Below are 57,671 nucleotides of genomic sequence, written 5' to 3' on the forward strand. Positions count from 1 at the left end.
GCGTCGCTCGACGGGTGGACCATGGCGGGCCCGGGCGGCTTCGACGTCGTCGACGACGGCGACGGCTGCGCCCTGGAGACCCGGGGCGGCATGGGGCTGCTCCGGCACGAGACGGAGTGGGAGTCCTACCGGCTGAAGCTGGACTTCCTCGCCTCCGAGGAGTCGGACAACTCCGGTGTCTTCGTCGGCTTCCCCGACCCCGGGGACGACCCCTGGGTCGCCGTCGAGGAGGGCTACGAGATCCAGATCGACGGCTACGGCGCGCCCGACGGCGACCCGGTCCACCGGACCGGTGCCGTCTACGGCTTCCAGGCGGCCGACTCCCACCCCGCGCGGGTCGGCGAGTGGAACGAGATGGAGATCGAGGTGGCCGACCCGGTGATCCGCGTGTGGATCAACGGGGAGCTGGTGAACGAGTTCGAGAGCACCGACCCGGCACGTGACCTGTCCTCGGGCCACATCGGGTTGCAGAACCACGGCGAGGCCGACCGGGTGCTCTTCCGCGACGTCCTGGTCCAGGAACTGGACGCGGTCGAACCGGTCACGTTCGCCGAGGTCCACGAGCGCATCGACGCCCTAGAGGACGACGGCGCGCTGACCAGGTCCGAGGCGCGCCGGCTGATCCCCCAGCTGGAGCTGGCCGAACACCACCTGAACGTCGGCCGTAACGGGCAGGCCGCACACGCCCTGAACCGGTTCGTCGAGGTGGCCGAGGCGGTCGCCGACGACGCTGCCAGGGAGGAGCTGCTGGAGCTGGCCGACAGGCTGCGTCCCCTCATCGACGACGAGTGACGGGACGCCTCCGGCGGACGCCGCCCCCTCCCCCGGGGGACGGGCGTCCGCCGAAGGCCCCCTGACCACGGCGGGGCCGGTTCCGGCCGGCCCCGCCACCCCCGCGGTGGCGCCCCGACGGCGAGAACCACGACGTCGCGGCGCCGGGCCCACACGTACGACGAGAAGAAGGTGCCACGGTGTCCGCCAAGAAGGACCGCTCCTCCCCCGACACGCACCGCGAGGCGGCAAAGGCCCCCTCGCCCAAGCTCACCTGGGGGCTGACCGCCGGATCCGTCCTGGTGGTCGCCGCCCTGGTCGCCGTCCTCGTCCTCTCCTTCACCGGGGACGACCGCACCGCCCCCGACCCGGCGCGCGTCGCCGAGCTCCAGGCCTCCGCGCAGGAGCGCGACCGCGCACAGGTCGACCAGCTCGTCGAGCGCGCCGGAGCCGCGCACGAGGTGCTGGTGCCCGTGGTGGAGAGCCTGGACGCGGCCGTCCCGCCCGACGGTTCCACCCCCGTCGGGGACGCCCCCGACGACGGGGAGATCGACTCCTGGCTGACCACCGTCCACGACGCGGCCGGGCACTTCGAGGACGCCCCCTCCGGGAACACCGGCCACAACGTCGCGTACGCGGGGCTGTCCAACGCCGTGGACCTGCTGGGCTCCGCGGTCGTGGCCTACTCCAACGCGGAGCGCGCGCAGGACGCGCAGCAGGCGGAGCTGCTGGAGCTGGCCGGGGACCTGCGCACCCAGGCGGTCCGCGGCTGGTCGGTGGCGGCCACCCAGCTGGACATGGTCAGTGTGGAGTCCGGCCACGGCCACATCCACCTGTACCTGCCCGCGGCGCCCGGCAGCGGCGCGCTCGGCCCCGACGGCGCACAGCCCGGCGAGGGCGGCGGCGCGCCCGGGGAGGGCGGCGGCGACAGCGGCGACCGGTGACCACACCGTTCCCGGAACGCTCGAAGGCACGGAGAAGGGAGCATGCGTTGACGCGAGTCGGAGTATGGCTGATCGGGGCACGGGGGTCGGTGGCGACCACCGCCGTCCTGGGGGCCCTCGCGGTGCGGTCCGGCGCCGCCGGGCGGACGGGGTGCGTGACCGAGCGGCCCGAATTCGCCGGGGCGCGCCTGCCCGGGATCGGTGACCTGGTCTTCGGCGGCCACGACGTGTCCGAGACCGGCCTGCGCGAGAGCGCCGAGCGGCTGGCCGGTGCGGGGGTGCTGTCCGCCCACCTGCCGCCGGCCCTCGCCGACGGGTTGGACCGGACCGAGCGCGGTCTGCGCCGGGGCCTGGACGACGTCTGCGGCGGCGTCCGGCGCGGGGACGTGGACCGCCTGGAGGCCGACCTGCGGGAGTTCTCCGAGCGTGAGGCGCTCGAACGCGTCGTGGTGGTGGACCTGTCCAGCACCGAGCCCCGGCCCGGCGCGTACGCCGAACACACCGACGCCGACGCGCTGGAGGCGGCCCTGGACACCGGGACCGCGCGGATCCCGGCCAGCTCCGCGTACGCGTACGCGGCCCTGCGCGCGGGCTGCGCGTTCGTGGAGTTCACGCCCAACACCGGACCCCGGCTGCCCGCCCTGGCGCGGCTCGCCGACCGCTCGGGCGTGCCGTGGGCCGGCTCCGACGGCAAGACCGGGGAGACCCTGGTCAAGAGCGCGCTCGCGCCGATGTTCGCCGCCCGGGCGCTGCACGTGCGCTCGTGGTCGTCGGTCAACCTGCTCGGCGGCGGCGACGGCGCCACCCTGGCCGACCCGGCCAACGCCGAGAGCAAGCTCGCGTCCAAGGCCCGGGGGCTGGAGCACATGCTCGGCCACGGGCCGGACGGGCCCCTGCACATCGACTACGTCCCCGACCTGGGGGACGCCAAGGTCGCCTGGGACCACGTCTCGTTCGAGGGGTTCCTGGGGGCGCGGATGTCCCTGCAGTTCACCTGGTCGGGCTACGACTCCGCGCTGGCGGCGCCCCTGGTGCTGGACCTGGCGCGGCTGGCCGCCCACGCCCACCGGCAGGGCCGGAGCGGCCCCCTGCCGGAGCTGGCGTTCTTCTTCAAGGACCCCGTGGGCACCCGCGAACACGGCCTCGCCGAACAGTGGCGGGCCCTGACGTCCTGGTGCGCGGCACCGGTGGAGGAGGCCGAATGAGAGCACGCGACCTGGCGAGGCTGGTGCGCCTGCCCGCGGCGCTGAGCGTTCCCGGCGACACCCTGGCCGGCGCCGCGGCGGCGGGGGGCCTGCGCGGACCCGGGGCCTGGGCGCTGCCCGCGGCCTCGGTCTGCCTGTACTGGGCGGGCATGGCCCTCAACGACTACGCCGACCGGGAGGTGGACGCGGTCGAGCGCCCCGAACGCCCCATCCCCTCCGGGGCCGTGCTCCCCGGCGAGGCCCTGGCCGTCGCCTCGGGGCTGACCGTCACGGGCGTGGGCCTGGCCGCGGCGGCGGGCGGACGCCGGGCCGCAGGGGTGGCCACGGCCCTGGCCGCCACCGTGTGGGGCTACGACCTCCTCCTCAAGCAGACCCCGCTGGCCCCGCTGGGCATGGCGGCGGCCCGGGGGCTGGACGTGCTGCTGGGCGCGGGTGCGCGTCCCGCCGACGCGGCCGGGCCCGCGCTGGCGCTGGCCGTCCACACGCTCGGGGTGACCGCCCTGAGCCGGGGCGAGGTGCACGGGACACGGCCCGCCGTCGCGGCGGGGTCGCTGCTGTGCACCCTGGCCGCCGCCGCGCTCGCCGCCGCGCCCGCCCGGCCCGCCCGCAGGCGTGCGGCGGGCGGTACCCCGGAGAGGGCCCTGGCGGGGGCGCTCGCGGGGCTCTTCGCGGTGAGGGTGGGCTCCGCCCAGGTCAGAGCGCTGGTCGAGCCCGAGGCGCACAACGCCCGCGCGGCGACGGGTGAGGGGATCCGGGGCATGATCCCGCTCCAGGCGGCCCTGCTGGCCCGGCACGGCGCGCCGGGCACCGCGTGCGCGCTCGTCCTCGGCGCGCCCGTGGCGGCGCGGGCGTCCGAGGCGGTGTCGTTCACTTGAGGTTCGGATACGGCACCAACGGCTTCCGGGACCACCGGCTGGACGACGCGCTCGCCCTCCTCGCCGACCTCGGCTACGAGGGGGTGGGGCTGACGCTGGACCACCCGCACCTGGACCCCTTCGCCCCGGACGCCTTCGCGCGCACGGCCCGGATCGGCCGGCGGCTGTCGGAGCTGGGCCTGGCGGTGGTCGTGGAGACCGGCGCCCGCTACCTGATGGACCCGCGCCGCAAGCACGAACCCACCCTGGTCTCCGACGAGGGCGCCGGGCGGCGTGTGGACCTGCTGTGCCGCGCCGTGCGCATCGCCGAGGACCTGGGGGCCGAGGCCGTCTCCTTCTGGTCGGGCGTCCTGCCCGCGGGGGTGGACCGGGCGCAGGGCTGGTCGCGGCTGACCTCGGGCGTGGAACGGGTCCTGGCCGCCGCCGACGACCACGGTGTGGACTGCGCGTTCGAGCCCGAGCCCGGCATGTTCGCCGAACGGGTGGCCGACGCGCTGGAGCTGCGCGGCAGGCTCGGCGACCCGCCGCGCCTGCGGCTGACCGTCGACGTCGGGCACGGCGTGTGCAACGAACCGGACGGCCCCGAGGGCGCCGTCCGGCGCGCCGGGGCCCTGATCGCCAACGTCCAGCTGGACGACATGCGGCCGGACGTCCACGAGCACCTGGAGTTCGGCGACGGGGAGATCGACCTGCCCGGCGTCCTGGGCGCCCTGGAGGAGGTCGGCTACCGGGGCCTGGCGTCGGTGGAGCTGCCCCGCCACGGGCACGCCGCCCCCGTGGTGGCCGAGCGGTCGATCCGCGCGCTCTCCCGAGCCCTGGCCGCCTCCCGTGCCCGGAGGGCGGAGGCGTGAGCGGGCGGTACGCCTTCCTGGACACGGCCGAGGCGCGCGAGGCCCTCGCCTCCCGGGTCGCGCAGATACGGGAGCGGCCCGCCCTGATCGCCGTGCTCTTCCCCGCTGCTGCCCGGAGCGTGGCGCGGGGGCCGGGCCCGTCCGGCGACCCCGACGGGGTGGCCGGGCCGACCCTGGAGGACATGGTGCGCGTGGAGCTGCTGGCGGCGCTGGCCGGGGCCCTGGCCCCGCCGGAGCTCACCCAGGAGGTCCGCGACCTGTACCACCACGGTGACGCGGGTGAGCGGCGCGCCGTCCTGCGGGGCCTGGACGTGCTCGACACCGGCCGGGAGGAGCTGGCCGGCGCGGCGCGCGAACTGCTGGCCGACGCGATGCGCACCAACGACACCCGGCTGATCGCGGCGGCGGCCTCCAGCGCGGCGACGGCCCTGCTCGACGCGGACTCCTGGCGCCAGGGCGTCCTCAAGTGCCTGTTCACCGAGGTGCCGCTGGGGTCGGCGGCCGGGGTGCCCGAGCGGGCCGACGCCGAGCTGGCGCGCATGTGCGCCGACCACGCCGAGGAGCGGGCCCTGGCGGGCCGGGAGGTCCCCACCGACGTCCACCTCGTGCTGCGCCACTTCCCCGACCAGGCCGCCCGCCTGGACACCCGACGAACGGAGGCGTGATGCGTATCTTCGACCCGCACATCCACATGACCTCACGGACCACCGACGACTACGAGGCGATGCACGCGGCAGGGGTTCGCGCCCTGGTGGAGCCGGCGTTCTGGCTGGGCCAGCCCCGGACCGGGGTGAGCTCCTTCCGCGACTACTTCGACGGCCTCGTGGGCTGGGAGCGCTTCCGGGCCGAGCGGTTCGGGATCCGCCACCACTGCGCGATCGCGCTCAACCCGAAGGAGGCCAACGACCCCCGCCTGCACGGGGTGCTGGACCTCCTCCCCCGCTACCTGGCCAAGGACGGCGTCGTGGCGGTCGGGGAGGTGGGCTTCGACTCCCGGACCTCGGAGGAGGAGAAGGCCTTCCGCCACCAACTGGAGCTGGCCGCAGAGTTCGGGCTGCCCGTCCTGGTGCACACCCCGCACCGCGACAAGGTGGCCGGGACCCGCCGCACCCTGCAACTGGTCGCCGAGTCCGGCATCCCGGCCGAGCGGGTGCTCGTGGACCACCTCAACGAGGCCACCGTGGCGATGGTGCACGACTCGGGGTGCACGCTGGGCTTCTCCATCTACCCCGACACCAAGATGAGCCCGGAGCGCATGGTCCGCGTCCTGTCCGAGTGGGGCCCGGAACGGATGGTGGTCAACTCGGCCGCCGACTGGGGCCGCAGCGACCCGCTCGCCACCCTGCGCACCGGCGAGGCCATGCTCGCCGCGGGCTTCACCGACCGGGACGTCGAACGCGTCCTGTGGGACAACCCCGTCGAGTTCTACGGACGCAGCGGTCGCCTGCTGCTGGACGACGTGCCCGGGGCCGACCGCACCGCGACCTACTCCGGCAACTCCGTCCTGCGCGGCGAGCGTGCGGACGGGGGTGCCGCGTGAGGCTGCGCCACCCCGACGGCACGGTCGTCCACCTCGCCTACTGCACCAACGTGCACCCGGCCGAGGACCTGGACGGCGTCCTGCGCCAGATCCGCGTCCACGGCGGCGGCGTGCGCGAGGCCCTGGGCGCGGACCGGCTCGGCCTGGGACTGTGGCTGCCCGCCCCGCTGGCCCGAGAGCTGGCGGCGGATCCGGGGCTGACCGACCGGCTGCGCGCGGAGCTGGCGTCCGCGGGGCTGGAGACGGTGACCCTCAACGCCTTCCCCTACACCGGGTTCCACGCGCCCGTGGTCAAGCACGCCGTGTACCGACCCGACTGGACCGACCGGGCCAGGCTGGACTACACGGTGGACTGCGCCAGGGTGCTGGCACGGCTGCTCCCCGACGACGCCGTACGGGGCAGCGTCTCCACCCTCCCCCTGGCCTGGCGCGCGCCGTGGGACCCCGGCCGCCTCGCCACCGCCCGCGCGCACCTGGACGAGCTCTCCGCGGCGCTGGAGGACCTGGCGCGGCGGGAGCGCCCGGTACGGGTGGGGCTGGAACCCGAGCCCGGGTGCGTCGTCGAGTCCACCCGTGACGCGGCCCGGCTCCTGGCGGACCCGCCGCCGCACCTGGGCGTGTGCCTGGACACCTGCCACCTCGCGACGGCCTTCGAGGAACCGGGGGCGGCCCTGGACAGGCTCTCCGCCGCGGGCCTGCCCGTGGTCAAGGCCCAGGCGTCGGCGGCCGTGGAGGTCCCCGACCCCGCCGCCCCGGCCGCCCGCCAGGCCCTCGCCGCCTTCACCGAGGACCGCTTCCTGCACCAGACGCGCGTCCGCGGCGAGGACGGGGCGCGGGAGGGCCGCGACGACCTGCACGAGGCCCTGGGCGGCGCCGACCCCCTGCCCGGGGACGCGCCCTGGCGCACCCACTTCCACGTGCCCCTGCACGCCCCCGCCGCCGCCCCGCTGCGCGGGACCACCGACCACCTCACCGACACCCTGCGCCGCCTCCTGGGCCCCGGCGGCGCGCGCACCGACCACGTGGAGGTGGAGACCTACACCTGGTCGGTGCTGCCCGAGGCGTCGCGCCCCACCGACGGAAAGGGGCTCACCGAGGGCATCGCGGCCGAGGTGGCCTGGGCCCGCGACCGCATGACCGACCTCGGCCTGACCGTCCTCTGACCCCCGCGAGACGAAGGGACACCCGCATGCCGACGGAGGAACCGCGCCTGCTCGTCGTCAACGCGGTCGGGCTCACGCCCCGGCTGCTGCGACACGCGCCCCGACTGCGCGCCATGGCCGAGAAGGGCTGGCAGGCCCCGCTGGAGACCGTCCTGCCCGCCGTCACCTGCACCGTCCAGTCCACGTTCCTGACCGGCCTGACCCCGGCCGGGCACGGCGCCGTCGGCAACGGCTGGTACTTCCGGGACCTGGGCGAGGTGTACCTGTGGCGCCAGCACAACCGCCTGGTCCGGGGTGAGAAGGTGTGGGAGACCGCCCGGCGCCGCCGGCCGGGTTTTCGCACCGCGAACGTGTGCTGGTGGTACGCCATGGGCGCCACCACCGACTGGACCGTCACCCCCAGGCCGGTCTACCACGCCGACGGGCGCAAGTCCCCCGACTGCTACACCCGTCCCCCCGCCCTCCACGACGAGCTGACGGCGGAGCTGGGCCCCTTCCCGCTCTTCCACTACTGGGGGCCGACCGCGTCGATCCGCTCCACCGAGTGGATCGTGGCCGCGACCCGCAGGCTGATGCCGCGGGCCGACCTGACCCTCTGCTATGTCCCCCACCTGGACTACGACCTGCAGCGGTACGGCCCCGGCTCGGAGCAGGCCCGTCGGGCGGTGGGCGACCTGGACGCGGCCCTGGCGCCCCTGTTGGACGACGCCGAGCGCTCGGGCGCCGCCGTGATGGTCCTCAGCGAGTACGGCATCACCCCCGCGAACAGGCCCGTGCACGTCAACCGGGTGCTGCGGGAGGCCGGACTGCTGGAGGTCCACACCCAGCACGGGATGGAGTACCTGGACCCGTGGGAGTCGCGCGCCTTCGCGGTGGCCGACCACCAGTGCGCCCACGTGTACGTCCGCGACCCCGGCGACGTGTCCGCGGTCGCCGGCCTCCTCGCCGGGGTGGAGGGGGTGGACCTCGTCCTGGACCGCGACGGGCAGGCGGAGCACGGGCTGGACCACGAGCGCTCCGGCGAGCTCGTCCTCGTGGCCGACCCGGGCGCCTGGTTCACCTACTACTACTGGCTGCACGACGGGGCGGCGCCGGACTTCGCGCGGGGCGTGGACATCCACCGCAAGCCGGGCTACGACCCCGCCGAGCTCTTCCTCGATCCCGCGGACCCGTTCGTCAAGGCGCGCGCGGCGGCCAACCTCGTGCGCAAGAAGGCCGGTCTGCGCTACGCCATGAACGTGGTCCCGCTCGACCCGGGCTGTGTGCGCGGCACCCACGGGCGCGCGCACGGGGACCCCGACGACGGCCCCCTGGTGCTGTGCACCGATCCCGGCTCCGCCCGGGAACGCGTCGCGGCCACCGAGGTCCGCGACCTCATACTCGGTCTCGCCGGTGTGCCGGCACCGGCGGGACCGTCCACCCTCCCCTGACCCCCGGCCGGTGCCGGCCAGGGGGTCCGACCTCCGGCTTCGTCGAGGGTGTCGGCGGCTCCGGGCGCCCGGCCCTGCCGCTCGGTCACGGTGGTCTCCCCTTGCGTGGAGACCACCGGCCGGGCGGCCTCTGCCGGTGGATGCAGGGAAGTGGCCGGACATGTCCGGTATCGGGTCTAGGGTTGGCGCATGACCGAATCGCAGGACATCCAGGCCCAGGCACGCGAAGCACTCCTCAAGAAGATCGTGGAGCTCGCTCCCGTGTCCGAGGAGGCCGAAGACGTGAAGGACCTCGCCGAGGCCTACGCGCTGATCGTCAGCACCGACGAGGAGCACGCGGGACACTAGGACGGGCGACTGCCCTCCGGGCGCCGACGGATCCTCGTCGGCGCCTTCGTCGTCCCCGGGGTCCTGACCGCCGACGAGAACGGCCGCGAGCGGGGAACGACGGCCGGGCTCCCGACCGAGGGCAGGTCGGTTCCCTCGCCCGCCCGGGACGATCCCCCACCTGCGTGGGGTTCACTGTGACAGGGCGCTACAGACAATCGAGCGGAACGGTCCATCCCCACGTGCGTGGGGCTCACAAGGTCGCCCCTGCCTGTACTGCTACACCCGCCTTCGGTGACAGAGCAGGGCTCGAGCCGGTCGTCAATGGACGCTGCGCGGCTGCGGGCTCACCACCTCCTCCGTGGAAGGCTGCGGCACCCGTACCGGCGGGGCACCCTCGGGTGCGTGCTCGCCGGTCAACTGGTCGGGATCGGGCACCTCGGCCAGGCCCGTGCCGTGGCTCACCGACCGGATGGCCTCCTCGTCGGCCCGGCTGTCCATCTCCGAACGCGACTTGGGGCTGTTGTCCACGACGGTATAGCGCAGCCCGGCGTTGAACGCCACCGGGTTGCGGTCGTCATCGGAGCAGAAGGAGTGCTCGGAGTCGTTGCGCACCGCGTAGATCACGTGCTTCTCCACGTACATCGCCGTGACGTAGCCTGCCGGGGCGCCTCCCTCGACCGTCACCGACTGCTCGTACATCTCGGTGTTGGAGAAGGACTGCTCATAGCCCAGGGTCTTGGTGGCCGAACCGGTGACCTTGATGCCCACGCCCTTGACCTCCACACCGGCCTCGAAGCCCACGGTGACGCCCACGCTCTCGGTGTAGGCATCGGTCTTGGTCTTGCTGATGCCCCAGCCGACCGTCTTGGTGATCTTGCCCCCTTCTTTGGCCCCGCGCAGGTCCAGGGAGGCCACGAAGGAGTAGGAGCGGCGCCGGCGCAGCGTGTAGGTGGGCGAGTTCTGCACGATCCAGGACGCTGAGCGGGTCTTGTCCTTGACCGCGACGCACGGCACGACCGTTTCGCGGTCGATGACCGGGTTCTGCTCGGAGGGGATGTTGTCGGGGTCCTTGATCTCCGGCCGAACCAGGTTTCCGCCCTTGGTGGCCGTGGCCGGCAGGTTGAGGACGTAGACGTCACCCGGGTCTTCCCCGATGTCCTTGTTCTGCCACTTCCCGCAGCTCCAGAAGCCGGGGTCGGGTGCGACCATCACGCTGTTCTTCTCGATGATCTGGGTGGGCCGCTTGGTGCGCAGCGCGGCGGCTCCATACATTCCGTAGTACTCGTAGTACTTCTCGCCGAGCACGGCGTAGGCGACACCGTTGATCTTCTCCTTCACGCACGCTACCTGGTCCTTGGAGACATCGTCGTTGTCGGCCACGTCGGAGAAGATCCGGTACCCGGCGGGCGGTGTGCCACGGTAGTCGTTGCTGCTGTCTTCGATCTTGCGCCAGCTCTCAGCGGACTTGACCGCCTCGGTGGCGCTGTTGGTGGACTTGAGCCAGGTGGTGATGAGGTGTTTATGGATCTTGCCGGTCAGGCAGTAGTAGTCCGATCCGGGGCTCGTGGTCTCACCGGTGGAGAAGACCACGGTGATCTCACCGAAGGCGTGTTCCTTGGAGTAAGGCACGGTTGCCTCCTGCTGTCGCGTGCGTGGGCGCCTCCGCCGGGCCGGTGCGGAGTAGACGGCTGAGGAGCGCGTTGGATACCTGTGCAGCCCTAGCCGGACACGGGCCCTTCGAAGCGGCAGTTGTGGAGTGTTCGCCCAGGCTTTGCCGCAGGGTGTGCTTGGTGCAGAGGCCCATGTATTCGTGACCTCTGGATCGTTGATGGGAAATCCCTGAACCTGCTGCGGGCATGACGAAGGGCGTCGAGGATCGGTGTGTGAAGACTGACCTTGACGCCCTTCTGACAGCACTCTACGTCCATCTGGACGACGGCGTGATCCCTTCGGCGAACCGACCCCGCCTGCTCACCGACGCCGAACGGGTGTGCGTGGCCACCGCCCAGGTCCTGCTGCGCCATGATTGCGAGCAGCACTGGAGGCGGGCCGTACCAGCATGGGTCGGCCATCTCTTGCCGCGCCTGCACAGCCGACGTGCGTGGGGCTCACTGCACCTTCAGCACCGTTGACGGCGCGAGGCCCGGTCCATCCCCACGTGCGTGGGGCTCACACGTCACCACCTGCGACAACGCGGGGCGTTATCTCCGCGAGACCTACTGGAAGGCGTTCCGCCCTGTGGCGGCGCTCCCCCGCGGCCGCGTCCTGCCCGGCCCCCGACGGTCCGCGTCGGCGGATCGGCGCCGCCTCGCGCAGCCACGCAGAACCGCGCCCGTGGACGGCCACGCCACCAGCTCCGTGAACGGGCGGGTGACCACCCACGTGGCGAGGGGGTGGTGGTCCAGGTCGACGGCCCCGCCGCTGCCGAGCACGTACCCGAGGAACCGGTCCGCTTCCACAGCGGTGTCCGACTGCTCCCGCGGTCGGGTCGTGGCTCCGAGCCTGCGCAGCAGGTGCCGCAGCCGGAGGCAGGGCCCTCGTCGACCCGTCGACCGGAGACCTCACCCGTGCGCTGGACGACAGGCCCGCCGCTACCGCTCTGGTGCTGTCCTCCGCTTTCTCGAAGATCCTCCACCAGGTCCTCGAAGCACCGACCCGGGAGGCCGGGGCACGCGCGGCGGGACGCGCGGAACGCGGCTCCCGGGGACACTTCCCGGTCACCGGCTCCGCGCGTCCCGGCGCGGTCAACCCTCCTGCGCGGCGATCAGGCTCGCCGGACGCAGGTCGGTCCACTCGCGCTCCACGTACTCCAGCGCCTCGGCCCGGGAGGTCTCGCCCTGGGCCACCCGCCACCCCCGGGGCACCTCGGCGAAGGCGGGCCACAGGGAGTGCTGTCCCTCGTCGTTGACCAGCACCAGGAAACGGCCGTCCTCGTCGTCGAAGGGGTTGCTCACGTCGATCGTTCTCCTTTGTCGTCGTGGGTCTCGCGCGCCGTTCGCGCGACACCGTCAGCGCGCGCGGCGGTCCCGCGCGCGTCCGCGTCCGGTCTCGCGCACGAGTGCGCGCAACCGCTCGGCGTACTCGTCGGCCAGGGCCCGGACCGTCGCGGTCCGGTGCCGGTGGACCGAGTAGGTCCAGGAGAGCTCCAGTCGCTCCCCGACCACCGCGCCGGTCACGTCGAACAGGCTGGTGCGCTCCTCGTCCGGGGCGTGGTCGCACGGCGGCAGGGGCAGCGGACGGCCCACCGGCCCCTCACCCCGGTCGCCGAAGCGCCCCAGGTAGTTGAAGGTCACCGGCGGCTCGGGCATCGCGACCAGTGCCGCGGGGGCCCGCCCCCCGGCCAGCTCCCGCAGCGCCCCGAAGCCGATCCCGTCCGGGGCGGCCCGACGCCGCCCGCGCGCGACGGCGATCGCCCCGGCGGTGTCGGCGTCCGCGGGGACCTCCAACAGCACCGGGTGGATCGCGGTGAACCAGCCCACCGTGCGGGACAGGTCCACGTCGTCGAACAGGTCCTCGCGCCCGTGCCCCTCCTTGGCCACCAACAGGCGGGGGGAGCCGCTCCAGCCGGTCAGCACCTTCGCCAGCGCGCCGAGCAGGACGTCGTCGATGCTGCTGCGCAGGTTGCCGGGCACCCGGCGCAGCAGGACCGCGGTCTCCTCGGCCGACAGGGAGGCCGTGAGGACCCGCTGCGAGGCCACGTCGTTGGGTCCGGAGTCCGACTCCACGGGAAGGCGCGCGTCCGCGGCCCGGGCCGCCAGGTCGGACCAGTGGTCGGCGTCCCCGTCGAAGGCCCCCCGGGCGGTGTGCTCCCCGAGGCGGCGGGCCCACTCCGGGAACGGCGTGGTGGGCGCGCCCAGGTCCACCTTCTCGCCCCGGTCCAGTTGTCCGTAGGCGGTGGCCAGGTCCTCCAGCAACACCCTCCAGGACACGGCGTCGACCACCAGGTGGTGCGCCGACAGCAACACCCGCGGGGACCGGCGGGGACCGGCGTCGAACACCACGGCCTCGAACAGCGGCCCCCGTGCGAGCCGTTCGGCGTGGCGTGCGCGCAGCGCCTCGCGCTCCACCGCCCGCTCCAGCTCCTCGCCGTCCACCCGCACCACCCGGGCACGGTGGGGCGTGTCGGCGTCCAGGTGCCCGTGCGGTCCGTCCCCGGCGTCGACGACCCTCAGGCGCAGCATGTCGTGGTGGGCGGGCAGGCTGTCGGCGGCCCGCGCCCACAGGTCGGGATCGGTGCCCTCGGCGACCTCGAACAGCAGCGACATGTCGAAGTGCTCGGGGCGGCGGGTACGGGTGCGGAAGAACCAGCGGTCCACGGGGGTGGGCGGGACGGGGCCGGTGACCGGGGTCCGCACGCCGGTGTCGCCGGTGGTCCCGCCCCGGTCGGCCGCGGCGGCCAGGCCGGCGACCGTCTGGTGCAGGAAGGCGTCGCGGGTGGTGACGTTCCACCCCGCCTCGCGCACGCGCGAGACCAGCTGGATGCTCAGGATCGAGTCGCCGCCCAGGGCGAAGAAGTTGTCGTGGCGTCCCACGTCCGCCACGTGCAGCAGCTCCGACCAGATCCGCGCCAGCGCCTGCTCGGTGGCGCCGCGCGGTGCCGTGCCCTCCCGCGCCCGCTCGGCGGGCTCGTCCGGTTCGGGCAGCGCCGCCCGGTCCACCTTGCCGTTGGCGTTGAGGGGGATGGCCCGCAGGGGCACCACGGCCCCCGGGACCATGTAGTCGGGCAGGGTCTCGCGCAACCGCTCGCGCACGTCCGGCAGGTCCGTCCTCCCCTCCTCCCGGGGAACCACGTAGGCGACCAGACCGCGTGCCCCCGAGGCGGCGCGACGGACCTGGACGGTGGCCTGCTCCACGTCGGGCAGACGCAGCAGGGCCGCCTCCACCTCGCCCGGCTCGATGCGGAACCCGCGCAGTTTGACCTGGGAGTCGGCGCGACCGGTGTACTCCAGCTCCCCGGAGTTGTTCCAGCGGACCAGGTCGCCGGTGCGGTAGAGCCGACCGCCGTCGCCGAAGGGGTCGGCCACGTACCGTTCGGCGGTCGGGGCCGGTCGGCCGTGGTAGCCGCGCGTGACCCGCCCGCCCACGTACAGCTCGCCGATCGCGCCCACCGGCACCGGCCGCAGGCGCTCGTCCAGCACGTGCAGCCGCGTGCCGTCCAGGGGACGGCCGATCGGCACCGGGTCGGGGGTGGCGCCCTCGCGGGGCAGCGCGTGGTGGGCGGCGAAGGTGGTGGTCTCGGTGGGTCCGTACCCGTTGGCCACCGTCGTGTCCGGGCAGGCGCGCCGCACCAGTTCCACCGCGTGCGGGCTCGCCGCCTCGCCACCGGTGACGACCTGCTCCATCCCCGCGAAGCAGGAGGGGTCCTGGGCGGCGTAGAGGTTGAACAGCGCCGCGGTGACGAAGGTGGCGCTGACCCCGTGCCCGGAGACCAGCGCGGCGAAGCCGTCCGCGTCCAGCCGGCCCGGCGGGGCCACCACGACGGTGCCGCCGGTCAGCAGGGCCGCCCAGATCTCGTAGGTGGCGGCGTCGAAGGCGTGCGAGGAGTGGAAGAGCGTGCGCCGGGCGTGCCCGCCCGACCAGCGCCGGTCCGCCGCCAGGCGCACCACGTCGGTGTGGGTCACCGCCACGCCCTTGGGCGTCCCGGTGGAACCCGAGGTGTACATGACGTAGGCGAGCTGGTCGGGGTGGGCCCGGTCCAGGCCCTCGACGGGGGCGCCGGCGTCCGGCACGGGGTCGAGGGCGTCGACCGATACCGCCGGGACCGCGGAGGGCGCCCGGGAGGCGCAGGCCGCGTCGGTGACCACGCACGGGGCCCCGGTCCCGGAGACCAGGAGGCGGACGCGTTCGGCGGGGTCGTCGGGGTGCACGGGGACGTAGGCGCCCCCGGCGCGCAGCACGGCGAGCATCGCGGTGACCACGTGCGGACCCCGCTCCAGGAGCAGGGGCACGGGGGTCTCGGGCCCCACCCCCAGCGAGCGCAGCCGTACAGCCAGGGCCGCCGAGGCCCGGTCGAGTTCGGCGTAGGTCATCGCCACGCCGGGTCCCGCCAGGGCGGGTGCGTCGGGCCGGGCGCGCGCCCGCTCGCCGAACACCGCGGGCACCGACGCCGGCGGGTGCCCGGGGGCGCCCGTGCTCCAGGAGCGCAGGGCCTCGGCCTCGTCCGGCGCGGGTGCGGGGTCCAGCTCCCGCACGGGCGCCTGCGGGGCACGGGAGAGCAGGTCCAGGGTGGCGGCCAGGTGGTGGGCGATCCGGTCGGCCGTGCGGGCGTCGAACAGGTCGGTGTCGTACTCCACCGCGCCCAGCAGCCGCCCGTCCTCCTCGGCGAACTCCACCGTCAGGTCGAACTGGGTGTGCCGGTGGGCGACGGCGTGGGGGCGCGCGTCGAGGCCGTCCGCCTTCCAGGGGGCGCCCGGTGTGTTCCGCAGCGTCACCAGGGCCTGGACCAGGGTGGGGCGGGAGGGGTCGCGCTCCTGCCCGGTCGCGTCCACGACCGTGTCGAAGGGGACCTCGCCGTGCTCGAACGCGGCCAGGACGGTCGCGCGCACGTGGGCCAGCAGCGCGGAGGCCGGCGCGTCGGGGTCCACCCGCAGGCGCAGGGCCACGGTGTCGACGAAGAACCCCACCACGTTCTCCAGGTCGGCGCCGTCGCGTCCGGAGGTCACCGTGCCCATCACCACGTCGTGCCGGCCGCTGTGGCGCGCGAGCGTCAGTGCGGTGGCCGCGACCAGCACCATGAACAGCGTCAGGCCGTGGTCGGACTCCAGCTCGCGCACGCGCCCGCGCACCCGTGCGGGGACCTCGAAGGAGCGCGCGGCGCCGCGGCCGCGCCGTTGGGCGGGCCGGGGCCGGTCGGTCGGCAGTTCCAGGGGCTCGACCCCGGCCAGGTGGTCGCGCCAGTACCGCAGGTGTTCCCCGAAGGCCCCCGAGCGCGCCCGTTCCTCCTGCCACACGGCCACGTCGGTGGAGCGCAGGAGCACCGGCTCCAGACCCGCGGCCCCGGGCAGTTCCCCGGCCGGGACGTGGGGCCGTTCCCGGGCGGCCCGGTAGAGCTCTCCCAGCTCCCCGACGAGCACCGACATGGACCAGGCGTCGGTGACGATGTGGTGCATGGTGATCGCCAGGACGTTGTCGCCCTCGTCCACGCGGACCAGTACCGCCCGGGTCAGGGGGCCGCGGGCCAGGTCGAAGGGCCGGGAGGCGAACTCCTCCAGCAGCGCGTCCAGCCGTTCCTCGCGCCCGCCCCCGGGCGCGCCGCCCAGGTCGACCGCGGCCAGGGGCAGGCCGGTGGCGTCGAGCACGACCTGGCAGGGCGCGCCGTCCCGGGAGGGGAAGACCGTGCGCAGCGCCTCGTGGCGCGCGGCCAGGGCGTCCAGGGCGCGCTCCAGCGCCGGGACGTCCAACGCGCCGGACAGGCGCAGCGCGCCGCCGGAGTTGTACCCGGCCCCTCCCGGCGAGTACTGGTCCAGGAACCACATCCGGCGCTGCGCGGCGGACAGGGGCGCCGGACCCTCGTGCTCCACGCGCACGGGTGCGGAGCGGTGCTCGCCGGGGCCCTCGTAGAGCTCGGCCAGCGCGGCGACGGTGGGCCGCTCGAACAGCGCCCGCAGCGGGGGGCGGGCGCCGAGCCGGTCGGCGGCGCGGGCGAGCATGCGCACCCCGCTGACGGAGTCGCCGCCCACACGGAAGAAGTCGTCGTGCACGCCGACGCGCTCCAGGCCGAGCAGGGAGCACCACACCGCGGCCAGCTCCCGCTCCGCGGTGGTGCGCGGGGCCGTGTACCCGTTCCCGGAGCGCCCGGTCCAGTCCACGGCGGGCAGCGCGCGCCGGTCGGTCTTGCCGTTGGCGGTCACCGGGATGTCGTCCAGGACGACGAAGGCCGCCGGGACCAGGTAGGAGGGCAGCGACCGGGCGGCCCGCTCCAGGGCCTCGGGGCTCGTGGCGCACCCGGGGGCGGGGACGGCGTAGGCGACCAGGCGGCGCGAGGCGCCGGTGCCGTCGGCCACCACCACGGCGCGTTCCACCTCGGGAAGGCGGGTGAGCACGTGCTCGACCTCGCCCGGTTCGACGCGGTGGCCGCGGATCTTGACCTGGTCGTCGGTGCGGCCCAGGAACTCCAGCCGTCCGCCGCGGCGCACGACCAGGTCGCCGGAGCGGTACATGCGCCCGCCCTCGGCGTCCGGGTCGGCGACGAAGCGTTCCGCGGTGGTGCCGGGCAGCCCGAGGTAACCGTGGGCCAGCCCGTCGCCGCTGATGTAGAGCTCGCCGGGGACGCCGTCGGGCACCGGGCGCAGCCACCGGTCCAGGATCCGGACACGGGTGCCCGCCACCGGATCGCCCAGGGCGGGGGCGCCCGTCCCCGAGAGCGGGGCGCTGATGGTGGTGCACACGGTGGACTCGGTGGGCCCGTAGCCGTTGTACACGGCCCGGTCGTCGCAGAAGCGGGCGATCTGCTCGCCGGGGCAGGCCTCGCCCGCCACGAGCAGGTGTTCCACCGGTCCCAGTTCCTCGGGGGACAGGCCGGGCAGGAGCGCCGGGGGCAGCGTCACGTGGGTGACGCGGTGCTCGCGCAGGGCACGGGGCAGTCCCTCGCCCATCAGGGAGGGGCGTGGCAGCAGTACCGCCGCGGCCCCGTTGAGCAGTGCCACCGTCATCTCGGCTACGGCCGCGTCGAAGCTGGGGGAGGCGAACTGGAGCACCCGGCATCCGGGGCCCACACGCATGCGCTCGCCCTGGGTGGCGGCCAGGGCGGCCAGGCCGCGGTGCGCCACCAGCACGCCCTTGGGTCTGCCGGTGGAGCCGGAGGTGTGGATGAGGTAGGCGGGGTCCTCGGGGTGCAGCGCCTCGCGCAGCGGCTCCGCCCGGGCCACGGCGGGGTCCGCCGCGTCCAGCGTCGGGAGGCCCGCGGGCAGCCGGGGGGCGGACGCGGCGTCGACGATCACGGCGCGCGGCGCGGCGTCCTCCAGGACGGTGGCCAACCGCTCGGTCGGGTACTCCGGGTCCAGGGGCACGTAGACCGCTCCCGCGTACACCGCGCCCAGCAGCGCCTCGCCCAGGGCCGTGCCCCGCTCCACGCACACCCCGACGCGGTCGCCCCGCCGCACGCCCAGCTCCCGCAGGCGACGGGCCGTGCGCGCGGCCCGGTCGTCGGCCTCGGCGAAGGAGACGGTGCGGTCCGCGTCGACCAGCGCGGGGTCCGCGGGGCGCAGCCGGGCCTGCTCCGCGAACAGGTCGGGCAGGGGCCGCGGGCGCGGGCCGGGCGCCCCGGTCCAGGCGCGTTCCGCTTCCCGGGCCCGCTCGCGGTCCGTCAGGGGCAGGGCCCGCAGGGGGCGGGGGTCCTCCGCGTCCTCCAACACCCGCACCAGGTCCGCGACCAGGCGCTCCACGGTGGCACGGTCGAACAGGGCGGTGTCGAACTCGGCCGACCCCGCGACACCGTCGGGACCGGGGCGGAACTCCAGGGTCAGGTCGAAGACCGACTGGCCGCGCCGCACCTGCACCGGTTCCGCGTCCAGGTCGCCCAGGCCCGCCTCCCCGGAGGTCCGGGCGCTCTGAAAGACCACCGCGGCCTGCACCAGCGGCGGCACCGCGGGGTCGCGTTCGGTCAGGACGGCGTCCACGACCGTGTCGAAGGGGACCTCGCCGTGGTCGAGGTCGGCGAGGAACCCGGCACGCGTCCGGTCGAGCAGTTCCGCGAAGGACAGCTCCTCGTCCACCTGTTGGCGCACGGCCAGGGTGTTGACGAAGAAGCCCGTCATCCGGTGCAGCCGCCGGTCCTCGCGCCCGGAGGTGACGGTGCCCAGCACCACGTCGGGGTTGCGGCTCCAGCGGGCGGCGGTCACCTGGGCCGCGGTCAGCAACACCGTGGACAGGTGGGCGCCGCGTCCGGAGGCCAGGCGTTCCAGGCGTTCCACCAGCGGAGCGGGCAGGGAGAAGGGCAGGGTGTCGCCCGCGCCGTCGCGCACGGCCGGCCGCGGCCGGTCGGTGGGCAGCTCCAGCACGGGGGGGTCGGCGAGTCTGCGGCGCCAGTGGTCCAGCGAGCGGGTCAGGGCGGCCCCGTCCAGGCGCGAGCGCTGCCAGGAGGCGTAGTCGGCGTACTGGGCGGGCAGCGGGTCCAGGCCGGCTGCCAGGGCGTCCGGCGCGCGGCCGGGGTCGGCGGTGGCGGCGCGGTAGAGGGTGTCCAGCTCGCCGCGGATCAGGTCCAGGGACCAGCCGTCGGTGACGATGTGGTGCAGGCACAGCACCAGCACGTGGCTGTCGGGTCCCTCCACCAGGAGCCGGCTCCGCAGCAGGGGGCCGCGCTCCAGGTCGAAGGGCAGGGCGTACTCGTGGGCCGCCCTCTCGGCGGACTCCTCGCGTCCCCCGGTCGCGGTCGTGGGGAGGTCCACCTCGTAGGGGGCGCCGACGACCTGCCGCCCCTCGCCGTCCACCTCGGTGAAGGTGGTGCGCAGGGACTCGTGCCGGTGCACCAGCGCGGTCAGGGAGCGTCGCAGCGCCCCGGCGTCCAGGTCACCGGTCAGTCTCAGGACCAGGGCGGAGTTGTAGTCGGTGCGCCCCGGCCGCATCTGGTCCAGGACCCAGAGCCGCTGCTGGGCGAAGGACAGCGCGACCGGGCGGTCACGGGGGACGCGGGGGATGTCCTGGCCGCTCCCGTCACGCGCGCGCAGGCGGCGCAGGACCTCCTCGCGGGCCTTGGCGCGGTCGAGCTCGGAAGTGTGGTCAACAGGGGCGTCGCTCATGGTCGCTGTGCCGGTCCTCGTGTGCGCAGGGGTGGTGGATCAGGCGTTGGGGCCCACGGCGAGCCCGCTCAGACGCAGGGTGCGCCCGTTGTACTGCAGGGCCGTGGCACGTCCGGGGGCGGCGGGGTCGGTGAGGAAGCGTCCGCTGAGGGCGATCCCGCCGTGGCGCTCGGAGACCACCCGGAAGGCTCCGCCCGGCCCGGTGGTCAGCTCGCCCTCGAAGCCGTTGGACATGACCAGCCGGTGGCCGCCGCGGTCGTGGACGACCTCGGCGCTCAGGCCGCCGTTGCCGTAGCTCCCGGTGACCCGGTCGGGGGCGGTCGCGGTGGCGGCGGCGCCCTCGACCGCGGCGTCGGGCTGACGGTAGTGGCCCACGTCCACCCCCAGCTCGCGCAGACCGCGGACCAGGTGCTCCCAGGTGGTCACACCGGTGGTGGAGTTGGTGGTCAGGGCGACCACCGTCCCGCCCTCGGGGTCCACGCGCAGGTTGCAGGTGGCCCCGTCCAGGGTCCCGTCGTGGCCGTACCACAGGCGGTCGCCCGCCAGGTGCAGGGACCAGCCGGCGCCCCAGCCGTCGGCCAGGCCGAAGGGGTCGGCCACGCTCACCGAGCGCCCCATCTCGCCCAGCACCTCCGGGGCGGCGACCTCGCCGTCCAGGGCCGCGTGCCCGGGGCCGAGGAAGGCCCTGCCGAAGGCCGACAGGGTGGCGGCGCTCGCGGCCAGGCCCCCGGCCGGGGCGAGGGCGGGCTCGATGTGGAAGCCCACCGGGTGGGCCCGGCCCGCGCCGTCGACGGCGTGACCGGTGACCAGACCGGGGGCGGGGGGCCGCGGCGCCGGGACCGGCGCCAGTTCCATGCCGGTGGACCAGCACAGGTGCGACTCCACGGTCTCCCACCAGTCCTGGCCGGTGACGGCCTCCACGAGCCGGCCCGCCACGGCGTAGCCGGTGTTGGAGTAGGAGAACACCGTTCCCGGCGGGGCGATGCGGTCCTCGGGGGTCAACGAGGAGACGTAACGGCGCAGGGAGGTGGCGGGGGCGCCCGCGGGCCGCTCCGAGACCAGGCCGGCGGTGTGGCTGAGCAGGTGGCGGGCGGTGATCCCCCGCAGCGGGTGGTCGGGCGCGCCGCCCCCCAGGTGGTGCAGCACTGGGGCGTCGAGGTCGACGTCGCCGTCCTCCACCAGTTGCATGACCAGGGCGGCGGTGACGGGCTTGGTCACCGATCCCAGGGGGAAGAGGGAGGCGTCCTCCACGGGACGTCCCGTCGCGGAGTCCTCCACGCCGGTGACACAGGTGTGCAGCTCTCCGCGGTGGTAGACCGCGAGTTGGGCTCCGGGGACGCCGGTCCGGCGAGCGGACCGCTGGAGCAGGTCGGACAGGGCCTCACGCACGATGGTTCTCCTCGTGGAGCTCGGAGGGCACCCGAAAGGCCGGCGCCCGGGACGGGAGCAGCCGGTCGCTTCGGTGGGGACAGGGCGGTTCAACGCACGTGCCACGGATACTCACATATCGCTTCGAATCTTGGCAAGGGATTCTGATATGTCGGGAACCAGGTGAGGGGGAATGCTGTCGGGCGTACGCGGAGATTTCCGTGGTGTGAAGGCATTGCGCCCTCATCGGCGGTCGTCAGTTTTTTTCGTATGTCCCCCGGTTTTAGCAGGGTGTTCACCTCGCGGCCGTGGGAGCGGCCCCCGGAGGGACGCATCACGTGCCGTTCCGGACGCCGGTCGGAACACCGGTGGTTTACCCGCGCCCCTGTGGTTCTTCTCACTCGTTTGCGCTGCTGGGAGGGCGTGAGAGGGGAAAGGCTGTTCCGGTTCGCACACCTGCTCCACGATCGTCGGAACGGACGCTTCCATCCTTGCGCATGAACGGAAAGTTCGTCCAAACCACAAAAAAATGCCCTTTGCGGCGAAACGTATGCACTGGCCCGAGTGCTGTGCTATGGGCCGAACACGGGCCCTGACCACGGGTTATGCCGGGATCGCAGCGCTCCCGGGAGGGAGGGGCGGCGGTGGGGGTTCGCGGCGCGGGCGGAAGTGTCCCCCGGTGGGGTGCGTGGCGACTCCCGCCCCACAGAAGGAGCGAGAGGGCCCCTCGTAGCCACATCCGGTCAAACATTGAATTCTCATTACTCTGGGTGTTTGAGCGACTTCGGAGGGTGTTCATGATTCGCAGTCGGGCGCGCCTCTCGTGCACATGGAAGGTCTTTGTTCTTGGGCTTTATAGAATATAATATATTTTGCGTTGTTTTGTCTGATTTGTGGCGTTAAGTATTCCATGTGGCACAAGTTGTTCCGAGTGTGATTTTCTGTCCGTGGAGGGAATTTCAGGACGAAGATGATTTTGGTAAAGTGCCCGGTTGGATAAGGCGATGTGGCACGCTCTGTTGTCGTACGGCGGCCATGGGGGGAATGGCGGATCGATCGTCGTCCGCCGACCCCGCCGGACGGCCACGCCGTCGCGGCGACGGATCACGGCCCCCGCACCCGTCCGCCCGTCCGCCGTCCTCCCTCCCGAACGCGCACCAGGAGCCACCACGTGCTGTCCCCCCAGGAGTCGAACCGCCCCGAGCCCGTCCCCGTGGACGCGGTCCCGCACGCCTCGGTACCGGAGGCCTTCGCCGCGCAGGCGGCGCGCACCCCCGGCGCCCCGGCCCTGCTCGGCGACTTCCCCGAGGTGTCCTACGCCGAGCTCGACGCCGGCTCCGCCGACCTGGCCCGCCTCCTGCTCCTCCGGGGGCTGCCCCGCGAGGGCACCGTGCTGCTCGCCCTGGAGCGGGGTCCGCACGTGGTCACCGCGATGCTCGCCGTGCTGCGCGCCGGGGGCGCCTACGTCCCCGTGCACCCCGACGACCCCGCCGAACGGGTGCTGGCCGCCGCCGAGCGCACCGGCGCCCGCCTGGTCCTCACCGACCGCTCGCTCGGCCACCGCCTGCCCGAACGCCTGACGGGGACCGCCCGGGTCGTCGACCTGGACGGGACGGACGTCCTCGTGGCGGGGCGGGGCGCGGACACGGCACTGCCCGTGGTCGACGCGCGCGCGGCGGCCTACGTCATGCACACCTCCGGGTCGACAGGGGTCCCCAAGGGGGTGGCGGTGACCCATGCCGACGTGGTCGCCCTGGCCCGGGACTCACGGTGGGGCGGTGGTCGCGACCGCCGGGTGCTCTTCCACTCCTCGCACGCCTTCGACGCCGCCACCTACGAGATCTGGGTCCCGCTGCTGCGCGGCGGGGCCGTGGTCGTCGCGCCCCCCGAACGGCTCACCGCCCACGCCTTCGGCGCGCTGGCGCGCCGGCACGGGGTCACCTCCACCTTCGTCACCGCCGCCCTCTTCGACCTGTTCGCCGCCCAGGACCCCTCCTGCTTCGCCCCCCTGCGCGAGGTGATCGCCGGGGGCGAGGCCGTCCCGCCCGCAGCGGTCCGCGCCGTGCTGGAGGCCTGCCCCGACACGGTCGTGGCCAACGGGTACGGGCCCACCGAGACCACCACCTTCGCCACCCACTTCGCCGTGGACCGGGCCCGGCCCCCGCACCTGTCGGTCCCCGTCGGCACGCCCCTGGACGGCATGTGCGCCCGCGTGCTCGACGCCCGGCTGCGCACCGTGCCCCGGGGGCGGGTCGGGGAGCTCTACGTCGGCGGCGCCGGGGTCGCGCGCGGCTACCACGGGCGTCCGGCCCTGACCGCCGAGCGCTTCGTGGCCGACCCCCTCGGCGACGGCGGACGGCTCTACCGCACCGGCGACCTCGTGCGCGAGGACGCCGACGGGACGCTGGAGTACGTGGGCCGCGCCGACTCCCAGGTCAAGATCCGGGGCTTTCGGATCGAACCCGGCGAGGTCGAGGCCGCCCTCCTCGCCCAGGAGGGCGTCGCCCAGGCCCTGGTCACCGTCCGCGAGGACGCGCCGGGCGCTCGCACCCTGGTCGGCTACGTGGTCGGCACGGTCACGGACACCGCGGCCCTGCGCGACAGGCTCTGCGCCCGCCTGCCCGGCTACATGGTCCCCTCCGCCGTCGTGGTCCTGGAGTCGCTGCCCCTGACCGCCAACGGCAAGGTCGACCACCGCGCCCTGCCCGCGCCCCCCGCCCGCACCGTCGACTACGTCCGGCCGCGCGAGGGCGCCGAACACGCCGCCGCCGAGGAGTTCGCCGCGGCCCTGGGGCTGGAACGCGTGGGCGCGCGCGACGACTTCTTCGCCCTGGGCGGCGACTCCATCCTCGCCGCCCGCGTGGCCTGGCGCCTGGGCGAACGCCTGGGGACCGCCCTCGACCCCCGCGCCCTGTTCCGCCACCCCACCCCGGAGGGCATCGCCGCCGCGGGCGGCGCAGGCTCCGGCGAGGAGCCCATCTCCCCCGTGGGACGCGGGCGCCCGCTGCCGCTGTCGGCGGCCCAACGCCGCCTGTGGTTCCTGCACCAGCTCGACGGCGACAGCGCCGAGTACCACACCGGCAGCGCCTTCCGCCTGCGCGGCCCGCTCGACGTGTCCGCGCTCGGCCGCGCCCTGGAACTGCTCCAGGAACGCCACGAGTCCCTGCGCACCACCTACGACACCGTCGACGGCGAGCCCTTCCAGTACGTGGGCTCCCCCCGCCAAGACCTGCTCACGGTGCGCGAGGTGGCCGCCGGGGACCGGACCGCCCTCCGGGAGGACACCCTCCGGGAGGAACTGCACGCACACCTGCGGCGCGAGGTCGACACCCCCTTCGACCTGGTCACGGGGCCGCCCACCCGTGCCCTGCTGCTGCGCCTGGACGCCGAGGACCACGTCCTGGTCCTGAGCACCCACCACATCGCCTGCGACGGCTGGTCGGTCGACCTCCTGCACCGCGACCTCGCCGCCTTCCACCGGGCCGTCGTGCGCGGGGAGGACGCCGACACCGGTGCGGAACTCGACTACGCCGACTTCGCCGTCTGGGAGCAGGGCCGCTGGGAGGGCCCCGAGGCCCGGCGCCGCCTGGAGTACTGGGCGCGCACCCTGGAGGACGTGCCCCCGCTGGCCGTGCCCACCGACCGCCCCCGGCCCACACGGCGCACCACGGCCGGGGCCGTGCACCGCACCACCCTGGACGCCGGCCTGCTCCGGGGGCTGCGGGCCCTGGGCGCGGAACGCGGCGCCACGCTCTTCGCGACCCTGGCGGCCCTGACCCAGGCGGTGCTCTCCGCGGCCTCCGGCTCCGCCGACGTCGCCCTGGGGGCCGCCTCCGCCGGACGCGACCACCCCCGGCTGGCGGACGTGGTCGGCTTCTTCGTCAACCCGGTCGTGCTCCGCTCCCGCCTGCGCCCGGGCACCACCGCGGCCGAGTTCGTCGAGCAGGTGCGCGCCGAGGCCGACGCCGCCCTCGCCCACGAGATGCCCTTCGACCGCGTCGTCGACGCCCTGGTCACCGAACGCGACCCCTCCCGCGGCCCCCTGTTCCAGGCGCTGATGGTCCTGCAGAACGCCCACACCGGCGGGCTGGAGCTGGAGGGGCTGCGCACCGAGGAGCTCGACCTGCCGCGCACCGCCGCCCTGGCCGACCTGGTCTTCGAGTACGCCGAGCGCGACGGCGTCCTGCGCCTGGCCGTCGAGTACAACACCGACCTGTACGACGCCGGGCGCGTGGAGGCCCTGGCCGACGCCCTGTCCCGCCTGGCCGGCGCCGTCGTCGCCGACCCCGGCCTGGACCTGACCGCCCTGGACCTGCGCCCCGCGTCCGAACGGGCCCTCCTGGAGACCTGGGAACGGGGTCGCGCCCAGGCCGGGCCCGTCTCCGTGACCGCCGCGTTCGCCGCGCAGGCGGCGCGCACCCCCGACGCCCCGGCCCTGCTCGGCGACTTCCCCGAGGTGTCCTACGCCGAGCTCGACGCCGGCTCCGCCGACCTGGCCCGCCTCCTGCGCGCCCGGGGGGTGGGCGCCGAGGAGGCCGTCCCGCTGCTGCTGGAGCGGGGTCCGCACGTGGTCACCGCGATGCTCGCCGTACTGCGCGCCGGGGGCGCCTACGTCCCCGTACACCCCGACGACCCTGCCGAACGCGTGGCCTGGACGGTCGAACACACCGGGGCCCGCGTCGTCGTCACCGACACCGCCTCACACTCCCGCCTGCCCGAGGGCCTCGACGCCCGCGTGCTGGTCCTGGACGGGACCGAACCGTACCCGCCCGCCCGTGTCGAGGACCCCCTGCCCGTGGTGGACGCGCGCGCGGTGGCCTACGTCATGCACACCTCCGGGTCGACGGGGGTGCCCAAGGGGGTGGCGGTGACCCATGCGGACGTGGTCGCCCTGGCCCGGGATCGGCGATGGGGCGGGGGGCGCGACCGCCGGGTGCTCTTCCACTCCTCGCACGCCTTCGACGCCGCCACCTACGAGATCTGGGTGCCGCTGCTGCGCGGCGGGGCCGTGGTCGTCGCGCCCCCCGGGCGCACGGGCGCGGAGGAGTTCGGCGCGCTGGCGCGCCGGCACGGGGTCACCTCCACCTTCGTCACCGCTGCCCTCTTCAACCTCTACGCGGCCCAGGACCCCTCGTGCTTCGCCCCGCTGCGCGAGGTGATCACCGGGGGCGAGGCCGCCAACCCCACGAGCGTCCACCGTGTCCTGGAGGCCTGCCCCGACACGGTCGTGGCCAACGGGTACGGGCCCACCGAGACCACCACCTTCGCCACCCACCACCCCGCCGCGCGCACCCGCGAACCGGTGCGCGCCGTCCCCGTCGGCACGCCCCTGGACGGCATGCGCCTGCGGGTGCTCGACGGCCTCCTGCGTCCCGTCCCCCTGGGCGCGGTGGGAGAGCTCTACATCGGCGGCGCCGGGGTCGCGCGCGGCTACCACGGGCGCCCGTCCCTGACCGCCGAGCGCTTCGTGGCCGACCCCCTCGGCGACGGCGGACGGCTCTACCGCACCGGCGACCTGGTGCGGTGGAACCGCTCCGGGGAACTGGAGTACGTGGGCCGCGCCGACTCCCAGGTCAAGATCCGGGGCTTTCGGATCGAACCCGGCGAGGTCGAGGCCGCCCTCCTCGCCCAGGAGGGCGTCGCCGAGGCCGTCGCCCTGGTGCGGGCCGCCCCCGGCGGCGGGCGACGGCTCCTCTCCTACGTCGTCGCCTCGAAGCAGGGCACGGGGCAGGAGGAGGCCGAGGGGTGGCGCCGCGCCCTGGCCGCCCGCCTGCCCGGCTACATGGTCCCCTCCGCCGTCGTGGTCCTGGAGGCGCTGCCCCTGACCGCCAACGGCAAGCTCGACCACCGCGCCCTGCCCGAACCCGGGAACGACCGGGAACACGCCGCCCCCCGGACCGACGCCGAACGCCTCCTGGCCGAGGTGTTCGCCTCCGTCCTGGCCGTGGAGCGGGTGGGGGTCCACGACGACTTCTTCGCCCTGGGCGGCGACTCCATCCTCAGCATCCAGGCGGTCTCACGCGCTCGCGCGGCCGGGGTGGAGCTGACCAGCCGCGACGTCTTCTCCCACCCCAGCGTCGCCGCCCTGGCCGAGGTGGCGCGCGTGCGGCCGACCGGGCCGGCCGGGACGGGACCGGTGAGCGGACCGGTCACCCCCACACCCGTCATGGGCTGGTTCGACCGCACGCACCCGGTGGCGCCCGACCACTTCGCCATGTCCGTGCTCCTGGACCTGGCCCGACCCCTGCGACCGCGCGCCCTGCGCACCGCCCTGGCGGCCCTGGCCGACCACCACGACATGCTCCGCCTGCGCCGCGACGGCGACGGCCCGCGTGTGGCCGAACCCGGCACCGCGGCCCCGCCCCTGGACGTGGTCGACCTGACCGGGCACCCGCCCGAGGGGACGCACGACCCGGCTTCGGAGAGCATCCGCGCCGCCCACGCCGGTCTCGACCTGGCCCACGGGCCGGTCTTCGCCGCCGTCCTCCTCGACTCCGGCGCCGCCGGCTCCCGCCTGTTGCTGACCGCCCACCACCTCGTCGTGGACGGGGTGTCCTGGCGGGTGCTGCTGGAGGACCTGGCCACCGCCTACCACCAGGCGCTCCGGGGGGAGCCGGTGGACCCGGGGCCGCGCACCACGCCCTTCCCCGTGTGGGCAGACCGCCTGGCCCGCCACACCGCGGAGGGGGCCTTCGACGCCGAACTCGACACCTGGGCCGCCGTCGCCGCCACCCGCGTCGAACTGCCCCGCGACCGCCCGGGCCGGGGCAACGGCCTGGTGGGGGACCAACGGGTGGTCACCGCCGGACTGTCCGAGGAGGACACCCGCCGCCTGCTGCGCGAGGCCCCCTCGGCCTTCCGCACCCGGGTCAACGACCTGCTGCTGGCCGCCCTGGGCCGCGTGCTGTGCGACTGGACCGGGGCCCGGGGCGTCCCCGTGGACCTGGAGGGCCACGGCCGCGAGGACCTGTTCGAGGACGTGGACACCTCCCGCACCGTGGGCTGGTTCACCACCGTCTTCCCCGTCGTGCTCACCTCGGCCCCCCGCTGGGCCGACCAGATCCGCACCACCAAGGAGACACTGCGCGCGGTCCCCGGCAACGGTGTGGGCTACGGGGCCCTGCGCCACCTGGGCACACCCCGGCAGCGCGCCCGCCTGGAAGGGGAGCCCGCGCCCGGCGTGAGCTTCAACTACCTGGGCCGCTTCGACACCGCGCCGGGCCGGGACGCCCTGCACACCGGCCTGCGGATCAACCCCGGCGGCGAGCACTCCCCTGCCGAGGAGCGCGCCCACCTGGTCGAGGTGGTGGGCCGTTTCGAGGGCGAACGCCTGGTCTTCGACTGGTACCACGCCGCCACCGTCCACGACACGGCCACCGTGCGCCGTCTCGCCGACCGCCTGGCCGCCGAACTCGCCGACCTGGTCGGCTTCTGCCTCGACCCCGCCCAGGGAGGGGCCACCCCCTCCGACTTCCCCCTGGTGCGCCTGGACCAGGCCCAGGTCGACCGCCTCGTCGGCGACGGCCGCCACGTCCAGGACGTGTGGCCGCTCACCCCCATGCAGCAGGGCATGTTCTTCCACTCCGTCCTGGAACCCGGCTCCGGCTCCTACCTGGAGCAGGTCGTCGTCGACCTGACCGGGGTCGGGGACCCCGGCCCCCTGGACCGCGCCTGGCGGGAGGTGGTCGCGGCCACCCCCGTCCTGCGCGCCCGGGTGGCCTGGGAGGGGCTCGACGAACCGGTCCTGCTGGTGCACCGCGACGTCCCCGTCGAGGTGGTCCACCTCGACCTGCGCGGTGCGGGGGCGCAGGAACGCGAACGGGCCCTGGCCGACCACCTGGCCCGGGACGCCTCCCGGGGCGTGGACCCCGCCCGCGACCCGCTCCTGCGCGTGGCCCTGCTGCGCACCGGCGACACCTCCGTGCGCATGGTGTGGACCTTCCACCACATCGTCCTCGACGGGTGGAGCCTGCCCCTGGTCCTGGAGGACCTCCTCACCGCTTACCGGGGCCACGCCCCGGCCCCGCGCCCCGACTTCCGCGAATACCTGCGCCGCCTGGCCGGACGGGACGCCGAGGAGGCGCACGCCTTCTGGCGGGAGGCGCTGGAGGGGGTGGCCGAACCCACCCCGCTGCCCTACGACCGGCCCCCGGCCGCGCTGCGCGCCGCACGCTCCTCCGCCCGCGTCCAGGTCTCGCCGTCCCCCGCGCGGGCCGAGGCCGTGCACGCCTTCGCGCGCGCCCACGGACTGACCGTCAACGCCCTGGTGCAGGGGGCCTGGGCCCTGCTGCTGTCCGCGTACTCGGGCCGCACCGACGTGGTCTTCGGCGCCACCACCTCCGGCCGGCCCGACGACATGCCCGGCGTGGAGGCCGCGGTGGGACTGTTCATCAACACCCTGCCGGTACGCGTCGCCGTGGACCCCGCCGTGCCCGTGGTCCGGTGGCTGCGCCGCCTCCAGGAGGACCAGGCGCTCTCGCGCACCCGGGACCACGTGTCCCTGGCCCGGGTACAGGCCGAGGCGGGCCTGCCCGGCGACACCCCGCTCTTCGACAGCGCCGTGGTGTTCGAGAACTACCCGGTGGTCGGGGCGCCGCCAGGGGACGGCCCGCGCGCCGAGATCGTCACCGCGGTGGAGGCCACCAACTACCCGCTCGCCCTGAGCGCCTACGCCTCCGACGGGCTGCGCCTGGTCCTGGGCCACGACCCCTCCTGCTTCGACACCGCGACCGCCGAGCGCCTCCTGGCCGACCTGGAGCGCATCCTGGTCTCGCTCACCGAGGACCCCGAACGCCCCCTGGGGCGCGTGGCCGGCGCCGACCCGGCCCGCTCCCTGGCCCTGGCCGAGGGCGGCGGGAAACAGCCGCCCCGCACCACCGTCACCGCCCTGTTCGCCGAGCGCGTCGCCCGCCACCCCGGGGCCACCGCCCTGGTCGGGGCCGACGGCGCGTGGACCTACGCCGACCTGGACGCCGAGGCCGAGCGGGTCGCCGACCGCCTGCGCTCCCTGGGCGTGGGCGCGGAGTCCCGGGTGCTGCTGCTCATGCCCCGGTCGCCGCGCGTGGTCGCGGCCGTGCTCGGCGTCCTGCGCACCGGGGCCGCCTACGTCCCGGTGCACGAGACCGTGCCGACCGCGCGGGTCCGATCCCTGGCCGGGGCCCTGGGAGCGCGCGTGGCCGTCGCCGATCCCGCCATGGCCGGGCGCTGCGCGGACCTGGAGGCCGTGGTCGGCTACGCCGCCGACGGCGCCCTGACCGGTGCCGAGGGGACAGGAGGTGGGGGCGCCGGGGTCCCGGCCGGGCGGAGGCCTGTGCACGAGCACACCGCCGCCTACGTCATGTTCACGTCGGGCTCCACCGGCGTCCCCAAGGGCGTGGTGGTCGACCACCAGGCCGTGGTCGCCCTCAGCGCCGACTCCCGCTGGGGCCACGGCCACGACAGGGTGCTCTTCCACTCCCCGCACGCCTTCGACGCCGCCACCTACGAGATCTGGGTCCCGCTGCTCAACGGCGGCACCGTCGTGGTGGCCGACGGGCCGCTCTCCGCCGACTCCCTGCGCGAGCACACCGCCCGGCACGAAGTGAGCGCGGTCTTCCTCACCACCGCGCTGTTCAACCTCTTCGCCCAGCAGGACCCGGAGTGCTTCGCGGGGCTGCGCGAACTGTGGACCGGCGGGGAGGCCGCCGACCCCGCCTCCCTGGCCCGGGTGCGCCGGGCCTGCCCCGACACCTCCCTGGTCCACGTGTACGGGCCCACAGAGGCCACCACGTTCGCCACGTGCACCGCGGTGGGCGAGGAGGAGGCCCGTGCCGGGCACTGCCCCATCGGCCGCCCCATGGACGCCACCGGCGCCCACGTGCTGGACGGCGCCCTGCGGCCGGTGCCGCCGGGGGCGGTGGGAGAGCTGTACCTGTCCGGGCCCGGGACCGCGCGCGGTTACGACGGCAGGCCAGGCCTGACCGCCGAGCGCTTCGTGGCCGATCCCTTCGGCGACGGAGGCAGGCTCTACCGCACGGGCGACCTGGTGCGCTGGTCCGCCGACGGACGCCTGGTGTTCGTCGGCCGCGTCGACGGCCAGGTCAAGCTCAACGGGTTCCGCGTCGAGGCCGGGGAGGTGGAGGCCGCCCTGCTGCGCGGACCGGACGTCGCCCAGGCCGTGGTGCTGGTGGCCGAGGCCCCCTCCGGGGGGCGCAGGCTCGTCGCCTACGTCACCGGGCACGGGGCGGACCCCGAGGCGACACGGGAGCGGCTGACCCGCGAACTGCCCGCCTACATGGTGCCCGCGGCCGTCACCGTGCTGGAGTCCCTGCCGCTCAACAGCAACGGCAAGGTGGACCGGGCCCTGCTGCCCGAACCCGCCTGGGCGCGCGCCGCCGCACCCGTCCACGTCGGGCCGCAGACCCCCACCGAGGAGGCCGTGGCCCAGGTGTGGGCCCGCATCCTGGGCCTGGAGCGCATCGGGCGCGACGACAACTTCTTCGAGATCGGCGGGGACTCGGTGCGCAGCCTCCAGGTGGTGCGCGAGGTCGAGAGCCTGCTGGCTGTCACGGTGCCCACCCGGCTGCTGTTCGACCACCAGACGGTGCGCGCCTACGCCGAGGCGGTGGAGGACGTGCTGCTGGAACAGATGTGACACGGCGCGGGCGCCGCCGGGCCCACCCCCGGCGGCGCCCGCACACGGCCGGTCCCCGGTTCAGCTCGTCCCGGGGCAGCCGGTGGGGTCGATCACGGGAAACAGATCTGCTCTGGCATGTACCGGGTCTCGTGAGCCGTGTTTGCGGATTCCCAGGCCACGGTGCTCGGCTGTCTCTTCTCGAGCTCTACGGGTGTCAGCCACCCGATCACTGAGTGCCGACGCTGCCACGCCGAGCCCTCAGAACATACGGAAGTCCCGCGCATGGGTGAGCAGGCCACTTACCTCAGCCCGGTGGTTGTGCCTGCCTCTTCCCGTGCGCCGGCGCACCGGAACAGCGGAAGGACGCTGTGGCGACTCCACCGCCCTGGGCCTCAACGTCCAGGGCGCGGCCGGCCTTCGTCATGGTGTGGGCGGGCGAACCGTGAGCGGCCCCGTCGTCCACCCCGATGAAGGCCGGGCGTGGCTGCGTGTGATGTCCGCGCCGGCACCGGGGGCCGGTTGTGGGAGGGCAACGCGTCGGCCGAGAGGCTTCTGCCCTCGCACATCCCCCGACCCCGGCTGTTGGCCGAGCACACCTGGGGATCAGGGCCCGGTGTTCCAGGCCCTGCTGTTCTCCTTCGTCGAGGCGTCCCCGGTGTCCGCCACACCCGATCTGCGCGCACCGCTCCCCCACAGTGTCGACGCCAGCTGGTGGGAGGAGTTGCGCACGACGCTTCACCGGCTCGGCCAGGTGCCCGTCCCCCAAGGGCACCTGAGCCACACGCCGGGCTTCCTCGAACGCCTCCCCGCCCACCTGCCCGAGGTGGGAGAGGCCGGGGTGGGCCTGGAGGTGGGGACGTGGGTGGCCTCGCACGCGGACCTGCACTGGGCCAACCTCGCCCACGGCCCGCTGGTGTTCATGGACTGGGAGGGGTGGGCTGCGGCGCCGCTGGGGTACGACGCCGCGGTCCTGCACGCCTACGCCCTGGCCGAACCCGGTGCGGCCGCCGTGGTTCGTGAGGTCTTCGCCGACGTGCTGGACACCGAGGAAGGGCGGCCGGCACACCTGATCATCTGCGCCGAGATCGTCCAGGCCGGTGAACGGGACCCGCTCCACCGAAGACCGGCCCCTACGCGCGCCGCTTCGCCCTGGGGTTGATGGACTGATCGTTGCTCGTGACCATCTCGGATGAGGGTCCTCTCCGGTGAAGTGCTCAAGAGGTCACGGGTTGGGGGCTCGGGTTCAGGCGTGGGATACGTCGGATGGTGGTGTGGTCGGGGCCGAACAGGGACAGCAAGGGTTCCAGAGCGGTTTCGGGCGAGGTCTCGGCGCGGCAGGAGACGAGGTCGATCTGGACCACGCGGTGTTCGGGCCAGGTGGACACGACCAGGTGGGACTCGGCCAGCGCCATCATGTAGGTGAGGCCGTGGTCGGGGTATTGGGCGGGGACGTCGAGGAGGACCCGAACGCCGAGCCGCCGGGCGGTGGCGTGCATGGCCGCTCCGATGTCGGCGGTCGTGGGGTTGGGTGTGGTGCAGCCGCTGAGGTCGATGGCCAGGCACATCATGCGGCCTCTCCGATCCGGGTGCCGTGGATGAGTGCCGCGAGGTGGTCGACGGTGTAGGAGCGGTGCAGCCTTCGGGGGTCGCCCGCCCAGCGGGCTGCCTCCTGCCACAGCGCCTCCAGGGCGTCCTCGCCGTAGGTGTCCAGGAGTGCGTCCAGGTCGAGGAAGGCCGGGGGCAGGTCGGCGTACTCGGTGCCGTACTTGACGTAGAGGCTCTTGGAGAGCTTGCCGCCGGTACGGTCCAGCACCATCGGCGTGAATACACTGACCGGCCACTCCTCCACCGGTAGGCCGAGCAGAGCCAGGGCGGGGGCGATGACATGGGCGAACCAGGAACCACCCCAGTCAGGGCCGTCGATGCTGACCGAGCAGGCGTCGTAGAGGTCGCGTTCGGCAGCCAGGAGGGCGACCTTCTGCACGGAGCGGACGGGTGTGTTGGCGTCGTACCACCCGGTGGTGCCGTGCACGGGCACGGTCTCCCTGTAGCGGCCGTGGATGGGGCAGGTCGAATCGAGCACCACAGCGCCGTCGACGGCGGTGATGGCCAGGTGGTGGGCGTCCTTGTCCATGAGACGGCACTGCGGGCAGCGGGGACGGATGCGGATGCGGCCGTCGGCGGGGGCCAGCAGGGGCGCGAACTCGGCCTGGCGTCGAGCGATGGTGTGCAGGCACGCGCGAACCGGGGCCAGTTCCTGGTAGGTGGAATAGGGGCGTTCCTGCCAGGCGACTCCCGAACGTGCCGAGGACCAGGACAGCAGGCGCCGGAACCCGGCGGATCGTTCGGCACTGCCGAGTTCTCCAGCCGCGATGAGGTCTTCGACGTTGCGGGTGTAGCGGCGCCCGTCGATGGTGCGGTGTTCGGCGGGGGCGTTCTCCAAGGCGTCGAAGACGAGGGTGGCGGGCAGGCCGAGGTCGTGGGCGAAGCGGGCGGTGAGGGCAAAGGTGGCCATGATCGTGGTGACGGTCCCCAGGTGGGGGTGGCCGTTGAGCTGGGCAGCGGTGGTCACGCGCACACGGGTGCGGCCGCGGGAGGCAGCACGGACCAGGTCGGTGTTGGTGTGGGTGAGGTGGGCGATGCCGGTGGGGGCGAAGTACAGGCCGGTGGAGTCGGGGGTCATGGGTGCCTCCGAGCGAGGTAGGTCCATACGAGTGGGAAGTCGGGGTCGGTGCTGGGCAGTGCGGCCAGGTGGAGCAGGTCCAGGCCGGCTCGGTGCAGGGTGTGCCGGTACAAGGCATGGGTGAGGTGGATGCGGGTGTCGCGGGTGGCGGGTACCCAGTTGGCGCCCGCCGCCCATCCGCCCGGGGGCAGGTGTGTGTGCAGACGGGTGAAGGCGTCGATGAACTGGGGCGGGGTGGTGGTCAGGCCCAGGAGTCCGAACTGGGTGATGAGGTCGGCGCCGAGGGCGAGGCATAGAGGTGGTGGGTGTGGGGCGGGGGTGAGAAGGTCCGCCGTCAGGGTGGTGGGGAGTCGACGACAGCGGGCGGCGAACGTCTGCGTGGTCGGGTTGGTTCCGGCCAGTGCCAAAGCCACCCGGTGCACGCCGCGTGGCTGCCCGGCGCGCGCGGCCGTGGTCAGGTGGGCGAGGCGGAGTGCGTCGACGTCCACGGCGGTGAGCCGTCCCGCGGTGAGGGCGCAGGCCCATAGCAGACTTTGGGATCCTGCTCCCAGGTCGGTCCAGGTGGCCACGGGCGGGATCTGTGTGAGCAGGTCCAGGATGTGCTCGGTGCCCTGGCCGAAGCGGAAGGTGTCGGCGTAGTAGAGGCGGTGGTAGGAGTCGGCGTCCAGCACCGTGGAGGGAGTATCACTCACCGGACCTCACCGGCCTCGGTCAGGAGTTCGATGAAACCGGCGTGGCGGGCCTGGGTGATCGTGCTCCATCCTGCGTCCGCTGCGGCGCCGAGCACCTGGTCCGGGTGGGGCAGCACCAGGTGGACCCGGGCCGTTCGGGCCGCGAGACCCGGGGTGCCGGGGGTGGTATAGGCGAACTCGATCTTGACCTGGGTCCGATCGGGGGCGTGGTGTTGACGGCGGCGGCGGTGCACGGTGTACCCGGCGGGGGTGGTGACGGTGTGGTCTCGGGTCCAGACCCTGTCGGTGAGGTGAGGGGTGTAGAAGCAGGTTCCCTCCGTGGTGGGGTCTACGGCCTGGAGCAGCATGCGGGTCCCGGTCTGCACCGATGTGCGTAGGCGGGACAGGACCGTGGTCGTGTCGGTGAGGGCGGCGAGCTGGTTGAGGGCGCCGTTGGGCACCACCATCAGATCGGCGGTGGGTAGGGCGGGCAGGTGGTGGAGGAGGTGGTGGCCCACCGCCAGTTCCCTCGTCCCTGCCTCGCGGGCGTGGCGGATCGCCTCGGCGAGCATGTGCGAGGAGCCGTCGATCAGGCGCGCCCGCACTCCCGCGCGGGCGTAGGAGGTGAGGAAGTGGCCGCTTCCGCAGGGGAACTCCACCACCTCCCTCACCCCCGTCAACGCTTCGGGGAGCAGGGTCGGCTCGACTGGGCGGGCTTCGGCACGTGCCAGAGCGGCCCGGTGCCGGTACCCGTCGACCACCCGGGCCTCCACGGTCGGGCTCGGGGGACTCATGTGGCCCGCCCGGTGCGGTACAGGTCGGCGTGCTCGCGCACCACCGGGTGGACCAGTTCCCCGCCCTGGGCGATCAGGGCGCTGCGGGCCCCCTCGTCCGGGGCCTGGTCGAGGACGTGGCGGGCCAGGCGCAGCAGGTAGGGGGCGGCGGCGTGGGCGTAGGCGTGGGAGGCGGTGTGCGGGACCAGGCGGGGCAGGGCGTCGAGCTTGACGTGCAGCACCCCCTCGACGATGCGCGGGGCGTCCCCCGGTTGTTGGACCTGCCCGGCGGTGGGCAGGTAGCCGGGCCCGTATCCGCATGTGGCGTCCACGATGACCGCTCCGGGGCGCATGGCGGCCAGGTGGGGGCGGTCGATCATGGCGGGGGTGGTGTGGGTGGAGATGAGCAGGGCTCCGATGACCAGGTCGGCGTCCGCCAGTTCGTGGGCGAGCCGGGTGGGGGTGTTGGCGGCCACCACGACCCCGGCCGGGGCGTTGCGGGCGTAGGCTGCCGCGGTGTGAGGGGTGCGGGTCAGGACCGTGACGTGTGAGCCCAGGGCGGTGGCGGTGATGGCGGCGGCGTGGCCGACGTTGCCGTTGCCGATCACCAGCACGCGGGTGCGCGGGGCACCGGGGATGTGGTCCAGCAGGACGCCGCGGCCTCGGCGGTGGCGTAGGGCATGCGCGCCGGCGTGCACAGCTAGAGCTCCGGTGATCCGGCCGCCGGCAACCGCCAGCGGGAACCGGCCGCCCTGGTGCCAGAACTCGTAGCTGTAGGCCGACACCCCGGTGTGGGTGAGGGTGGTGAGCAGGTGCGGGTCGCCTTCGGCGTGGAAGATCGCCCCAATGCTCTGGCCTGGGAACGAGCGGTGTAGGTCCTGGTGGGGGCCGCTCTTGTACCGCACCACCAGAGGAGCCGACCAGACCCGGTCCGGATCGGTGAACCCCACTCCCACCTCTTCCAGGTGCTGGTCGGGTTGGTCGATTCCGGAGCCGATGCCGGGTTCGGTCAGCACCCGGTATCCGGCTTCGGTGAGTGTGCGGGCCACGTGGGGAGTGAGCAGGGTGCGGCGCTCGGTGGTGCCGCTCTCGTGGGGAAAACCGATGGTTCGAGGGAGCATGGGGCCTCCAGCGGGTGCGTACTGTCAGGTTCGCCCGCGAGGTGGTCCAAGACCAGATCATGTGTTGTCGAAGCCCTTGTCCACGGGCTGTTCACCGGTTGTCGAGGTGGGGTGGACAGGGATCGGGAGGAGTCGGACAAGCGGCTGCGGGCCGAGACGCGGGTGGTTACTGTGGCCCCACCTGCCCCTGCGATCGTGAGGAGCCCTGATGGAGCACGAGGCGTTGTTCGACCTGCCCACGCCCAACCCGGTACCCGTGGTGATGTGTTTGGACGCCCAGTGGTACGAGCTGATGTGGAACGGGCACAAGACCCACGAGTTCCGGCGCCGGTTCCTCACCGGAGCGCCGACCCAGTGGTTCGTGTACCTGACCGCGCCCGAGAGCCGGTTGTGCGCGGTCATCGACCTGGATGTGGCGATCGAGGGGAACCCGCAGGAGATCGCGCAGATCGCCGAGCGGATGCGCCCTGGTAACGGCGCGACCGTGGAGCCGTACCTGGCCAGGGGTGGCCGCGAGGTGGGGTATGCGATGCCGATCCGCCGGGTACGCCAGTTCCCGGGGTTCGCTGCCGTCGAACTGGAGCAGATGTTGGAGGGCTTCCACCCGCCGCAGGGATATGTCCTGGTCGACAACCACCCCGGGTGGCGGGCAGTGTGCGACAAGCTCCTGTCCAGCCCCGTGCTCCGTGAAACGACGCCGTCCCCCGCCCCCTGACCTACCTCCCTTGAGGATGTGGTGTGTTGAGGCCCCCCGCGTCACGCCCGAGTCCGCTGCGCCAAGCCCGGCTCGACCAGGGCGCCACCCTGGAGCAGGTGTGTGCGGAGTTGGACGCCCTCACCCCTGACGGCTCCAGTGGCGTCACCCCGTCCATGCTCTCGGGGTGGGAGCTGGGCCGCCACACCACCACCCGCCGTTACCGGTCCCTGTTGGCTGACTACTACGGCCTTTCGGTCGAGGCCCTGTTCGCCCACCAGGACCAGACCGCGGGTCCCATGGATCCGCCCCGATTGCTCACCGACCCCCGGGAGCTGCGGGAGGCGATGGTGGAGGTGGCGAGAAACGCGCGCGAGTTCCTGGCGGTGACAGGTTCCCGGTCCCGGGACGCCCCCTATCTGGAAGCCATCGAGGAGACGCTGGATGCCCGCCCCACCCTGGTGCACTACCGGTTGCTGTTCGGGCCTCCTCGCACCCCCGCCCTGATCGCGCACCTGCACCGCCTGCTGGAGCTGCGCGACCCCGACGACCGGTCGTGGGGGATGAAGACCTTGCACATCGGTCTGATCGACGCCGACCTGCCCGAACGATTCTTCGTCACGTCCGAGAGAGTGGCCGTCGTTCCCCTGCCCTCGCTCACCTCGATGTACGGGTTCGATTCCGGGGTGGTGCTCGGAGCGCAGATCGCCGCGCGGTTGTTGGACCACGCCCGGCAGGGCTACGCTGCCGCCACCCGAGTCGAGACCACCGCAGCGCTGCGGACCCTGACCACCCACGCCCGAACACGGCAGGACACCGCATGAGCACACCCCGCCCCTCCCCCTTCCTGGAACACGCCCGATCCGACTTCGACTCGGTCCTGGCCCTGACCCGGGACCTGGTGCGCCTCCCCACACGGGGCGGCATCGACCCCTACGACGAGGCCATCGACCTGCTCACCACCTGGCTGGGCGAACGGCGCCTGTCCCCCCGGGTGCTCCGGGACGGCACCGGCGCCCCCGTCGCCGTCACCGCGCGTGTCCGCGGCGGGCGGCCGGGCCCGGTGTGGGTGCTGGACGCATGCCTGGACACCGCCCCCGTCGGCGACGTCGACGCATGGAAGCACGACCCCTTCGCCGCCGTGCTGGAGGACGGGTGGCTGTGGGGGCGTGGCGCGGCCGACTCCAAGAGCGGTGTCGCCGTCTTCTGCCACCTGGCCGCGCGTTTGGCCGCCGAGGCCGAGGAGCTGGCCGGAGACCTGGTTGTGCTCTTCGACCTGGACGAGCACACCGGCCGCTTCGGCGGTGCGAAGGCGTTCTTCGAAGGCACGGATGCCCCGGCCGAGGTGGGCGGGGTGATGATCGGCTACCCCGGTATGGACAAGCTCGTCGTGGGCGGGCGCGGGGTCTACCGGGTGCGGCTGCGGGTGCACGGCGTCTCCTCCCATTCCGGCGGCAGCCGCCCCACCCCCTCGGCCATCAGCAAAGCGGCCGACCTGGTGCGCGCCCTGGAAGCCGCACCCCTTCCCGATGCCCGCGAAGGGTTCGCCCCTGCGCGGCTCACGGTGACCGCGATCGAGTCCGGTGACGGTTTCTCCGCCGTACCCGACCTGTGCACGCTGAACGTGGACGTGCGCACCACCCCGGCCTTCACCGGTGAGCAGGCGGCCGACCTGGTGGCCGACGTGGTCGCCGCGGTCGACACCGCATGGGCACGGACCCCGCCGACCCTGGTCGAGGCGCACACCCGCTGGCCCGCCTACGCCTTGCCGCCGACCTCACCTCTGCGCTCGGCGCTCACGGAGGCCGCCCACGCCCACGGGGTACCGGTGCAGCCCAAGATCGCCGGTCCCTCCAACATCGGCAACTACCTCGCCGGACTCGGCATCGGCGCCACCGCCGGGTTCGGCCCCGCCTACGAGGGTCTGCACGCCACCGACGAACGCGTCCGCCTGGACACCGTCCCCGTGACACAGGCGGTGTACGAACAGGCAGTGCGCGCCCTCATGAGATGAGCGGGGCAGACCGGCGCGCTCCGACCTCCACGTCCCACCGACTCGTCCGAGTTCGAGCGTGGCTCCGTCGAGAGCGGGCATCAGCCGAGGCCGGACGTGACCTGGTTCGCGTGCCGCAAGGGACAGGTCGGGGCCAGGAGGGAAGAGACTGAGCGGGCCCGGCCCCCACCCACAAACCAGTGGGCGGGGGTTCCCAGCAGCCTGCTCCCCGTCCCATCCCCACGCGCGTGGGGCCCGCTCAGACGGGGCGGTCGCGGAGCTCGCGCTTGAGGATCTTGCCCGAGGCGTTGCGCGGCAGCTCCTCCACCAGCCGCACCGCCTTGGGCACCTTGAACGGCGCCAGGCGCTCCCGCACGTGCTCCACCAACAGCTCCGGCAGCGCGCCCGCGTCCGCCCCCGGCGCGGGGACCACGTAGGCCGTCACCGCCTCGATCCACTTCTCGTCGGCCGTCCCCACCACCGCGGCCTCGGCCACCCCCGGGTGCGCGAACAGCACGTCCTCGATCTCCCGGGAGGCCACCAGCACACCGCCCGTGTTGATCACGTCCTTGATCCGGTCCACGACCTCGATGTAGCCACCGGCGTCCGCACGGACCAGGTCGCCGGAGTGGAACCACCCGTCCCGGAACGCCTCCGCCGTCTCCTCCGGCTTGTCCCAGTACCCCTGGCACAACTGCGGCGACCGGTACACCACCTCGCCCAGCTCCCCCGGCGCCACGTCCCTCCCCCGCTCGTCCACCACCCTCAGCTCCACGAACAGCGCCGCCCGCCCCGCCGACGCGGGCCGCCCGGCGTGCTCCTCCGGGCGCAGCACCGTGGCCAGCGGGCCGATCTCGCTCTGCCCGAAACAGTTGTAGAACCCCAGTCCGGGCAGGGCTCCCCGCAGCCTCTCCAGCACCGGCCCCGGCATGACCGACGCCCCGTAGTACGCCTTGCGCAGACCGGACAGGTCCCGCCCGCCGAAGTCCGGGTGGTTGGCCATCGCCACCCACAGGGTCGGCGCCGCGAAGAACGCCCCGTGCCGCCCCTCCTCGATCCGGCGCAGCAGGTCCGCCGGGTCGGGCGCCTCCACCAGCGTGTTGGCCGCGCCCACCGCCAGCCACGGCATCAGGAAGACGTGCATCTGGGCGCTGTGGTAGAGCGGCATCGCGTGCAGCGGCGCGTCGTCGGCCCGCAGGTCCAGGCCGGCGACGCACGACAGGTACTCGTGGACCAGCGCCCGGTGGGTCATCATGGCGCCCTTGGGGCGGGAGGTGGTGCCGGAGGTGTACAGGAGCTGCACCAGGTCGGTGTCGCCCACCTCCGCGTCGAGCTCGGGCACCGGCCCGTCCAGGCAGTCGGCGAGCAGGGAGCCCGGTCCGTCGCGCAGTTCCAGGACCTGCTCGACCCCGGTCTCCGCGCGCAGGTCGTCCACGGCCGACCGCAGGGCGGGGTCGACCAGGGCGATCGTGCTGCCCGACTGCCCCAGGAGGTAGGAGAGCTCCTCCCCGCGGAGCGCGTAGTTGATCGGTACGTGGACCAGCCCCGACCGGGCACAGGCCAGGAAGCCGATCAGGTAGGCGTCGGAGTTGCGCCCGTAGGCGGCGACGCGGTCCCCCTTGACCGCGCCGAGGCCGAGGAGCCGGGCGGCGGCCCGTGTGACGGCCGCGTCCAGGTCGGCGTAGGTCCAGGTGCGGCCGTCGAAGGTCAGCGCGGTGGCATCGGGCGCGCGGGCCGCGCTGCGCCGGAGGACCCCGTCGACGGTGCTGGATGTCGTTGAACCGTTCATGCCCCTGCTCTTCCGTCGGTCGGTGAGGCCCCGGGGCCTCCGGCACGCCCCATCCTGCGGGGTGGCGGGGGCCGGGGCAACCGTTCCGGGGGAGTCTGGGGACGGGCCCGGGAAGCACGGCGACCGGTACACCGCCTCGTCCGGCTCCACGAACAGCGGCGCCCGCCCCGCCGATGCCGTGACGAGTGGATCGACCGGGCCCCGGCCGACGGCGCCGGCGCCCTCCGGTACGACGTGTACGCACGGCCTCGGACATGGTCGGGCCCGGGCCGCTGCCCGGAGCCGCACGGGCCGATTCCTCGCTTTCTCCGATGCAGCGGCCTCTCACACCGAAGAGCGCCTCCGGCAGGAGTGACAGGGTCCTCGGGATGGCCGATCAAGGCCAAGAACCCGGGTTTAAAGGCAGAGGGCACTTCACTCCGGCAAGAACAGCGAATTCAAGGAAAGGGACGCGAATCCTCATGTTCCGAGGAAGTGCAGAAGACACAAAGCTCCTCGGCCGTCCCACCCGCGCAGCAAAAGGGAGGCCTCTGCACTCTCTGGAAACGCCGTCCTGACGCGCGACCATTCTCGTGCTGGAGGGCCGACACGGCTGGGGCGCCGACAGCGGAGAACGAGTCGAGTCCGCCTGGAGGCCCGTGGAGATCTCCGCCGTCCTGCGCGAATTCCGCGGATCAATCCCTGCCGGGGCCGAGGACGCCAACCGACCGAGCCCCGCCTCGACCAGGGATTTCGAAGAAATTGCGCGGAGGGGTACGCGGGTACCGGCCTCGCGTGCTCTGAATTTCGGCCAGCGAATCCCGACCTCGTGGAGTACCCTCGGTCGGAACCGATCCAGGAGATCACTCCCAGATGAAACTCCGTCCCATGTCCACCCAGGTCGACGTGTCCGGATCGACCATTCTCCGCGACCGCCCCCTGGACGAAATCCTCGATTCCTGCCGGGACGACTCGGACGAGCCCGGGAGCCTCATCGTCCACGGCCCCTCCGGGAGCGGCAAGACCACCCTGCTCACCCAGTCCAACGAGATCATGCGGCTGATCACCCCTACCGCGTTCGTCAACTGCAACGCATACCGCCCGGAGACCGTGCCGGACCTCTTCCGCGATGTTCGGGACCAGTTGAGCGCCAGGACACCGGGGCTGCCGCGTTGCCACTTCCCGAGGCTGGACCTGGTGCTCACCGCCCTGCTCGACGGCCTCACCCCCGTCAGCGACTACACCAGACTCTGGCCCGAGCTGGTCAGACACTGGAGGCGGCAGGCGCGTTCCGACCGCGGAGCCCGGCGCGAGCGGCGCGACGATGCCTCCACGTCCGTCACCGTCGTCGTGGAGGTGAATCTGCTCTTCCTCAAGTTCCAGGTCGGCGCCGTCCGTCCGATCGGCCACGCCCTCGCGCTGCCGCGCAGGAAGATCGGCGCCGCCGTGGAGCAGTGGTTCAAGACCCGGGCCTGGGGCTCGCTCATCAACCCCTATCCGGAACAGGCCGGGAGCGAGAAGGCGGAGCGGGACCGCGAGACCGAGTGGATGATCCAGACCAGTCACAACGAGTGGCTCGTCCACGCCTTCCTCGCCGATCTGCGCGATCAGGCCGAAGACACCGACCAGTACCGGCGCGTGGTCTTCCTGGACGACGTCGACGCGTTGAAGCAGCCGGCCAGCAGGGGCGGCGGGCTGCTCGCCCTGTTCCGGTCCGCGCAGTCCTCGCCCGCCCACCAGGGGGTCGGCCGGATACCACTGCTGCTCGTGAGCAGCACCCCCGAGAAGCCCCTCCTGAGCAGCGTGAAGGCGGTCCCGGCCCCCGACTTCAGTCCCTCCGAGGCACGCGAGCTGGCGGACCGCTCACCGCACCGCATCGACGACTACTTCCCCGGGCTCGTCTTCGGGCTCACCGGGGGGTATGTGGCCGCCACCAGCTATCTGCTCCAGGATCCGGCGATCGACGGACTGCGCGCCTACAACGGACTCCAGCACCTGCTCCGCCAGAAGCGCGGCGACGCCGAGGACGCCCCGACACTGAAGGAGCACCTGGGCGACACCCTCATCAAGGCCCTGCTGAAACACTCCGAGCTCGACCTCAAGAGCCGGACGCTCGAAGCGCTGACGATCTGCTCGCTCGCCAAGGACCTCCAGGACGTCGATCACCTCATCCGGACCTACGACCTCGGCGAGGACCTCACCGGACTCGACGACCGCCACTGGCTGGCATGGAACGAGAACTCGGGAGCGGCACGCTCGGCCCGGGCGCTGATGATGCGGTTGCTCCTGCGCCGCTGGCAGAAGGAACCGACATGGGTGCGCTGCGACCGCGACGAGGCCTTCCGCCTGCTCGCGACGCGGTCCGACAAGGAGGCGAGCGGCCACACCCCGAACTGGTACTACTACACGCTCGGGTCCGGCGACCTCATGGCGGTGTGCCGGGAGCTCGACTCGCTGCTCGACCTGCCCGGCCGTGAGTCCGAGGTGCTCGACCTCATCCGACACACCACGTCGGTACCGCAGCCGCCGATCGACGACCCCGGCGCGGACGGCTTCACTCCGTTGCAGCGCTACGGGTTCCTCGTCCGGAACCGGGGGCCTCGTCGGTCGGACGGGGCTCCGCTGGACCACCGGTTGTCGAGGATCCTCCGCATCGTCGCCGGCAGATGGGTCATCGAGGACCCCTTCGAGAGCATGTACACCAGGGACGTGCACCTGCGTGTGAGGACCGCGTTCCAAGAGCTGGGAGCCGTCTGCGAGGACTCCCGCCCGTTCCAGTCCGAGGCCGAGTTCCACGAGAGCATCTCGCTGGAACGCCCGGTGAACCCGCTCGACTCCGATATCGACTTCTGAGAAGGAGGATGCATGGAACACGGCCGGTCCTCCATCGGGGACCTCGAGTTCCCGCTCACCCGATCCGAGCTCGTGCGCAGGATCGGTTCACCGCTCCAACGGCGGCGGTTCAGGCGAACCCGGGCGACCGCGGTCCTCTCGACGGTGGTGGCGCTCGTCGCCGCCGTGGTCGGGGGCGTGTTCGGCTGGCCGCACCTGGTCTGCGGGACGGGCCTCCAGCAGATCGAAGGCGAATGCGTCGGCGTCAACGACGGCTCCTATTCCTTCGAAGCGGACCTCGCATGGCTCACCAGCCGGATCCACGACATGAACACCGAGGTCGAGGAGCTCGCCGCCTCCCGGGACGGCGTCGAGGCCTTCCGTATCGTGATGATGACGTCGTTCTCACTCGACGGGAGCGCGGACCTGAGCGAGGAGCAGATCGTCCGCGCCGTCGAGGGGACCTATGTCGCGCTCATGCGACAGAACGGGTTCGCGGAGACCGGTTCGGGGGTCGAGGTGGTCGCCGAGGGGAGCCGGATCTTCCAGCTCTACCTGGCCAACGAGGGGAGTGTGCAGCAAGGCACCGATGCGGTCGTCGACGACCTCGCATCGATGGTCGACGACGACATTCCCCTGTCCGTGGTCATCGGGCAGTCTTCGACCACCACCGAGACCGAGGAAGTCGCCCGGGAACTGTCCGAGCTCAGGATTCCCATGGTCGCCGGCTCCTCGACCTCCACCACGATCAACAATGTGCACTCGCCCGGGCTCATCCGCGCGGCCCCCGACAACGAGGACTTCGCGGCGGCTCTGCGCGACCACCTGGACCGTCGGGTCGAGTCGGGCCAGGAACCGGCCAGGGGTCTGCTGCTCGCCGACGAGAACGGGGCCGACACCTTCTCACTGGATCTGGCCGATCAGTTCCGCCGGTACCTCGACCCCTATCTCGTCCAGAACTCGCTGACGTTCCAGGGCAGCGCCGGCTCGGAGAACACGGCTGTCTACTTCGATCACATAGCCAACGAGATCTGCGCGAACCCGGGGACCGACGCGGTGTTCTTCGCCGGACGGTTCTCCGACCTGGGAACCTTTCTGCGCTCCCTGGAACTGCGCGGTTGCAGGGCCGAGTCCGGTGTCCCGATCACGGTGTACTCCATAGAGCTCGGGCTGCTTCCGGACATGATCAGGTCCTACTCCGGCACGGAGTGCGAGCCCGCCGACGACGACTCGGCCGGGGAGCACTACCGCCTCGTCCAGGCGAGCGCCTTCGATCCCTCCTGGCTGGAGGAGGGCGCTTGGAGCCCGGAGGGGTTCGACGACTACGAGGCGGCCGTCACCACGACGGTGAGGGGCGAGACGGAAAGCACCTCTGTCCCGGAGGACTTCTACAGCGGCTACAGCCTGATCTACTACGACGCGGCCACGATCGCTGCCCGCGCAACGCTGCTGGGCTTCGAGGCGAGCGACGAGAGCACCCTGGCCGCGAGCGTCCGCAACCACCTGTTCCGGGTCACCCGCGAGCCGACCGGCAGCGGACACCTGGACTATCTGGAGGAGTTGGAGGGCCGGGGGGCGGGACGGCACATCCCGATCCTCAGTTCCGACTGCTCGGTGGACGCCGATCCGTTCCGGACGCCCGACGTCCCCTACGACGAGCTGTACCCGGACCTGGCGGACTGATCTTCCCCCCCTGCGTCCCTCGAAGCCGGTTCCGGCAACCCGAACCCGCACGCCCTCCGCGTCACCGTGGCCGACGGCCCCGCCAGGTCTGCGCCGTCCTCGGGGACGTGGTCGGGTCGAGGTCCGCCCCGGGCCGCACCCGCGGCGGGACGGGGCTGGTCGCCATGCGCGGACGCGCCGCGAGGACCGCTGGGGGACGCCCCCGGGCCGCGGCGCGACTGCGTGTGACCGGGGGGCGACCGCTTCGCCCTTGCCCGCAAGCGTCCCGTGGTCATACGTTTTGCGGTGTTCACGAGACACCGGGTGGGAGAAACATGAAGATCCTTGTCGTGGGTGCCGGGGCCGTCGGCGGCTACTTCGGCGCGCGGCTGGTCCAGGCGGGCCGGGACGTCGACTTCCTCGTGCGGCCCGCGCGCGCCGAACTCCTCCGGGACAGGGGGCTGGTCCTGCGCGGTATGGACGGCGGCGTGGACAAGGTCCCCGTGTCCGCGGTGACCGCGGACGGGCTGGGCACCGGCTACGACCTGGTCGTCCTGGCCGTGAAGTCGTACGGGTTCGAGGCCGCGCTCGCGGACGCGGCGCCGGCGGTGGGGCCGGGCACCGTGGTCCTGCCGTTCCTCAACGGCATGCGGCACATCGACGCCCTGGTGGAGCGGTTCGGGGCCGACCGGGTGTACGGCGGGGTGGCCATGGTGATGACCCGCTTGGAGGCGGACGGCGCGATCGTCGAGGTCGGCAGGATGGGCCGGCTGATCTACGGTCCCCTCTCCGACAGCCCCGTGGCGGCCCCGGCCGACGTGCACGCCGCCCTGGACGCGGGCTCCTACTCGGCCACCCTCACCCGGGCCCCGCTCCAGGAGCTGTGGGACAAGTGGGTGTTCCTGGCGACCCTGGGCGCGTGCACGTGCCTGATGCGCGCGCCGATCGGGGCGGTCAACAGCGCGCCCGGCGGCCAGGAGTTCACGTCCGGGATGTTCGCGGAGGCCATCGCGGTGGCCACGGCCGCCGGGTACCCGCCCGGCCGGGACGCCCGGGAGCGGGCCGACGCGATCATCGCGGACACGACGGCGACGACCACGACCTCGATGTACTGGGACCTGACGCAGGGCAACCCGGTGGAGGCCGACCAGATCGTCGGGGACCTGGTCGCCCGGGGGCGCGAGCTGGGGGTCCCCACCCCGCTGTTCTCGCTGGCCTACACCGCCTTGAGCGCGTACGCGGCCGGGCGCGCCTGAGCCCCGGGAGCGGCGCCGGACGCGCGGACGGCGCACCGCGGGCGGGGCCGGCCCGGCTCCCGTACCCGCCCGGCGGGGCCCGGTCAGGCGGCGGCGCGGCGCATGTGGATCAACGGGAACGGTCGGCCCTGGCCGTCGACCGGTGAGCGGCCCGTCTCCTCGAACCCCTGAGCGGCGTAGAAGCCGCGCGCGGAGGGGTTCTGCTCGTTGACGTCCAGGGTGAGGACCGGGTGCCGCTCCGCCGCCCAGGCCAGCAGGGCACGGCCCACGCCGCGGCCCCGGGCATCGTCGTGGACGAACAGCATGTCGATGTGGTGGCCGTCGAGGCCGATGAAGCCCAGGGGGCGGTCATCGGGGTCCACGGCGACCTGGACGTCGTGGCGGGGCAGGTAGGAGTCCAGGATCCTCGCCTCGTAGTGGTCGACGTCCTCCCGGGTCAGGAAGGCGTGCGTGGCGACGACGGCGCTGCGCCAGATCCCCGCCAGGGCGGGGTGCTCGTCCGCACCCGTGGACGGGCGCACCAGGACGGTGAGAGAAGAGGGCATACGCGCACCGTACCGGGACCGCCCCCGCACGTCACGGGGTTATCCGCCGCTCGGCGCCGGGCCCGTGGCGGAGCGCACGCGGTGGCGCCGGGGCGGGGGTCTACCCTGGCGGGGTCCCGAAGGCCGGACGGGCTCCCCGTGCCGGCTCCCCCTGGAGACCCCGACCCCCTGGAGCCCCCCATGCCCTTCGGCCGCCTCGCCGTCCCCGCCTGTGTCGGGGCGATCCTCCTGACGGGCGCCTGCGCCGGCGCGTCCGGCGCCCCGGCGGCCGGGTCCTCCGAGGAGCCGGCCCCCGGCGCCTCCCCCGTCCCCGAGGGGCGGGGAGGCGATGTCGCGGACGACGTCAACGGCGACGGCTTCCCGGACCTCCTCTTCCTGAGCTCCTACACCGAGGACGAGGACGGCCTCGAGGGGGACATGCGCCTGGTGGTCGTCCACGGCTCGCGGAACGGCCCCGAGCCGACGACCCGCGCCGTCTTCGAAGCCGGGGTCGTGGGGGCCGGGGCCTCCGTCGGCGGCGGGAACCGCCTGCGGCCGGGCACCGCCGACCTGGACGGGGACGGCTACGCCGACATCCCCGTGTTGACGGGCTTTTCCCCCGGCAGCCTCGGGGCGTCCGTCTCGACCTACCGCCCCGGGATCGTCTGGGGCGGCCCCACCGGCCCCGACCCGCAGGAGGAGCCCGGCCCGGTGTCGGTTCCCGGGGGTTCCTCCGGGGTGCCGGGCTCCCCGGTGGCGGCCCCGACCCCCGGCGACTTCGACGGCGACGGGCACGCGGACCTGGCCGTGGCGGTGGATTCCGCGACCGGCGCGGACGCGGCCGGACTGGTGGTGCTGTACGGCCCGTTCGACCGGGAGGGCGAGCCCGGGCGCACGGCCCGCAGGCCGGTCGCCGCCTGGATCGGCGAGCTCGTCGCCGCCCCCGCCGGGCCCGGCGGCGGTCCCGCCCCGCTGCTCGTCCGGCACGGCAGCGACGGCGAACAGCCCGCCAACACCCTGCTCGTGACCGGCCCCGGCGACCCCGCGGGGTGGGACGCCCTCGAACTGCTCCCCGGCTCCCTGTCCGCCTTCGGCGACTTCGACGGCGACGGGGAGACCGACGTGGCCGTCGGCGACGACGGGACCCGCAACGACGAGCCCGGCCACGGGACCGAGCCCGACGAGGTCGACGGCAGGATGAACGTCTACCGCGGCCCCTTCGGCACGCAGGCCCCCGAGCCCCTCCCCGTGCCCCTGACCGCGACCGAGCCCTCCATCAGCTACCACCAGCGCACGGTGGCCGCGTGCGACCTGGACGGGGACGGCGCGGACACGCTCGCGGTGGGGCTCGCCGGGCACGGCGTCGACCTGCTGGACGAGGACGGCGGGGAGTTCTCCGCGGCCGGGGGGCCGCCCCTGGTGCGCAGCGGACCGGAGGACGGGCCGCGGGGCGCCGACTCCCCCGCCGCCCGGACGGCCGAGGCGTTCGCCTGCGCGGACCACGACGCCGACGGGTCCGACGAGCTGGTGCTGGCCTACGACCCGGGCGTGGTCCGCTCCGCCCCGGTCCGCTGGTGGGTCACCGACGGCGACGCCGACGAGGGTGCGTTCGACAGCGGGGACTTCGGCGGCTGAGGCGGGCCGCGCCCACGGACGGCGGCACGGGCTGGGAGCATGCCCTCATGGCTTCCGCACCCGGCCCCTCGCGGCTCCCCCCGCCCACCGCCCCGCCGCTCCCCCGGCCCGCCCTGATGCTCCAGGAGTGGCGGGACGTCGCCTTCTGGCACTGGCCGCTCCCCCCGGAGGAGGCGGCCCCGCTCCTGCCCCCGGGCACCCGGCCGGACGTCCTGGACGGCGTCACCTACGTCGGCGTCGTCGCCTTCCGCGTGGCGCGCACCCGCCTGCCGGGAGGGGTGCCCGGCGGCGGCTACGGCGAGGTCAACGTCCGGCTGTACTCCGTGGACGGCCTCGGACGGCGGGGGGTGGTCTTCCTGTCGCTGGAGGCCTCCTCCGCGCACACCGTCCTCGCGGGGCGCGCGGCGGCGGGGCTCCCGTACATGTGGTCGGACGTCTCCGTCTCCGCCGACGGGGACGGGGTGGCGTACGCGACCCGGCGGCGCCTGCCCCGGTCCCCGGGCCCGGCCCGGGGCCGCTTCCACCTGCGGGTGGGCGACCCGGTCGACGACCCGTCCCCCTTCGAGCGGTTCGTGACCGACCGGTGGGGGCTGCACACGCACCACGCGGGCCGCACCCGGTGGGTGGCCGCCGCCCATCCGGACTGGCGGCTGTACCGGGCGAGCCCCCTCGGCTGGGACGAGACGCTCCTGGAGCGGGCGGGGATCGCCCGGCCCCCGGGAGTACCGAGTGTGCTGTTCTCACCGGGCACGGACACCCGGTTCGCACCGGGCGGGGCTCTTCCGCGCCACCGGTGACCTCGGTCCCGCCCCGCCGTGGCGGGGCGGGGCGGGGTCACCGCGCGTGCCTGCGGAGCCGGGCCGCCCGGGTCAGCAGGCCTCGTAGAGGTGGTCCTCGTGCTCCGGCCCGACCAGGTCCAGGTCGCGCAGGATCATCCGGGAGGGCGCGCCCTCGGCGTCACAGGCCTCGGCGAAGGTCATCCCCGCCTCCTCCAGGGCGTCGGGGTACTCCACCGCGATCACGTCGTCCCCGTAGACCCCGGTGTAGGCGGAGCACTCGCTCCAGACGGCGCAGTCCTCGGCCACGGCGAACTCGAAGCCGACCTCGTCCCTGCCCCGCTGGGTCACCTCGGCCGCGTTCTTCTGCCCGGCGGCCATACCGTGCCCGTTGGCCAGGGCGACCAGCTCGGTGGCCAGCGCCAGGTTGTGGTCCTGGGTCAGCAGGCCCTGCGAGCGCAGGTCGGAGTCGAGGTTGTCGAACTCGACCGCGTCGAAGCCCTTCTCGGCGCAGGTGGCGATGGTCTCGGCGAGGATCTCGGCGATGTCGGCCCTCTTGTCCTCGTCGGAGGTGTCCAGGATCCGCTCGGCCGGCCACCCCGGGTCCACGACCGGTTCGCCGGAGGCGTCGCGCAGGATGAGGTCGGGGTGTTCGAGGAGCCACCACTCCAGGTCGCCCGGCTGGGTCTGGAACCCGTTGACGTAGCAGATCGAGTACATGTCCGGCGCGGGTTCGGCCGTGGAGTCGCGGACCACCGTTCCCACCCCGGCGGGGGGCTCGTAGGAGGCGCCGAGCTGGTAGTCGAAGGTGCCCTCGGGGAAGCCCTCGGCGGTCCCGGTCGCGCTCTCGTCGGCGGCGTGGGCCCCGACGGCCTCGGCCTCGGTCTCACCCGGTCCGGCGCAGGCCGAGGCGGTGGTCACGGCGAGGAGGGCCGCGAGGAGTCCGCCGGGGGCCGTTCGCCGGATCCGTCGTGGTGCGGGCATGGGTCGTCCGTTCTCGTCTGGCGGGGGGTGTCCGCCGCGTCGTGGTGTCGTGCCGGGGAGTCTCCCCGGGCGGAGTGTGGTGGGCCTCCCTCCCGCGCGTCCAGTGTTCCGCACCGGCCGCCGTCGTGATCTTCCGCACTCGTGTTCGGACGGCTCCGGGAGAGGCCGGCCCCGGGGTGCGCCTCCGGCCCGCCGGGGCGCCCCGGCGAAGGCGTGCCCCGCGCCTGTGACCTGGACCTGCGCCCGGCGTTCCGCCGGACGGCCGCGGCGCCGGCCGCCCCGGTCCGGCGGCGGCGTACGGGGGGCGGCTTTACCGCCGGGGAAGTTGAATTTTGAACAAGTTGCAGCACAGTGTATCTTCGCCGTTTCCGAGCGTTATATCCGTTCTGCGTTCGACCCTCCGTGATGCGCTCGGTCCCGCCTCCACCCGACTGCCAGAAGGTTCGCGATGAACAAGACCGGCCCTCCCAGTACCAGCCCGGCGTTGAGCGCCCTCCTCGCGGACGTCCCCGGGGTCGAGAACGTGGTGCTCTGCACGGAGGGGGGCATGGTCCACACCCTGGCCCGGGGCGCCGACCGCCGCGGGGCGGACCAGCTCTCGGCCCTGGGCAGCTTCCTCTTCAGCGGTGCGGGGCGCATCGGCTCGCTGACGCGGTACGGCGCGGTCGACCACGTGGTGATCCGCCTCCGGGGAGGCGGATCGCTGCTCGTGCGCCCGGTCGGCGAGTTCCTGCGGGTCGTGATGCTGACCAGGGCCGACACCCCCCTGCCCCGGGCCGCGGTCGCCCTGGACAGACTCGTCCAGGAACTGGAGGGGGCCCTCCCGGCCCGCCGGTAGCCCGCATGCCGGGGGTCGGCGCGCCGGTACGGGTCGACCCCGACCGGCCCCCTGGGCGGCCCCCTGGGCGGCCCCCGCCCCGGGAGGGCCCGCCCAGGGGCCCGCGGGCCTGCGGCCCCCGGCGCGCCGCCCGACGGACGCGGGCCCGCACCCGACACCCCGGGAGCCGGCGCACCGCCCCCGGGGGCCCGGCGTCGGAGGATGTGGCGCGAAGACCCCGGACACTCACCACCCCACCTGCGACAATGGGCACATGCCGAGTCCGCTGACCCGTGTGCCGCCCCTCGTCCGCGCCCGCGAGGCGGGCGGGTACGCCTACCTCCTGGCGTGGGTCGAGACGCGCGCCGGGCTCCGGGCGCGGATCACCTGGGTGGAGCAGTACCGCGAGGAGCCCTACCAGTGGCGCTGGGAGGTGGCCGAGGTCCCGGCCACGCGGGTGACGCAGATGGCCGGGCAGTCCTACCAGGGGGTTCCGCGCGAGCGACGCGTGAGCGGCTGACCCGCGGCCCCGCCGCGCGCGCGCCGCCCCGGGACGCCGCCCCATGGTCTAGAATTCGTACATAGGTTCGATTGTGTCGCTTCTTCCCCACCGGCACCAGACATGGGCCGAGGCCCGGCACACGGGGAGGAACCGCACATGCGGCACGGCGGCGAGCACACGGAATTCGCCCACCTGGGGGTCGCCTCCTCGTTCTCGGCGCACCACGGCACCTGCCCTCCCGAGCGCCTGGCCGCCCGCGCCGCCGACCTGGGCCAGGACGTCCTCGCCCTCACCGACCGCGACGGCGTGTACGGCATGGTCCGGCACGTCGACGCCTGCCGCCGGGCGGGCATCCGCCCCGTGCTGGGCTGCGACCTCGCGCTGGACTCCCCCGACGGCGGCCGGGTCACCCTCCTGGCCCGGGGCCGCACCGGCTGGGCGACCCTGTGCCGCCTCGTCACCCGCGCCCACGCCCACACGCGTTCCGCCCCCGGGGCCGGGCACGGGCCCCCACTGGAGCACGGTCCCGGCCCCTCCGGCCCGCCGCGGGCCCCGGGGGCCCCGGCCCTCCCCCACGCGGCCGTGGCCGGCGACCCCTCGGGCGTGGTCGTGCTCCTGGGCCCGGACTCCGACGTCGGCGAGGCCGTCGCCCGGGAACGCCCCTCCCACGCCCGGCGGCTGCTCGCCCGCTGGAAGGACGCGGCCGAGGTCGCGATCGCCGTGGCCGACCACGGCCTGCCCGGACAGCGGCGCACCGCCCGCGCCCTGCTGGCCCTGGCCGCCGAGACCCGCACCCTCGCCGTGCTCACCAACGCCGTCCGCTACCCCGTGGCGGAGGACGCCGAGGTGGCGCACGTCCTGGACCAGGCCCGGCGGTGGGCCCCCGGCGGCTCCCGGCCGGGCCCCGCCACGGACCGGGCCTACCTCAAGAGCGGCGCGGAGATGCTCGCCGTCGCCGACCGGCTGTGCGGCGGGGACACCGCCCGCGCCCGGCGCCTGATCGCCCACACCGCCGCCCTGGCCTCGTCCTGCGTCCTGGACCCCGCCGCCGACCTCGGCATGGGCGGCCTCCACCTGCCCTCCGTCCCCCACGCGTCCGACCGGCTCCTGCGGGCCTGCGAGGACGGCCTGGTCCGGCTCGGACTGGGACGCGACCCCCGCGCCCTGCACCGGCTGTCCCAGGAGATGGAGGTCATCGAGAACAAGCGCCTGCCCGCCTACTTCCTGACCGTCGCCGACGCCGCCGCCCGTATCCGCGACAAGGGCATCCGCTGCTCCATCCGAGGTTCGGGCACCGGCAGCCTGGTCAACCACCTGCTGGGCGTCTCCGCCGTCAACCCGCTGGACCACGGGCTGCTGATGGAGAGGTTCCTGGGCCACGGCCGCCCGGGGCTGCCGGACATCGACCTGGACGTGGAGTCCGCCCGCAGGCTGGAGGCCTACGACGCGGTGTTCGGCGCCCACCCGGGCGGGACGGCGTGCGTGTCGATGACGGAGACCTACCGGGCCCGCAGCGCCCTGCGGGAGGTGGGGGCGGCCCTGCGCCTGCCCCCGCTGGAGGTCGACCGGCTCGCCAAGGCCTTCCCCCACCTGAGGGCGAGCGGCATCCGCGAGGCCGCCCGGGAGCTGCCCGAGCTGCGGCGCTACGACGGCGCGGGCCTCGACGACCCCGCCACCCAGAACCTGTTCCGGCTGGCGGAGAGGCTGGACGGCCTGCCCCGGCACACGGCCATGCACCCGTGCGGCCTGGTCGTCTCCGACGACTCCCTGCGCGACCGCGTCCCGGTCGAGCCCTCCCCGGCCGGCTACCCCGTGGTCCAGCTGGACAAGAACGGCGTGGAGCGGATGGGGCTCGTCAAACTGGACGTCATCGGGGTGCGCATGCAGTCGGCGCTGGCCCACGCGCGGTCCGAGGTGGAGCGCACCACCGGCCGGGCGCCGGACCTGGAGGCCCTGCCCCGGGACGAGGCGACCTACGCGATGATCGGGGCCTCGCTCACCCTGGGCTGCTTCCAGATCGAGTCGCCCGGCCAGCGCGAGCTCCTCAGCCGCCTGCGCCCCGCGGACATGGCCGACCTGATCGCCGACATCTCCCTGTTCCGCCCCGGTCCGGTCAAGAGCGACATGGTCACCCCCTACCTGTCGGCCCGCGACGGCGCGCCCCCGGCGCGGTCGCTCACCCCGCTCCTGGACGGCGTGCTCGCCGAGACCGGCGGGGTGGTGATCTGGCACGAGCAGATCATCGCCCTCCTGCACGCCATGACCACCTGCGGGCCGGACCGGGCCGAGGCGATGCGCCGGAGGCTCGGCACGGAGCAGGGGCGCGCCGACGTGCGGGAGGAGTTCACCTCCATGGCCTACGACTGCGGGCACGACGAGGAGACCGTGGAACGCGCCTGGGAGGTCGTGGCCTCGTTCGGCTCCTTCGGGTTCTGCAAGGCGCACGCCGCCGCGTTCGCGCTGCCCACCTACCAGTCGGCGTGGCTCAAGCGGCACCACCCGGCCGCCTTCTACGCGGGGATCCTCACCCACGACCCCGGCATGTACCCGCGCCGCGTCCTGGTCGCCGACGCCCGCCGCTTCGGGGTCCCCGTCCTGGGCGTGGACGTCAACCGGTCCGAGCGCCCGTGGCGGGCCGAACGGGCGCCGGACGGGCGGTGGGGCGTGCGCGCGTCCCTGGCCGACGTCCGGGGCGTCACAGGGGCGGAGGTCGACCGGATCCTGGCGGAGCGGCCGTTCCTGTCGCTGCCGGACGCCGCGGAGCGGGCGCACCTGTCCCGCGAGGCGCTGGACAGCCTGGTGCGGGTGGGCGCCTTCGACGCCCTGTCGGGGGTGGGCGGGGGGCCGGACGCCGTCCCGGGGCCCCGGGCGGGCGGCACGGGTGCGGAACCGCCCGGGGAGGGCGCGGGACAGCGGGGGGCCGGGCCTCCCGACCGCCGCGACCTGCTCCTGCAGGTGTCCGCCCTGGAGAGGTCCCGCAGGACGCGGACCGACCGGGGGCAGCTCCCGCTGCCGCTGGAGGGCACGGCGCCGGCGCGGGGGTCGCTCCCGGCGACCACCGCGGACGAGCGGGTATCGGCCGAGCTGGAGGTGCTGGGCTACGAGGTGGAGCGGCACCTGCTCGACGGCTACGCCGACTTCCTCGCCTTCCTGGCGGTCCGCCACCGCCTGGTGCGCGCCCAGGACCTGCACCTGGTGCCCGCGGGCGAGGAGGTGCTGGTGGCGGGGGTGAAGGTGGCCACGCAGACCCCGGCGGTGCGGTCCGGGCAGCGGATCGTCTTCGCGACCGTGGACGACGCGACGGGGCTGGCCGACCTGACCTTCTTCGCGTCGGTGCAGCACCGGTGCGCGGCCACGGTGTTCTCCTGCCCGCTGCTGGCCGTGCGCGGCAGGGTGCGCCGGTCCGGGACGGGGATGGCGACGGTGACCGCCTCCCACGCCCACGACCTGTCCGAACTGCACCGCGTCTGGGAGGAGCGGGGCGCCGAAGCGCTGGCGGAGGCGCTGCGCGCGGACCCGTCCGCGGTCCCTCCGGGGCCGCCGCCGGGGCGGTCCGCCCCAGGTCCGCTCCCGGGGGCGGCGCGGCGCCGCCTGTGGCACGCCAGTCCCGGCAGCTCGGGGCGCTGACGCGGGGACCGGTGGTCCGGCCCCGGGTCTGGCCCCCGGGGCGTGCCCGCCCTCCGCCGGGGCGGCGGGGCCTCAGGGCAGGATCGAGTCGACGTACCCTCCGTCGACGCGCAGGGCGCCGCCCGTCGTGGCCGAGGCCAGGGGCGAGCTGAGGTAGACGACCATGTTCGCGATCTCCTCCGGTTCGATCAGCCTCTGGAGGAGGGACTGCGGCCGGTGCTCCCGCATGAAGACGCGCTGGGCCTCCTCCCACGGCAGGTCCTTGTCGACCAGCTGGTAGACGAACTCCTCCACGCCGCCCGTGTGCGTGGGGCCCGCGATCACGGAGTTGACCGTGACCCCCGTGCCCGCGGCCTCCTTGGCGAAGCCCCGGGACACCGAGAGCAGGGCGGTCTTGGTCACGCCGTAGTGGATCATCTCGGCGGGGACGACCACCGCCGAGTCGCTGGCGATGTTCAGCACCCGGCCCCAGCCGCGCTCCTTCATGCCCGGCAGGAGCCCGCGCGTCATGCGCACCGCCGTGAGGACGTTGACCTCGAAGTAGTGCCGCCACTCGTCGTCGTCCACCTCCAGCGCGGGCCGGGCGCCGAAGATGCCGAGGTTGTTGACGAGGATGTCCGCGTGCCCCGCCGCGTCGAGGACGCGGCGCGCGCCCTCGTCGGTGGCGATGTCCCCCGGGGCGGCGACCAGCTCGGCCCCGGGGAGCTCCCGGCCCAGGCCCTCCAGCGCCCGGCCGACGGACTCCCCGGTCCGGCCGTTGACGGCGACCCGGGCGCCGGCGCGGGCCAGGCCCAGCGCGATGGCGAGGCCGATGCCCTGGGTGGAACCGGTGACCAGGGCGGTCCTGCCGGACAGGTCGATGCGCATGCGGGGGCTCCCTACCGTCGGAAGGCGGCTCCGGTGGGGCGGAGCGCCGGACACGAAGGTAGTCGCGCGCGCGGCCCGCGCACAACGGCGACCCGCGGGCGCCGCCGGGCGGGTGCGGGGCGGAACCCGCACCGCCCGGCGCCCCGGACGCCCTCCGGGCGTCAGGCCAGGGCGCGCAGGGTCTCGGCCAGCGGGGTGGTCGGGCGGCCGATCAGGCGGGACAGCTCACCACTGGTGGCGTCGAGCTCCCCGTCGCGGATGTTGGCGTCCAGGGCGACGACGAACCCGGCGGTGCCCTCGTCCAGTCCGGCCGCGGTCAGCGCGGCCAGGTGCTCCTCGGGGGTGAGGTCGCGGTAGACGACCTCGCGGCCGAGCACCGCGCCGAGGTCCCGGGCCAGTTCCGGGTGGGTCCAGGCGGTGTCGCCGGAGAGCTCGTACACGGCGCCGGCGTGGGCCTCCGGGGCGCGAAGGACGGCCGACGCGGCCTCGGCGTAGTCCTGCCGGGAGGCGCTGGCGACCCTTCCCCCGCCGACGCTGCCGGTGACGACGCCGCTCTCGCGGGCCCGGTCGATCTGCTGCCCGTAGTTCTCGTTGTACCAGCCGTTGCGCAGGATCGTGGCGGGGACGCCGGAGGCCGCGAGGACCTCCTCCGTGGCCT

38 protein-coding genes and 1 pseudogene (2 of these 39 cut by a window edge) are annotated in these 57,671 nt (G+C 74.1%); 24 read left to right on the forward strand and 15 right to left on the reverse strand.

Annotated elements, in window-relative coordinates; translation table 11 throughout:
• The 10 genes from ACFQBR_RS08545 to ACFQBR_RS08590 form a co-directional block, all read left to right on the forward strand.
• Positions 1 to 792: the 3' end of a ThuA domain-containing protein gene (locus ACFQBR_RS08545; RefSeq protein ID WP_344177248.1), read on the forward strand. The gene continues 3,543 nt to the left of window position 1, outside the view; 792 of the gene's 4,335 nt are visible here — the last part of the coding sequence; the start codon falls outside the window, past its left edge; the stop codon is at positions 790 to 792.
• Between the two features lie 179 nt (positions 793 to 971).
• Complete coding sequence (locus ACFQBR_RS08550; RefSeq protein WP_344177250.1) at positions 972 to 1,715, forward strand: hypothetical protein; 744 nt, start codon at positions 972 to 974, stop codon at positions 1,713 to 1,715.
• A 47-nt stretch (positions 1,716 to 1,762) separates the two neighbouring features.
• A complete protein-coding gene (locus ACFQBR_RS08555) occupies positions 1,763 to 2,920 on the forward strand; it encodes an inositol-3-phosphate synthase (RefSeq protein WP_344177252.1) in 1,158 nt (385 codons plus the stop codon).
• The gene (locus ACFQBR_RS08560; protein WP_352982724.1) at positions 2,917 to 3,795 is read left to right on the forward strand and encodes an SCO3242 family prenyltransferase; all 879 of its coding nucleotides are present in this window, start codon (positions 2,917 to 2,919) and stop codon (positions 3,793 to 3,795) included. Before ACFQBR_RS08555 ends, ACFQBR_RS08560 begins: the two co-directional genes overlap by 4 nt.
• A complete protein-coding gene (locus ACFQBR_RS08565) occupies positions 3,792 to 4,646 on the forward strand; it encodes a sugar phosphate isomerase/epimerase family protein (RefSeq protein ID WP_344177256.1) in 855 nt (284 codons plus the stop codon). Before ACFQBR_RS08560 ends, ACFQBR_RS08565 begins: the two co-directional genes overlap by 4 nt.
• Positions 4,643 to 5,311 (forward strand): EboA domain-containing protein, encoded by a 669-nt coding sequence (locus tag ACFQBR_RS08570; RefSeq protein ID WP_344177259.1) that lies wholly within the window; start codon positions 4,643 to 4,645, stop codon positions 5,309 to 5,311. Before ACFQBR_RS08565 ends, ACFQBR_RS08570 begins: the two co-directional genes overlap by 4 nt.
• Positions 5,311 to 6,186, forward strand: a complete 876-nt coding sequence (locus tag ACFQBR_RS08575; RefSeq protein WP_267949783.1) for a TatD family hydrolase — start codon at positions 5,311 to 5,313, stop codon at positions 6,184 to 6,186. The genes ACFQBR_RS08570 and ACFQBR_RS08575 overlap by 1 nt, the downstream gene beginning before the upstream one ends.
• Positions 6,183 to 7,349: a metabolite traffic protein EboE gene (eboE, locus tag ACFQBR_RS08580; protein WP_344177262.1), complete on the forward strand. Its 1,167-nt coding sequence runs from the start codon at positions 6,183 to 6,185 to the stop codon at positions 7,347 to 7,349. The genes ACFQBR_RS08575 and eboE overlap by 4 nt, the downstream gene beginning before the upstream one ends.
• A 26-nt stretch (positions 7,350 to 7,375) precedes the next feature.
• Complete coding sequence (locus tag ACFQBR_RS08585; RefSeq protein ID WP_344177265.1) at positions 7,376 to 8,779, forward strand: nucleotide pyrophosphatase/phosphodiesterase family protein; 1,404 nt, start codon at positions 7,376 to 7,378, stop codon at positions 8,777 to 8,779.
• Between the two features lie 189 nt (positions 8,780 to 8,968).
• The gene (locus tag ACFQBR_RS08590; protein WP_267949780.1) at positions 8,969 to 9,127 is read left to right on the forward strand and encodes a hypothetical protein; all 159 of its coding nucleotides are present in this window, start codon (positions 8,969 to 8,971) and stop codon (positions 9,125 to 9,127) included.
• A gap of 300 nt (positions 9,128 to 9,427) precedes the next feature.
• On the opposite strand, the gene ACFQBR_RS08595 is transcribed toward ACFQBR_RS08590, so the two are convergent.
• Entirely contained in the window at positions 9,428 to 10,738 is a 1,311-nt protein-coding gene (locus tag ACFQBR_RS08595; protein WP_344177269.1) for a hypothetical protein, read from the reverse strand.
• A gap of 254 nt (positions 10,739 to 10,992) precedes the next feature.
• Between ACFQBR_RS08595 and ACFQBR_RS08600 the strand changes: the two are divergent.
• Positions 10,993 to 11,196 (forward strand): annotated as a pseudogene (locus tag ACFQBR_RS08600) (hypothetical protein); the annotation flags it as partial.
• Between the two features lie 129 nt (positions 11,197 to 11,325).
• Here ACFQBR_RS08600 and ACFQBR_RS08605 read toward each other — a convergent pair.
• The 4 genes from ACFQBR_RS08605 to ACFQBR_RS08620 all read right to left on the reverse strand — a co-directional run bounded on the left by ACFQBR_RS08605 (position 11,326) and on the right by ACFQBR_RS08620 (position 21,234).
• The gene (locus ACFQBR_RS08605) at positions 11,326 to 11,568 is read right to left on the reverse strand and encodes a hypothetical protein (RefSeq protein ID WP_344177274.1); all 243 of its coding nucleotides are present in this window, start codon (positions 11,566 to 11,568) and stop codon (positions 11,326 to 11,328) included.
• Between the two features lie 285 nt (positions 11,569 to 11,853).
• Entirely contained in the window at positions 11,854 to 12,063 is a 210-nt protein-coding gene (locus tag ACFQBR_RS08610) for an MbtH family protein (protein WP_267949778.1), read from the reverse strand.
• A 54-nt stretch (positions 12,064 to 12,117) separates the two neighbouring features.
• A complete protein-coding gene (locus ACFQBR_RS08615; protein ID WP_378552718.1) occupies positions 12,118 to 19,845 on the reverse strand; it encodes an amino acid adenylation domain-containing protein in 7,728 nt (2,575 codons plus the stop codon).
• Positions 19,846 to 19,884: 39 nt separating this feature from the next.
• Complete coding sequence (locus ACFQBR_RS08620) at positions 19,885 to 21,234, reverse strand: serine hydrolase domain-containing protein (RefSeq protein ID WP_344177278.1); 1,350 nt, start codon at positions 21,232 to 21,234, stop codon at positions 19,885 to 19,887.
• Positions 21,235 to 22,384: 1,150 nt separating this feature from the next.
• On the opposite strand from ACFQBR_RS08620, the gene ACFQBR_RS08625 reads away from it, so the two are divergent.
• On the forward strand, positions 22,385 to 31,846 hold the full coding sequence (locus ACFQBR_RS08625; RefSeq protein ID WP_378552720.1) for an amino acid adenylation domain-containing protein: 9,462 nt from the start codon (positions 22,385 to 22,387) through the stop codon (positions 31,844 to 31,846).
• Positions 31,847 to 32,441: 595 nt separating this feature from the next.
• The gene (locus tag ACFQBR_RS08630) at positions 32,442 to 32,987 is read left to right on the forward strand and encodes a phosphotransferase (RefSeq protein WP_344177282.1); all 546 of its coding nucleotides are present in this window, start codon (positions 32,442 to 32,444) and stop codon (positions 32,985 to 32,987) included.
• A 55-nt stretch (positions 32,988 to 33,042) separates the two neighbouring features.
• On the opposite strand, the gene speD is transcribed toward ACFQBR_RS08630, so the two are convergent.
• From speD to ACFQBR_RS08655, 5 genes are read right to left on the reverse strand one after another with little or no spacing between them, the layout of a single operon-like run.
• Positions 33,043 to 33,396 carry an S-adenosylmethionine decarboxylase gene (speD, locus tag ACFQBR_RS08635; RefSeq protein WP_344177284.1) on the reverse strand — a complete coding sequence of 118 codons (354 nt, stop codon included), beginning with the start codon at positions 33,394 to 33,396 and terminating at the stop codon, positions 33,043 to 33,045.
• Complete coding sequence (locus tag ACFQBR_RS08640; RefSeq protein ID WP_344177286.1) at positions 33,393 to 34,511, reverse strand: hypothetical protein; 1,119 nt, start codon at positions 34,509 to 34,511, stop codon at positions 33,393 to 33,395. Before ACFQBR_RS08640 ends, speD begins: the two co-directional genes overlap by 4 nt.
• The gene (locus tag ACFQBR_RS08645) at positions 34,508 to 35,203 is read right to left on the reverse strand and encodes a hypothetical protein (RefSeq protein ID WP_344177288.1); all 696 of its coding nucleotides are present in this window, start codon (positions 35,201 to 35,203) and stop codon (positions 34,508 to 34,510) included. Before ACFQBR_RS08645 ends, ACFQBR_RS08640 begins: the two co-directional genes overlap by 4 nt.
• Positions 35,200 to 35,976: a class I SAM-dependent methyltransferase gene (locus ACFQBR_RS08650; RefSeq protein ID WP_344177290.1), complete on the reverse strand. Its 777-nt coding sequence runs from the start codon at positions 35,974 to 35,976 to the stop codon at positions 35,200 to 35,202. Before ACFQBR_RS08650 ends, ACFQBR_RS08645 begins: the two co-directional genes overlap by 4 nt.
• Positions 35,973 to 37,076, reverse strand: a complete 1,104-nt coding sequence (locus tag ACFQBR_RS08655) for an NAD(P)-dependent oxidoreductase (protein ID WP_344177293.1) — start codon at positions 37,074 to 37,076, stop codon at positions 35,973 to 35,975. The genes ACFQBR_RS08650 and ACFQBR_RS08655 overlap by 4 nt, the downstream gene beginning before the upstream one ends.
• A 208-nt stretch (positions 37,077 to 37,284) precedes the next feature.
• Here ACFQBR_RS08655 and ACFQBR_RS08660 point away from each other — a divergent pair, with 208 nt between their 5' ends.
• The 3 genes from ACFQBR_RS08660 to ACFQBR_RS08670 are packed head-to-tail and all read left to right on the forward strand — an operon-like array spanning position 37,285 to position 39,784.
• Positions 37,285 to 37,791 carry a hypothetical protein gene (locus tag ACFQBR_RS08660; RefSeq protein ID WP_344177295.1) on the forward strand — a complete coding sequence of 169 codons (507 nt, stop codon included), beginning with the start codon at positions 37,285 to 37,287 and terminating at the stop codon, positions 37,789 to 37,791.
• A 23-nt stretch (positions 37,792 to 37,814) separates the two neighbouring features.
• Positions 37,815 to 38,594 carry a helix-turn-helix domain-containing protein gene (locus ACFQBR_RS08665; protein ID WP_344177297.1) on the forward strand — a complete coding sequence of 260 codons (780 nt, stop codon included), beginning with the start codon at positions 37,815 to 37,817 and terminating at the stop codon, positions 38,592 to 38,594.
• Positions 38,591 to 39,784 (forward strand): M20 family metallopeptidase, encoded by a 1,194-nt coding sequence (locus ACFQBR_RS08670; protein WP_344177299.1) that lies wholly within the window; start codon positions 38,591 to 38,593, stop codon positions 39,782 to 39,784. The genes ACFQBR_RS08665 and ACFQBR_RS08670 overlap by 4 nt, the downstream gene beginning before the upstream one ends.
• Before the next feature lie 238 nt (positions 39,785 to 40,022).
• On the opposite strand, the gene ACFQBR_RS08675 is transcribed toward ACFQBR_RS08670, so the two are convergent.
• Entirely contained in the window at positions 40,023 to 41,552 is a 1,530-nt protein-coding gene (locus tag ACFQBR_RS08675; RefSeq protein WP_344177301.1) for a fatty acyl-CoA synthetase, read from the reverse strand.
• 867 nt (positions 41,553 to 42,419) lie between these two features.
• Here ACFQBR_RS08675 and ACFQBR_RS08680 point away from each other — a divergent pair.
• The 3 genes from ACFQBR_RS08680 (at position 42,420) to ACFQBR_RS08690 (ending at position 47,281) form a co-directional block, all read left to right on the forward strand.
• A complete protein-coding gene (locus ACFQBR_RS08680) occupies positions 42,420 to 44,384 on the forward strand; it encodes a P-loop NTPase family protein (protein WP_344177303.1) in 1,965 nt (654 codons plus the stop codon).
• 12 nt (positions 44,385 to 44,396) lie between these two features.
• Positions 44,397 to 46,046 carry an ABC transporter substrate-binding protein gene (locus tag ACFQBR_RS08685; RefSeq protein WP_344177305.1) on the forward strand — a complete coding sequence of 550 codons (1,650 nt, stop codon included), beginning with the start codon at positions 44,397 to 44,399 and terminating at the stop codon, positions 46,044 to 46,046.
• 314 nt (positions 46,047 to 46,360) lie between these two features.
• Positions 46,361 to 47,281 (forward strand): ketopantoate reductase family protein, encoded by a 921-nt coding sequence (locus ACFQBR_RS08690; protein ID WP_378552727.1) that lies wholly within the window; start codon positions 46,361 to 46,363, stop codon positions 47,279 to 47,281.
• Between the two features lie 83 nt (positions 47,282 to 47,364).
• Here the strand turns inward: ACFQBR_RS08690 and ACFQBR_RS08695 are convergent, their stop codons facing one another.
• Positions 47,365 to 47,826 carry an acetyltransferase gene (locus tag ACFQBR_RS08695; protein WP_344177309.1) on the reverse strand — a complete coding sequence of 154 codons (462 nt, stop codon included), beginning with the start codon at positions 47,824 to 47,826 and terminating at the stop codon, positions 47,365 to 47,367.
• Positions 47,827 to 48,006: 180 nt separating this feature from the next.
• Here ACFQBR_RS08695 and ACFQBR_RS08700 point away from each other — a divergent pair, with 180 nt between their 5' ends.
• Together ACFQBR_RS08700 and ACFQBR_RS08705 are read left to right on the forward strand one after the other, a co-directional pair.
• On the forward strand, positions 48,007 to 49,440 hold the full coding sequence (locus ACFQBR_RS08700; RefSeq protein ID WP_344177311.1) for an FG-GAP repeat domain-containing protein: 1,434 nt from the start codon (positions 48,007 to 48,009) through the stop codon (positions 49,438 to 49,440).
• Between the two features lie 47 nt (positions 49,441 to 49,487).
• Positions 49,488 to 50,237: a YqjF family protein gene (locus ACFQBR_RS08705; RefSeq protein WP_344177313.1), complete on the forward strand. Its 750-nt coding sequence runs from the start codon at positions 49,488 to 49,490 to the stop codon at positions 50,235 to 50,237.
• A gap of 72 nt (positions 50,238 to 50,309) precedes the next feature.
• Here ACFQBR_RS08705 and ACFQBR_RS08710 read toward each other — a convergent pair whose 3' ends face one another.
• The gene (locus ACFQBR_RS08710) at positions 50,310 to 51,200 is read right to left on the reverse strand and encodes an endo alpha-1,4 polygalactosaminidase (RefSeq protein ID WP_344177315.1); all 891 of its coding nucleotides are present in this window, start codon (positions 51,198 to 51,200) and stop codon (positions 50,310 to 50,312) included.
• A gap of 448 nt (positions 51,201 to 51,648) precedes the next feature.
• Here ACFQBR_RS08710 and ACFQBR_RS08715 point away from each other — a divergent pair, with 448 nt between their 5' ends.
• The 3 genes from ACFQBR_RS08715 to ACFQBR_RS08725 all read left to right on the forward strand — a co-directional run bounded on the left by ACFQBR_RS08715 (position 51,649) and on the right by ACFQBR_RS08725 (position 56,146).
• Entirely contained in the window at positions 51,649 to 52,038 is a 390-nt protein-coding gene (locus ACFQBR_RS08715; RefSeq protein WP_344177317.1) for a roadblock/LC7 domain-containing protein, read from the forward strand.
• Between the two features lie 253 nt (positions 52,039 to 52,291).
• Positions 52,292 to 52,537, forward strand: a complete 246-nt coding sequence (locus tag ACFQBR_RS08720; protein ID WP_267949766.1) for a hypothetical protein — start codon at positions 52,292 to 52,294, stop codon at positions 52,535 to 52,537.
• Between the two features lie 138 nt (positions 52,538 to 52,675).
• Positions 52,676 to 56,146, forward strand: a complete 3,471-nt coding sequence (locus ACFQBR_RS08725; RefSeq protein WP_378552733.1) for a PHP domain-containing protein — start codon at positions 52,676 to 52,678, stop codon at positions 56,144 to 56,146.
• Between the two features lie 72 nt (positions 56,147 to 56,218).
• On the opposite strand, the gene ACFQBR_RS08730 is transcribed toward ACFQBR_RS08725, so the two are convergent.
• Complete coding sequence (locus ACFQBR_RS08730) at positions 56,219 to 57,013, reverse strand: SDR family NAD(P)-dependent oxidoreductase (protein WP_344177322.1); 795 nt, start codon at positions 57,011 to 57,013, stop codon at positions 56,219 to 56,221.
• 161 nt (positions 57,014 to 57,174) lie between these two features.
• Positions 57,175 to 57,671, reverse strand: partial view of an SDR family oxidoreductase gene (locus ACFQBR_RS08735; protein WP_344177324.1) — the 3' portion only. The gene runs 361 nt beyond the window's last position; only the last 497 of its 858 coding nucleotides appear in the window; its start codon lies beyond the right edge, outside the window; the stop codon is at positions 57,175 to 57,177.

It is taken from the genome of Nocardiopsis tropica (assembly GCF_042660575.1).
Taxonomy (GTDB): domain Bacteria; phylum Actinomycetota; class Actinomycetes; order Streptosporangiales; family Streptosporangiaceae; genus Nocardiopsis; species Nocardiopsis tropica.

Bases quoted from the DNA above. Each gene is read 5' to 3' on its own strand.
- ACFQBR_RS08590 (WP_267949780.1), top strand. From the start codon at position 8,969: ATGACCGAATCGCAGGACATCCAGGCCCAGGCACGCGAAGCACTCCTC.
- ACFQBR_RS08715 (WP_344177317.1), top strand. From the start codon at position 51,649: ATGAACAAGACCGGCCCTCCCAGTACCAGCCCGGCGTTGAGCGCCCTC.
- ACFQBR_RS08560 (WP_352982724.1), top strand. From the start codon at position 2,917: ATGAGAGCACGCGACCTGGCGAGGCTGGTGCGCCTGCCCGCGGCGCTG.
- ACFQBR_RS08690 (WP_378552727.1), top strand. From the start codon at position 46,361: ATGAAGATCCTTGTCGTGGGTGCCGGGGCCGTCGGCGGCTACTTCGGC.
- ACFQBR_RS08685 (WP_344177305.1), top strand. From the start codon at position 44,397: ATGGAACACGGCCGGTCCTCCATCGGGGACCTCGAGTTCCCGCTCACC.
- ACFQBR_RS08700 (WP_344177311.1), top strand. From the start codon at position 48,007: ATGCCCTTCGGCCGCCTCGCCGTCCCCGCCTGTGTCGGGGCGATCCTC.
- ACFQBR_RS08710 (WP_344177315.1), bottom strand. From the start codon at position 51,200: ATGCCCGCACCACGACGGATCCGGCGAACGGCCCCCGGCGGACTCCTC.
- ACFQBR_RS08705 (WP_344177313.1), top strand. From the start codon at position 49,488: ATGGCTTCCGCACCCGGCCCCTCGCGGCTCCCCCCGCCCACCGCCCCG.
- ACFQBR_RS08660 (WP_344177295.1), top strand. From the start codon at position 37,285: ATGGAGCACGAGGCGTTGTTCGACCTGCCCACGCCCAACCCGGTACCC.
- ACFQBR_RS08720 (WP_267949766.1), top strand. From the start codon at position 52,292: ATGCCGAGTCCGCTGACCCGTGTGCCGCCCCTCGTCCGCGCCCGCGAG.
- ACFQBR_RS08585 (WP_344177265.1), top strand. From the start codon at position 7,376: ATGCCGACGGAGGAACCGCGCCTGCTCGTCGTCAACGCGGTCGGGCTC.
- ACFQBR_RS08640 (WP_344177286.1), bottom strand. From the start codon at position 34,511: ATGACCCCCGACTCCACCGGCCTGTACTTCGCCCCCACCGGCATCGCC.
- ACFQBR_RS08730 (WP_344177322.1), bottom strand. From the start codon at position 57,013: ATGCGCATCGACCTGTCCGGCAGGACCGCCCTGGTCACCGGTTCCACC.
- ACFQBR_RS08615 (WP_378552718.1), bottom strand. From the start codon at position 19,845: ATGAGCGACGCCCCTGTTGACCACACTTCCGAGCTCGACCGCGCCAAG.
- ACFQBR_RS08680 (WP_344177303.1), top strand. From the start codon at position 42,420: ATGTCCACCCAGGTCGACGTGTCCGGATCGACCATTCTCCGCGACCGC.
- ACFQBR_RS08670 (WP_344177299.1), top strand. From the start codon at position 38,591: ATGAGCACACCCCGCCCCTCCCCCTTCCTGGAACACGCCCGATCCGAC.
- ACFQBR_RS08575 (WP_267949783.1), top strand. From the start codon at position 5,311: ATGCGTATCTTCGACCCGCACATCCACATGACCTCACGGACCACCGAC.
- ACFQBR_RS08650 (WP_344177290.1), bottom strand. From the start codon at position 35,976: ATGAGTCCCCCGAGCCCGACCGTGGAGGCCCGGGTGGTCGACGGGTAC.
- ACFQBR_RS08725 (WP_378552733.1), top strand. From the start codon at position 52,676: ATGCGGCACGGCGGCGAGCACACGGAATTCGCCCACCTGGGGGTCGCC.
- speD (WP_344177284.1), bottom strand. From the start codon at position 33,396: ATGATGTGCCTGGCCATCGACCTCAGCGGCTGCACCACACCCAACCCC.
- ACFQBR_RS08655 (WP_344177293.1), bottom strand. From the start codon at position 37,076: ATGCTCCCTCGAACCATCGGTTTTCCCCACGAGAGCGGCACCACCGAG.
- ACFQBR_RS08695 (WP_344177309.1), bottom strand. From the start codon at position 47,826: ATGCCCTCTTCTCTCACCGTCCTGGTGCGCCCGTCCACGGGTGCGGAC.
- ACFQBR_RS08675 (WP_344177301.1), bottom strand. From the start codon at position 41,552: ATGAACGGTTCAACGACATCCAGCACCGTCGACGGGGTCCTCCGGCGC.